Here is a 56,456-nt window from a genome sequence, read left to right as displayed (position 1 = left end):
TCCAAGGAACTGGACCTCAAGGACCGCACTGCCGTATTCGCGTTCTTTGAAAAGGAGAGGCCACGATACGTGGCCTTAGCGGCAGCCAAAGTTGGCGGCATCCTTGCGAACAAGACGTACCCGGTGGATTTCCTCACTGAGAACATTCGGATTCAAGTAAATGTCATGGATGCAGCCCTGGAATATGGGGTGGAACGGCTGCTGTTCTTGGGGTCATCCTGCATCTACCCCAAGCTGGCACCCCAGCCCCTCAAGGAAGAGTACCTACTAACAGGGCCGTTGGAGGAAACCAACGAAGCCTACGCCATAGCCAAAATCTCCGGAATAATGCACGTCCAAGCTGTACGTCGGCAGTACGGTCTACCGTGGATTTCGGCCATGCCCACCAACCTGTACGGTCCTGGAGACAACTTTTCGCCACATGGTTCCCATGTCTTACCGGCCCTTATTCGTCGGATGGACGAGGCCCGGGCTCGGGGCGATGAGTCGGTGACAAACTGGGGAACGGGCGAACCGCGCCGCGAATTTCTTCACGTCGACGATTTGGCTGCTGCCTGCCTGCACCTGCTGGAAAACTACGACGGTCCGGAACACGTCAACGTCGGTGTCGGGGCGGACCTGACCATCAAGGAGCTCGCCGGCTTGGTTGCCGCCGTCGTCGGTTATGAGGGCGCCCTTGAATGGGACGCGACGAAACCCGACGGCACGCCCCGCAAGCTGATGGACGTGGAGAAGCTGGAGGCGCTCGGATGGACCGCGGGCATTTCCTTGAAGGATGGGCTCGAGTCCACCTACGCCTGGTTCAACGAGAACCGAAACGGCCTCAGGGACTAGCTTGTGAAGCCGCTTCACGTTCTGCTCGCGGCTATGAGCCCGCCAACCTCGGCAGCACCAGCACCGGTGGAAGTTCTCAGGATCACTGAGTCGATCCTGCTCTCTGCCGCAGTGGTTTCCCATGTCGCGGCGGAATGCAACATCCGGGTGCTGCTCATCAAGGGTCCAGCAGCAACCATGGTGGGGGCACGTCCCGTAAGACCATCCCTGGACTTGGACATTCTGCTCCATCGCTCGGACCTGAAGGCTCTGCTAAAGGCACTTGAGCAACAGGGGTGGGCGGCCAGAATCCCTGAAGTCTCCGAGGCGTTCCCTGATCACTCGACGACGCTCATCAACCCAGGGTGGCCCTCCGACATCGACGTCCACTGGAGGTTCCCCGGGTTTTACGAGGATGAGTCTGAGGTTTTCGAACACCTTTGGGCTGCCAGGCAAAGCATCGAGCTGGGTGGTCGTCCCGCTTGGACGCTTTCGCGCAACGATGCCCTCCTGGTAACCCTCCTGCACGCCTTGCGAAGTCCGGCAAAGGGGGTCCTCCACGACGACGTCGCATTCTGCCTCCAGGAGATAAGGCAGTCCCCGCAGGAGCACTATGACAGGGCACTGGAACTCGGGGCAATAGGACCTCTGGGACCGTTGTTTGCGGAGTTGCCGGAAACGCGGGCCTTTGACCTTGGTGAGCCGCCCTTTGATTGGGTACTTCGGACGACGGCGCAAAGGTCTGCCACTCTCCGTCTCTTCCACCTCATGGAGATTCCGTGGTCCAGGAAGCCGGCAGCGCTGTGGCAGGCCTTGGTTCCCTCCCGGGAGTCCATTAGCTGGCATGACCTGGACCTTCGCGACATGAACCATTGGCAGCAAACCTCGTTCAGGTTTCGCCGACTATGGCGGAGTTTGACCGAGGGCGTCCAGACCCTGCGGGAAGTCCGCGAAATCCGCGCCCGCATCCAGAAATAGGCGGGGCCCCACCGCGCGGCCGCCCCCACAGTTTTTGATCATCTTTGTCACTCTGAAAAGCGAGAACTCATGCGAATCACCGTCATAGGCACCGGATATCTGGGTGCCACCCATGCCGCCTGTATGGCCGAACTTGGCTTTGAGGTGCTTGGTCTCGATATTGACCCCGCAAGGGTCGCGTCGCTTTCAGAGGGACTGTTGCCGTTCCATGAACCCGGCCTGCCCGAACTTCTTCGGAAGCATGTGAAGAGCGGACGCCTTCGCTTCACCACTTCTTATCAGGAAGTAGGAGCGTGGGGCGATGTTCACTTCATTGGCGTGGGAACTCCCCAGCGCCCCGGAGAAGGTGCTGCCGACATGTCATTCGTGGATGCGGCAACCATCTCCCTCGCCCGAAACATCACCAGGGACGCCCTTATTGTGGGAAAGTCGACAGTTCCGGTGGGAACCACGAGGCGGCTGAAGACCCTTGTTCGTGACAACAAACGCCCCGGCGTCACAGTGAACGTTGCGTGGAATCCGGAATTCCTCAGGGAAGGCTTCGCAGTAGTAGATACTTTGACCCCGGACAGGCTGGTTATTGGTGTGGAATCGCCTGAGGACGAGTCAGTGTTGCGGCAGGTTTATGCGACCGCCCTCGGGGAAGGCGTGCCCTTGATCAGCACCGACTTTGAGACTGCAGAGCTGGTCAAGGTAGCTGCAAATGCTTTCCTCGCTACAAAAATATCCTTCATCAATGCCTTCTCTGAGGTAACAGAGGTCATTGGGGGAGATATTCGAACGCTTGCGGATGCCATTGGCCTCGACGCGCGTATCGGGCGGCGCTTCCTCAACGCCGGCATTGGGTTCGGTGGCGGATGCTTGCCTAAGGACATACGCGCACTTCAGGCACGCGCAGCTGAACTCGGCTTGGATCGAAGCATGCGATTCCTCGACGAGATGGACGGCATCAATTTGAGGCGTCGAGAGCGCGCTGTTGAGTTGGCCCGCGTGATGCTCGGTTCGATTCCCCACAGCAGGATCGCCATCCTTGGTGTTGCGTTCAAGCCCAACAGCGACGACGTCCGGGACTCACCGGCCCTGGACATCGCCAATAGGCTCTTCGACGAGGGTGCGGAGGTATCGATCTATGACCCGGCAGGCAACCTCAACGCCTCCCGGCGATCGCCTCAGCATAATTACGTACCCTCCACAGAAGATGCCGTCAGGAACGCAGATCTTATCCTTCTTCTTACCGAGTGGGACGAGTTCAAAGCCCTGACGCCGGAGGTTCTTTCCGCGCAAACGGGGACACGGAAGATCATTGACGGACGGAACATACTCAAGGTCCGGGAATGGGAAGATTCCGGCTGGTCGCTTGGTTCGCTCGGTCGCCGCTACGAGGCGAACATGGCGACAGAAGACCAACCAAAGCCGCAACTCCACATGAGTTCCGGCCCCTCCGCTTAGAGGCGGCTCTCAATCGATTGCCTCGACGGTGCCGCCGGCCGCACGGTAGCGCGGTACCGTCGGGCTACTGCTGCGCGGCTGGCCTGCGGGGGGATTCCGAGTTTTCGTCGAACCGAGGCCAGTTGGTTACGGAGGGTCGAGTCGGCAATTCCCAGTCGCTTCGCTACTTCAATCCGCGGCAGTTCCTCATCAGTGAGGAAGTAAGCATCGGCCGCCACTTCCTCAGCAGTCGTTAGGGGGACGTGATTTCGGCCGGTGGTGGGATCAAACGGCAAATGTGTTCCGTCGGCGGCGATGCTCCTGACCGCGGCAAGCAGGACGGGCAGCGTGGCTGTTTCCGGTACGTAGCCCCGTACGCCGAGATCCATCAGGCGTAGGACGCGCGAGCTGTGGAGCAGACCGCCGTAGACAAGCACCCTGTAGCTGTCATGGACCAGGTCCACCACATCGGCTTCAAGCTCCGGTAACGTCCCATCAACCACGGCCACGCGACCAGAAGAGACGGCGGGCAACGAGTTAGTGGCCCAATGGATCAGCGCCGTGAACTGCCGGTGCGTACTGACAACAAGTATCTGGGGCAACTCCGTGACTCCTGTCTTGTGGGTCAAGTGAAATAGTGGGGCGCTGAGGAAGACTCCGGGCCGAAGCCTCAGGCTTGGGAGGCCTCACTGGAGCCCGATGTCAAGGGCTTGGGTGCATTCCGAATGAGATCTGCCAGTTGTTTTCGAGTGGTGGTATCGGTCTTCCGCAGAGCGTTGGAAATGTGGCTCTCCACAGTCCGGATGCTGATGCCGAATTGCTCCGCGATGTCCTGATTGCTCTGCTGCCCGGCGACGAGGGCAACTTCGATCTCCCTCATGGTCAGGGAAGAGCCGGGAGGCTCGGACCTGAAATCAAACAAGGTCCCCACCACACCGAAACGGGCAACGAAATCCTTTGCTGCCCTTCTGATCTGGCTGGCAATAGCAGGCTCCCCGCTGAGTTGGCACCTCTGCTCTGCTCCGCGAAGAAGCATGGACACTTGAAACGTGTCTCCGTCCAAGACGTAGGTGTCCAGTAAATGGCGTAGTCGTGGTAGATCCATCGCTATGGCGGCATCCGCAATGGTTAGGAGCTGGTGGTGTGCTGTCATGGAGCGGTCCTCCAGAATTTTTTGGAGGAGACCCCGGACTCGCGGGCCCGGGAGCAGTCCCAGCGCGAAAAGCCCCGTGTGCATGGCTTCGTAGACATAACCACGGGCAAGTGACTTTTCGATGATGCGGCTGGCTCGCTCGTCGAAGGCTTTGGCGCTCGCGGGGCGGCTTGCGGCGAGGTCGTGCAAACCCGTGCCGAAACCAGGTAGCGCACCAATATCCACTGCGTTGGATCCCGCCGACATCCCCAAGGAAGTCGCTGGCACCGCGTCCCGAAGTGAGGAGAGGCGCAGCATGGCCACGTGCAACGGCTCCACGATAAACCCAGGCTTGCCCAAGGAAAAGGCGCGCCCCATGAGATATTCGGCTTCGTCAAACAGACCGTGATGAAGAAGGGAAAGCGCTGCGATGTAACTCTGGCTGACGAAGGCTAACTGATCGACATTCTGCAAAGCCCTTTCCCGACACTCGAGAGCCATGACGAGGGCCGATTCTTCGCGGCCGCTGGAGAGCATTGCCATACCGCGGATAAATGACTCGAAAGGCTGGCAGCCATGTGCTCCCTCGGCGGAGTCCATAGCGCTCTGCGCCCTCTGTGGGTTGAGCTCATAGAGCTCCAGCATTCCCTTGATTATGGGGAGAATGTCGCTTTGTGGTCCGCGCCCGGGGGGATCACCTATAACCTCGTCCCGATCGCCGGGGATGCCGCTCTGTGATGCGTGAAGGAGTGCGATGACCCCTTCGGCTTCATGCCGCAGGCCCGGTTCTTTGGAAGACAGAGCCTGCATTGTCCCGATTGCGCCGGGCAGGTTCCTCTCGTGTGAGAACTGCCACCAAGCCAAAGACATACTGAACAAAAAGAGCTCTGGTAATTCACCGCCGTCGGAGTCGGTTTGGAGCAAAACTTCCTGGATTCGATGCGGGTTGGCAGGCGCTCCCCAATAGAATTTGAGGATCGCGACAGCATTGGCCAGGCTGCGATCACGTTGCCAGTTTTGGTAGCACAACTCTTCAAAGGCGTCGCGCCGCTGCTGGAAGTATCGCGTGGCGGCCGCGTGGTTGCTGCCCATTTCTCCGCGCACCTTGGAAATCGAAGCCGACAACAGGTCATCTGTGGCTGCCGGAGTGGGGAGATCGCCTGGCCCTGCAATGACGTGATCAGTGACTGCGCTCTGGAGAATTCTCCGCGAGCTTAGCGTGTGGGCACGAAGGTAGTCATCCACTATCGGCGGAAAGACAGCAGCAAGTAGGGTTTCTTCCGGACCTTGAATCACAGAGATCAACCCGTTGTATTCGAGGTTATCGAGGATGTCCTCACCCACAGTTGCCACCAATCGGTCAACAGGGCTGGGACCCAGAAGCGACAACTTGTTCAGAGCCCGGACTTCCTCCGGCCGCAGACCCTGGAGCAAGGCTTCCACGGTTCCGTTGAGATGTTCGTTCATCAGTTTGGGGCTGTTCATGCACCACTGACCGTCCTTAAGAATGATGCGCCCGCTGAGGGCCGAGGTCTGGAGGATGCGAACCGCCAACCGCAAATTGCCGCCGGATTTGGTCAGAACAGTCGCAACTACATTCACTTCCGCCGGATGCCCAAGGGTTTCGGTGATGAGTTTGCTGATTTGGTCGTATTCCAGAGGTGCCAGGGCGACGGTGGCTTCGGGAATGCTCCCCAAATAGCCGGAGGTTCTGGGCTGAAAGGGTCGATCATTCATGGTGGTAATCAGCGGGACATTGCTCCTTCTTCGCAGCACGTCCACTACTGCCAACGACTCGCGGTCCAGGTTCTCGAGATCGTCGATCGCTATCAGGTGCGCCCCGGACCTGGCCATCTGGACCGAGAGAAGGTCCACGATGCCGAGAATTCCGATTGTCCTGGAACGAAGATCCAAGCCCAGGGAAAGTACGCCGGCAAAAGGCACGGCAGCAAGCGCTGGAGCAGCGAACATGGTGTAAACAGTGGCGCCGTCTTCCTCCAGTTTCGCAACGACTCTCTTAAGGAGACTGGTTCGGCCACTGCCGGGTGCCCCGACGATTCTCACACCCAGACCTTTGGCAACGTAGTCCAGGACACATTTCATCTTCCGTGTATGCAACTGCTGACCCCTTATGGAGGCGGCTGTTCGACCACGTGACGCCGCCAAAAAGCCGTGCCTCTACTTGACAACTTCCAAGTGGGCCAAGGACTTGATTCGTGTCGAGGAACGGTTGGGGCCTTAGTACATTTGCACGGCAGTCATAGGCACGACGAAGGCGCCCCGGTACTTAGGCCTTGGCATTGGGGGAGAAGGAATGCCTGCCCTAGCTTCCAGCGCGGTCCTGCAGATGGTCCGGCAGCCGGTTTCCCGGGGCCCGGCCACGGATTTCCAGCAGTTCGCGGGCATGTGCATGCAACTTCTTGTCCTCGTCAGACACTGGTTCCCAGGCGGGGACGGGAACGGCCGTCCCCGTTTCGTCGCGCGCCACCATCACCGTGAGGCAATAGGTGGTGAGGTTCATGACCTTGGTTTTAGGGTCACCCGAGCGGACGTGAACCGCGATGTGCATACCCTTGGCGCCGGTGTAGACCAAGCGCGCCTCCACTTCTACGACGTGTCCGATCAGCAAGGGCCGGTAGAAGCGGACACCGCCGGAGAACACCGCCACGGTGTCCATGCCGCAGTAGCGGGAGGCGCACACGTAGGCGGCTTCGTCGATCCACTTCATCACGATGCCACCGTGGACCTTGCCGCCCCAGTTCACATCAGTGGGGGACGCCATGAACCGTAGGACGACGCGCTCGGCGGTCCCGGCGTCGGTATATTCCTGGGCGTTCATCGCGTTGACGATCTGTTCACGGACCTCAATGCGGGCCAGGGCGTGATCGCGCTGCTCGATCTCCGCAGCCGTTGACGGTTCATATTGCGGGACGGGAATCGGCTTGCCGTCCGGACCGACGGCAACGAAGATGACCATGCACTGGCTGTGCATGGTCTCCGGGCCGCCTTTGGGATCCCGTGAGCTGACAACGGTGTGAATGTGCATGGAGGAGCGCCCGGTGTAAACGATGGTGGAGGTTACTTCCACCATGTCGCCGCTGTTGACCGGATCCGTGAAGTGGATATTTCCCACGTAAGCCGTAACGCAATAGGCCTTGGCCCAGCCAACGGCTGCCGCGTACGCTGCTTTGTCCACCCACTCAAGGACGGTGCCGGCGTCGACGGACCCGCTGTGTCCGACGTCCATGGGAGCCGCGAGGAAGCGGAGGGTCACTGAGTTGGCGGCGTCATCGCTCATGGTGGCAGTTTACTGTCGCCAGGTTTCTGTTACGTGACGAAGTCCAAAGGCGGCGGTGTGCCTACCCGCGCTGGATGCCGAGGGTGGCGATGAGATCCTCATGGAGTTCGAACCAGACCCGGTGGAAGGAGTCGCGGTCGGTGGCCGTGAGCCACGCTGTGTCCTGGACAGCGAGCTTGAGTGCGCGCAACAGACGCTGGGAGTAGCCCTCAAAGCGAGGAAGCACGCCGGATAACTGCGCTTCGAGTGGACGCCACGACGCCAAGGCGCCTATCAGGACATCCATGGCCTCTTCACCGGGCGACGTTTGCAGTTGGACGGCGCTGCAGGCCTCCACGACGCCGGTGTTGATGTCCGCGAAATCGGCGTGGACAGCCATCACCGCGTCCCGTGCGCGCGCACGGTCCAGTTCCTCCGCCAGCAACCGCTCGTTTTCGCTTCTCCCGAGATTGGACAACGACCAACCGCTGACCCCAGCGAAAGTACTGTGCGAAACGAAGCCGTTCACCCCGGCGTCGATGAGCTGGAACTCCACCACCGCGGGGTCTTGCGAGAAGCGGGCCGCCACCGACTGTGTGTCAGCGAAACCAAGGAGGCGGACAGCGTGCAAGGTGAGGTGCGTCATTTTCCGTCCATCAGGCTGACTGTCCCCTGGGCTCCGTCGATGGCCAACGGTTCTCCATCGGCAAGCAGGTCCAGCGCATCCCGGACGCCCAGTACGGCAGGTATCCCAAACTCCCGGGCGACGATCGCAGCGTGTGACAACATTCCGCCGGTTTCCGTGACCACCGCTGATGCCATTCCGAAGAGAGGCGTCCAGGCGGGGTCGGTGGTGCGGCACACCAGAACATCGCCGGACTGGAAGCGGCCGAACTCGTCGGGACCGTGGATGAGCCGGGCAGCGCCGAGGGCTCTACCAGTGCTGGCGCCGACTCCGGTAAGAATGGTCATCATTTGGCTATTTCTACCACTGAAAAGCATTTATCGACGATAAGCACTGCCCCGGCACTATGCGGCGCCGGGGCAGTGCTTACCTCAAGAGACGGACTCACTTACCTCCCGTATATGCAATATTCGGCATAGAAGGAGCGTCCATGCCCACACCGATATAGAAGCCCGGGTGGGGCGGCTGGTTGTAGGCGATATTCTCGCGGGCAACCGAGAGCCGGTACACAGGATCGTGCATCAGGGTGCGGAGCCGGACGTCGGTATCGGACGTGGTGGTGTAGATCCGGAGCTCCGTGCTGTCCGCGGAACGCCAGGCAATTTCTTCCCGCCAGTCACCCAGCAGATCGGCCTGGATGGCAGGGTTGCCCTTGGTGCTGTTGTTGGTCAGCGCGCCGGTGGCCGTCAGCAGGCGATCGCTGTTTTGGGTGTTCCAGTTCCACTTGCTGATGCTCGGGGTGCCGCTGTTGCTTGCGACGTCCCAGTCGTGGTCCACGATTTCCCGGAGCAGATCGCCGTCCCACCACGCCAGGAAGTTTGCTGCCGGGATGTTGGTGGAGAGCAGCTCACCCTTGGCTGAGCGAAGTTCGCCTACCGGGGAGTTCCACGCAGCGTCGCCCCCAACGGCCCACCCTTCAGCGCCCAGGTAACGCGGGTCGATATCTCCGGAGGCTCCACGGCCGGTATCCCTGGCCGCCGGAATGCTCCAGAGCACTTCACCTGTGGCGGAGTCGCGGAAGGTGGCTCCAAGGTTCCCGCTGGATGCCATGTCTTCGTGGACTGCAAAGGTTTCCAGGCCCGGACGGGATGGATCCAGGTCGCTGGTGTGGATGGCATCTCCATGGCCCAGGCCCGTGGTGTAGAGCGGCTGGCCATTGTCATCGATGGTCATGGAGCCGAAGATGAACTCGTCCTTGCCATCGGCATCCACATCAGCCACGGACAGGTTGTGGTTGCCCATACTCCGGTACTGATCGCCGGAAACGTTGGAGTCGAACACCCAGCGCTTCACGATTTTGCCGCCCACCAGGTCGTAGGTGGCCAGGACTGCGCGGGTGTAGTAACCGCGGCTGAACATCATGGACGGGTGCTCGCCGTCGAGGTAGGCGACGGCGCCCAGGAAGCGGTCCACGCGGTTGCCGTACGTGTCACCCCAGGCGCCCACGTCACCGCGCGGCGGGTCATACGCCACGGTGTCCATGATGGTGCCCGTCTGCCCATGGAAGACCGTCAGGAATTCCGGACCGGTAAGGACGTAACCGCTGCTGTTCCGGTGATCTGCGTTGGCATTGCCGATCACGGTACCAGCAGCGTCCCGGGTCCCGTCGGCGGTCTTCATGGCCACTTCAGCCTTGCCGTCGCCGTCGAAGTCGTAGGCCAGGAGTTGGGTGTAGTGCGCGCCGGCACGGATGTTCTGGCCGAGGTTGATGCGCCAGAGCTTGGTGCCACCCATGGTGTAGGCGTCCACGTAAACGGTGCCCGTGTACCCGGCCTGCGAGTTGTCCTTGGAGTTGGACGGAGACCACATTTGGATGATCTCGTACCGGCCGTCACCGTCAAGGTCGGCAACTGTGGCGTCACCGGCCGAGTAGCTGTAGGGCTGCCCGTCCTTGGTGTAATCGTCGGCTGGCTTATCCAGTTTGATGGCCAGGTAGTCCTGCGCCAGGGGGCTGAATTCCTTGGTCTCCTTTTCGCCGCTGTTTCCACCGCCGGCTACTTTGATCACGTACTTGGAGGCCGCGGTTCCGGTGGTGTCCAGGTAACTGGTGCTGTTGGTGACGGGTGAGGACGTGATCTTCTTGCCGTCACGGAAAACGTCGAAGCCGATCTTGTCTTCATCGAGGCCGAGCATGCGCCAGCCGATCCGGATGCCCTCCGCCGTGGGTATCGCGACAGGTGCCCGGTCCAGCTTCTCCATCTGGCGGTCCAGAACCACCACGTCGTCGGTGCCGACGGTTTCAGACGGAGCCGATTCCCCGCCGGCGTTCAGGGCCGTCACCCGGTAGTAGTACTTGATGGTGGTCAGGACGGTGGTGTCGGTGAACTTCTTGTCGTCGGCTTTACCTACGTAGGTGAATGCCCCGTCAGCTGCCGTCGAGCGATAGACGAGGTACGCCGTCGAGCCCTTAACCTCGCCCCACTGAAGCGAAACGCTGGTCTTTTCCACCTTCTTGGTTTTCAGCTTTCCAGGTGCTGCGGGCGCTGCGGTTGCGGGGTCGATCAGCGGCACGTCCAAGGTGTTGGACGGGACGGACTCCAGGCCTGTGCGGTCTACGGCAGTGACGTAGTACTTATAGGGCAGGCCTGCCGTGGCGGTGGCGTCCGAATATGCCGGTTCGGCAATGTTCTCCGCAATCAGCTGTGCGGATGTCTCGAAGGGTGCCTGGCGGAAGACGCGGTAGCTGGCGGCGTCGCCAACAGCATCCCAGGAAAGTCCGACGACGGGCGGCTGGGCGGCTGCGTCAACGGACGTGGTTTTGAGGTTAGTGGGGCCAACCAGCAGCGGGGTTACTTCGAGCCCGTTGAGGCGCTGGCCGGAACCACTGATGCTCAGGTTGAGTTGACCGTCGGTTACCAGGACCTCGTTGATGACCTTGGTGGCGGACGCGGCTTTGCCGGAGGTGACGGTGCCGAAGCCCTTGCCTTCCACGGCGACGTCAGTCCGCGTGGAGCCGATCCAGTCGCTGTGGTACGTCTTCAGGGCGTACGTGCCGTTGGGGACGTCCAGCTGAAATTCGAAGCTGGCGCCGCTGAGGACGAAGTCCCGGAGCAGGTTGGTGGTGGTTGCGCCGCGGTCGCGATCGCTGAGGACCGTGATGTCCTTGAAGCCATAACCGCGCTCGGCAGAGTACGCCATGGTGCGGTTGACCTCGGTGTAACCGGCCTCCACCGGCGCGCCGACTGGTCCGAAGTCGAACTTGTACGTGGCCTGCTTGGTGGTCAAGGCCAACGCATCGCTGTACTCGGACAGGCCTTTGCCGTTCATTGCTGCCACGCGGACGGTGTAGGCGGTGCCTTCGGCGAGGCCGTTCAGGTTGGTGGTGGGAATGGTGGAGGTGGTGGCCAGCTTGTAGGCGCTGTCCGGTTCAGTGGACAGTTTGCGGTAGATCTTGTAAATGTCCGCTCCCTCTACCTGCTGCCATTTGAGCAGGGCGCCGGCGTTGGAGACGCTGCCGGCAACCAGGCCTTGCGGCTTGGCAGGAACGTTCGACGGCGGCGTGACCTCCTGGACGCGCGACGCCAGCGGAACGTTGAGCTGCTTCATGCCGCCGGCGAGCAGGCGGGCAATCTGGATGGCGCCGTATTCCTGGAAGTGGGTGTCGTCAGCGGTGCCGCTCGGACGCCCTGGGTACACACCGGCGTCGACATGGAGGAAGACCGACTTGGCTTCTTCCGGTCCGATTTGGTCGTAGTAGCCGCGGCTGAGGGCGGACAGATCCACCAGTGCCACGTTCTCTTCTGCCGCGAGTTCCTTCATCTTGTCCACGTACTCCGGGAAGCTGACGCGGAACTTGCCGGTGGCGGCGTCGAAGTCCCGGCGCCCCACTGGGGTCACCAGGATGGGGGTGGCGCCACGTTGGCGGGCACCGTTGACGTAAGTGCGCAGGTATTCCTTGTAGTCTGCCGGGGACGCGTAGCGGTCGTCGACGCCGATGGTTGCGTCATTGTGGCCGAACTGGACCATGAGGTAATCGCCGGGGTTGATGACGCGGAGGATCTCGTCAAGGCGGCCCTGGCTGATGAAGTTCTTGGAGCTACGGCCGCCGATCGCGTGGTTGTATACGGGGACTTTGTCGTCCAGGTAGCGGTCGATCATTTGGCCCCACCCCGCCTGGGGTGCGTAGCCGGGGTCGTACGTCTGCACGGTGGAGTCGCCGGCCAAGTAAACACCCGGGTCCGTTGTTGCCGTGCGGGGAGCGCGGGCTGCGATGACCAGCGAGTTGATCTTGGCGGCGGTTCCGGTGATGTCCAGATTGAGTTGACCGTCCACCAAGGAGATGGGGAATTCCATTTCCAGGAACTGGCCGGCCGGCTTGTCGGTGGCCTGCACTTTGGCCATTTTCTCGGCCGTGATGGCGATGTTGGTGGCTTCCGTTGCGTCGCCGGCGATGAGCTTCACGGTGTAGTCGCCATTGGGAAGGTCCACTTGAAAGGAGCTGCCCTGAGCTTGGACGAAGTCGCTGCGCAGGGAGTCCGTGGTGCCCCTGTCAGTCCCGGAGGTGACGGCGGTGTCCGTGAAACCGAACTTCGCGGTGGGGCTATAGGCGCTGCCTGCGTTCACTTGCGTGTATCCGTCGGCCACGGCGCCGGGGCCAAAGTCGAACTTGAACCCGCTTCCGGCTGGGGGGAGCGGCGTTTGGGCATGCGCTGCAGGGAGCCCTGTAAAGGCGAGGGCAGCCGAGGCGACGGCGGCAGTTAGGGCGGTTGCGCCTGTTCTGACCGCGCGTTGAGGGGGGTGTTTCACCGAACATCTCCTTTGATGACGCGTGGGGGTGAGTACCGGCCACACTGTCGGACTTTGTATCGTTTCATCAACCCGGGAGGCGCATCCATGGTGGTGTGGCGGAGGGAGGCCGCCGGCTGAGGGATGAGAGTGGAGCAGCTGGAAAACGCTTGCCCGGTGGGACATGTTTACCAGTGTTTGAAATCACGAGTCAAGGAATTGACGGTAGTATTTGTTGTTTTGTGTTCATTGTCGTGAAGTGTGACAGCGTCACCCCAGCATCGATTTGCGACACAAATGAGAATCAATATCATTAACTCATGCCTCATCACCCCATTTTCATGTCCCCTGTCCTGGCCCCGCGCAACCGCCGCCTCCGCGCCCTGCCGATCGCCGCCGTCGGACTTTCTGCTCTGTTGCTGGCGTCCTGCGCCACTCCCGGCGGCTCGGTGGGCAACGCGGTCGATGCAACGCCCTCGGCCGCCTCAACTCCCAGTGCGAAGGAGGCTGGCGCCCCAACCCCTCGTCTCGTTTACACCCACGACGCCGGCATTTCGGTTCTGGATGCAACTTCACTTGAGCCCGTGGGAAGTGCGGAAATGTCCGGTTTCAACCGGTTGAATCCGGCCGGTGACGGCAGGCACGTTTTCGTATCCACCGGCGATGCCTTCCGGCTCTTCGACGCGGGTGCCTGGACCGAACCGCACGGCGATCACAGCCACCACTACACAGCGGAGCCCAAGCTGACTGAGTTGGCGTTTGCGGCGGACAAGGCCGGCCACGTGGTGCTGCACGGAGGTAAGACCGTGCTGTTCAACGACGGCTCCGGCAAGGTGGAGAGCTTCGAGACCTCTGCTCTGGCCGCTGCCGCGGAGGACGGAAAACTGCCTTCGACCGACGTCTACACCACGCCCGAGGCGCATCACGGCGTGGCCGTGGAACTTGAAGATGGCAAGCTGCTGGTGACCTTGGGCAACGAGGAGAGTCGCTCCGGAATTGCGGTGCTCTCTGCGGGAAAGGGACAGGAACGCACTGAAATTGCGCGTAATGAGGACTGCCCCGGCGTTCACGGTGAAGCTGTTGCCGCGGGTGAAGCCGTGGTGGTGGGCTGCGAAAACGGGATGTTGATTTACAAGGATGGTGCCATCACCAAGGTGGCCAGTCCGGATTCGTATGGGCGACTCGGAAACCAGGCAGGCTCGGAAAAGTCCCCAGTGATCCTGGGCGACTACAAGGTAGACAAGTCAGCCAAGCCGGAGCGGCCAACCCGGATCTCGCTGGTCAACACCCAAACCGCCGCGATGCAGTTGGTGGACATCGGCACCAGCTACTCCTTCCGTTCGCTGGGCCGCGGACCGGCTGGCGAGGCGCTGGTACTCGGCACTGACGGTGGATTGCGGGTGATCGATCCGATCTCCGGAGCGATCACCTCCACCATCCCGGTGGTGGGCGCGTGGGAGGAGTCCGCAACCTGGCAGGACCCGCGTCCCACTCTCTTCGTTCAAGGCTCGACGGCGTTCGTCACCGAACCAGCCACCAGCACCATCCACGCGGTGGACCTGAAGACCGGCAAGGTGAAGAAGTCTGCTCAGCTGGAGCATGTGCCGAACGAGCTGACGGGCGTCAAGGGCTAGAAACCCTCTCTCACATCCCACTGCTTAAACGCCGACGGTCTCTCACTTTCCTGAAGGAAGTGAGAGAGCGCCGGTGTTTTGGGGCTGTTATGTGAGAGAGCGTCGGTGGGGGGTGGGGTGTCGGGTGGTGGGGTGGCTAGGCCAGGACGCGGAGCTTGGAGCCGGAGCGGCCAAAGAGAGCGGCGTCGGCGGAGATCCTGCCGGCACCTGCCAGAGCGAGGGCCAAGGCAGCGCCCGCGAAGAGCAGAACCAGTTCGTATCCGCCGTTACCAACAAAGACGCCGGCCGGGGCGTGCACCAGGAACAGTGCTCCGAGCATGTTGACGGCCAGGAGCGCGGCGAACACGCGGGTCAGGAAGCCAATGATCAGCGCGATGCCGCCCACCAGCTCAAGGGTTGCCACGACTGGGGCTACTGCGGAAGCGCCCGGCACACCCATCTGGGCGAACGATGCCTGTGTGCCGGCGATGGTGAATTCGTTGAACTTCTGCCAACCGTGCGCGGCGAAGAGAAATCCTGCAATGACGCGCAGGATGGTCAGGGCTGTGGTGGTCAAGCTGGTCTTGTTCATACCGTCAACCCTTCCGAAAAAAGGTTGAAGTGTCAACTAATTGAGGCTTTTTATGACCAAAGCCTCAGCTGCCCGGCGTGAGCCCCCGCCTCTGGCGCGGTTTCGCCTGAAGCCACGGCTGCAGCAGCCGGGTGGTGATCGGTAGGAAGATGTACGTCATCAGCGGCGTGAGGATCACGATGTTAAGGAGCACCGCGAACACCAGCGGCCAATCCTGCGTCAAGGGGTGCAGCAGGAAATTGGCCAACAGGCTGAGCGGGAAAAACGGCAGAAAGATGCTGATGGCCTGCTTCCAACGCGGAGGAACCACAGTTTCGGGCACAACCACGGAGACGTCGCCGGGACGAGAGAACCAGCCCTCAATCCCCGTGTGCCGCTCCACGCGGGTGGTCTCCATCATGTCCCTGGCGCTGTCGATCCACCAGCGGCGTTCCTCGGAGTCCTCCCACCCCTGCAACGAATCGGCATCGGCGAAACGGTAGAGCATGTGCCATTCCGTGGAATCCACCCCATTGCGCACCCAGCCTGACCCCAAGTATCCCGGCCACTCGCGGGCAAGTTCCTGGCCGGCGTGGGCCCACGCGTTGGCTTGGCGGGTGTAGCCCGGAAGGATAGTGCGGGCGACGGAAACGGTAACGGGATGCTCGTGTGACACGGCCCAAATGTACCCGGCCAGCGGCGGACTAGGCTTGTTTAGTGCCTCAAACCACAACCGCTCCCACCCGCTCCAACGCCCGCGAGATCCTGCGCCTGGCCGTCCCCGCCTTCGGTGCGCTCATTGCCGAGCCGCTGTTCCTGCTGGCTGACTCCGCCATAGTGGGGCACCTGGGCGTCGACCAGCTGGCAGGTGTCGGCCTCGCATCTACCATCCTGCACACCGCCGTAGGGCTCATGGTCTTCCTGGCGTATTCAACGACGCCGGCGGTGGCCCGGGCGATCGGCGACGGCAAATTGGGGAAGGCATTGGCAGCAGGGCGCGACGGCGTGTGGCTGGCACTGCTGCTGGGGCTGGCGCTCGCCGTGGCTGGTTTTGTTGCGGCCGAGCCGCTGGTTGGCTCCATGGGAGCCACTGGAGAGGTTCGCCAGTTCGCCGTCGATTACCTGCGATGGTCCATGCCTGGCCTGGCCGCGATGCTCCTCATCTTCGCCGGTACCGGCGTGCTCCGTGGATTGCAGGACACCCGGACGCCGCTGGTGGTGGCTACCGCAGGCTTCGCCGTGAACATCGTCCTCAACGTGTTCTTCGTGTACGGACTGAATATGTCCGTGGCTGGCTCCGCGATCGGCACGAGCATCGCACAATGGGCCATGGCCGCCGTCTACTTGGTGATGGTCAGCCGGAACGCGCGGCAACACGGGGTGTCCCTTAAGCCCAACTGGCATGGCATCCGGGCCATGACCAAAGTGGGTTCGTGGCTCATGCTGCGTACGCTGAGTCTCCGCCTGGCCATCCTCGCAACTGTCCTGGTGGTGACTGCCCAGGGCGCAGTGAACCTGGCGGCACACCAGTTGGCCATGACCATTTTCTCCTTCCTCGCCTTTGCCCTGGACGCCCTGGCGATCGCCGCACAGGCCCTTATCGGCAAGGAACTGGGCGCCCGGAACGCCCAACGCGTCCGTGAACTCACCCGCACCATGATCCGCTGGGGCCTCGGGTTCGGTGTGATCACCGGCGCACTCCTGGCCATCGCGGCTCCGTGGGCCGGATACCTCTTCACGTCCGACGCCGGCGTTCGCTCCGCCCTCACCGTTGCACTGTGGGTCCTCGCGGTGGGACAACCGCTGGCAGGTTACGTCTTCGTCCTTGACGGAGTGCTCATCGGTGCTGGCGACGCGCGCTATTTGGCGATTGCCGGCGTCGTTAATCTGGTGGTCTATTTGCCGTTGCTGGTGGCGATTCACCAGATAAAGCCCGACGGCGAGGCGGGGCTCCTTTGGTTGTGGGCCGCGTTTGCGCTGGGCTACATGCTGGCCCGCGGCGTGACTTTGGGGCTGCGCGCGCGGACCGATCGGTGGATGGTGCTGGGTTCGCACTAAACTGGACGGGTGACTCTCCCTGCGACTCCTGCCCAGACTCCATCTGCCACCGAGGCCGGACTCTGGAAACCCGTGCTCATCCGCGCGACGGTTGCCCTGGTGTTCGGCGCAGTGACCATCTTCTGGGCTGCTCCATCGGTGCACGTCCTGGCCTGGGCCGTGGGGCTGTATTTGTTGGCGACCGCAGCGGCAGTGTGGATGTCCCGCGCTTTGCCCGTTGCCGTTCCGTTGGTGGTTGCGCTGGGAGGTGTTGGCGCTTTGGTCACACAATCTGACGCGGGCGTTGCGCTGTCGGCCATGCTGGCGCTGCTGGTGCTGGGACTCCTGGAGTTCGTCCATGGCCTCCGGAAGCGGGATGCGTTGGCGCGCGACTGGGTTGTGTCCGGTGTCATTGCTATGGGTACTGCGGTGCTGCTCCCGTTCTTCACGTCACTGGGCGCCCATGCGCTGTTGGGCGTAGCTGGCGGCGGGGCCATCATTTCCGGTGTGCTGTGGATTCTCTCCGGGTTGACGCTGCGGCACGAAGCCAAGACCGCTGCGGGCGGTTCGGCCCGGGCTGCTGCTCCCGGCGCTTCGCCCGAGGCCGTAAACTAGTAGCTGGACGTTCTACTCGTTGTAGAACTTTTGCTGACCGGCGGGGACTAACCGCCATCATTGGAGGAATGACCGTGGCAGACCAGACGCAGGGAGAACCGCGCAAGATGCGGACCTCGGTCAAGGGACCCCTCATGTTCTCCGCATTCTTTGCAGTGCTGGCCTTCGTTGCCGTGCTGATCTTCGCGTCCGGCGGCAGCGCAAAGGCCCCGCGGTTCGACCTCGCCTTCACAGGCGCAGGCATCGCGTTCATCGTGAGCCTCGTCGTGGCAGCCATGCTCTCCATGAGCCACAAAGAGAACGCCGACCACCTCGGCAAGGGTTCCGGCGTCAACCTCAGCTCCAAGCGTCCCGGCCACGGCGGCGCGGCTGCTCCGGGCGACGGGCCTGAAACGCCCGACGCCGGCCGCTAACCTTCCGCCGCTTCCTCACCACGGGTGGGCCGCGCCTTACGGGGCTGGGTGACCACCACTATGAGCACCGCTGTGCCGACGAGTGCCAGTGCCCACCAAGGGAATCCCGGGTCCATAGCTTGACTGGGAAGTGCGTGGGCGGATCCGGCGGCTGGGGCGTCAACGCGCTCGCCACGCACCAGGAGTCTGTGGCTGTTGACCCCTGTGGGCGTGCATGTCACCAGAGTGACGTAATCCTTGTCCTGGACTTTGCGGAGATCGTCCGTTTCCTCCGGCAGTACGGTCTTGATCTGATCGACCTTGTAATAGAACGATTCGCCAAGCACCGTTACGGAGAAGACATCGCCTTGGCGTACTTGGTCCAGGTCATCGAAGAGCGTCGCGTTAACGAAGCCTGAGTGGGCAGTCAGCACGCTGTGGGTCCCCGTTCCGCCAACCGGCAGGCCGGAACCGAAAAGATGCCCGGCACCTTTGGACAGCGTTTCATCATCGGTGCCGTGAAAGATGGGCAGGTCCGAGTGGATGGAGGGGATGCTGATGCGTCCCATCATTCCGCCGGGTCCGACGTCGAGTATTTTTTTGTAAGCGTCCGAGCCGGCCCCGACGACGGTTTTCTCGCCTCGGTTGTTCAACGAGTACGGGTCGCGAAGCGGCCCGGATGGCAGCTCCTTGTTGAACTGCCGGGCCTCGTCCAGAAGTGTTTTTTGGGCCGACGGAGAGAGATTCTCCACGGTGTCCACATAGCCACTGATCTCTGTGGCATGAACCCGGTCGGAGAACCATGCGGCGGCGGTGGGGTACAGCATCACTCCAACGCCCAGGATGGCGACGACGACGATGATGATGCGTTGGACGCTCCATCCGGCGCGGATGTTTCGCTGGGGCCGCAGCTTGGAGTCTTGGTGCTTTGACATGAGAGTCCTGGGGGATTTGTGCTCTGGGGGAGCAAAGCGGGGAAGAGCGCGTGTTCGGCGATCTTCCCCGCTTTGGTGTTCAGGTTGCGAACCCTTGCAGGTTGGCGGTGACTAGCTGTTGGTGCTGCGGCGTGAACGGACCAACAGGAGTCCGGCGCCGGTTACCAGGAGTGCGCCTGCTGCGTACAACAGGCCGGTTCCCACACCACCGGTGAGCGGCAATTCGAAGCCACCGTTGGAGGGGATGTTCTTGACCTCCAGGTCAACACCCACCGTGGTGCTGGCCGAGTTGATCAGGAAGGAGATCGGCTCTGCGAGCAGCTCGTAGCCTTCCGGAGCGGTGGTTTCCACCAGGTAGTACGTGCGGTAATCGGCGGAGCCGGGCAGTACTGCAGCGCCGTTCGCCCAGTCGGAGTAGCGCAGGCCGGAGATGGTGAGGGTGCCATCGGCAGCAACGGTGAAGGTGCTCTGACCGTTGATGACAATAGCGTTGGTTCCGGCCAGGGCATCAGCCTGGTTGGTGTAGACGGAGAAGGAAGCGCCGGCAAGGGCAGCGCCGTTCTCGTTGGTCTTCAGGAGCGTCATCTCGCCCCACTTGGTGACAACCGGGGGAGTGATGATGGGGCCGCCGGGCTGGCCGGGAACGGTGGTGAAGCTGCCCAGGTTCGGGTAAACCATGGCGTCGTTCTCGATTTCGCCGATGGTGTTGACGGCGGTGTTTACAACAACCTGTACCTTGGTGTCGTTGTTGGCAGCCAGCACTGCGAGGCCTGCGGGGGTGAAGACGATGGAGACCGTGTTGGTGGCAGCATCGAAGGCAACCGTGTAGTGGGTGCCTTCGGTGATGACCGTGCCATCAACTAGTGTGGCGCTGGCATCAAGGTAGGTCAGCTTGTCGTCCAGCTGGTCCACGATCTTGTAGCCGTCAATGACTGCTTCGTTCGGGATGTCACCGGTGATGGTGAAGTCGATCTGATCGCCGAGCTTGACGTCGGGAGCATCCGTGACGGTCTTCTCTGCACCCGTGATGGAGTTCTTGGGGTACACATGGACGTTGTAGAGCCAGTTGTCCTTGTTATCCGGGTCAGTCAACGGCACTGAAACCAGGAACGGAGCTGACGGGGTCACGCCGGCCGGGTAGTTGGTTTCCGTTACCAGGTACAGGCCGACGGGGAGGTTGCCGAACGCTGCGGTGCCCGCGGCGTCGGTGACCTGGGCAGTGCCGGATCCCAGAGTGAACCCTGCACCTGTTATGGATCCTGCGGGATCGGCGGGGGAGAAGACGCTGCTCAGGTTGTGGGCAGCGTCCCAGCCGGCATTCGTGGACAGGTCGATGGCGTTGACCTGCTGAATGGTGAATTCGATGCCGGCCAAAGCGGTCAGTCCCGTGGTGTCCACGGCCGTGCCATTGTTGGGCAGTCCGGTGGGGGTGTCCGGGCGTTCGAACTTGTGGACCGTGATGGAACCGATCTGGTCCGCGTCCACCAGCGGGGCTGCCGAGGCCGGGGCGGCGGAGAAGGACATTGCCAGTACCGCACCGGCAATGGTGGTGGCGGCGGCCTTCCAAAGGCGCCGGGAGCTTTGATTACTCACTTTTTCCTCTTTCATGGGTGATGATGCGATGCTCGGGAGCGAACATTTTCTGGGGTTGGACCTGCCGCTTTTGCTGCAGGCGGGGAATGACGTTTTATGGGTGGTTTCGGGTGCGTCGTCCATTGCCTGACGCGAGGACCATGGCAATGAGAAGCAATGACGTTCCAGCGGCTGCAAACGGCCACCAGCCGATGCCGCCGGATTCAGGCATCTTCAGCGCAGGGACGTCGCGGACGGTGACCAGGAAGATACCGTTTCCATCGGCGTCGCTCGTTGTCACGACTCCGCCGCCGCTTCCTTGGCCGATGGTCACGGCACCGTTGGCGGCAACGGTGAATTGCACGGCTTCGGCCAGCAGGTTGAAGCCATCCGGAGCTGTGGTCTCTTCGAGCCAGTACACGCCCGGCTGAATGCCCTCGAGTTGGAACTGTCCGGTCTGGGACGGAACGGGAGCCACGGTGAAGCTGGTGTTGACTGCGCCCGGCGCTCCGGCTGCGTCATTGTGGATGGCCCAAGTGGATCCCGCCATGGGAACCCATTCGTCGTCGGACGATTCGCCGAGTTTTTCGATGAGGATCTTGGCCGGTGTCAGGTGGGTGGTAGAGCATTCCGGTGCCAGCGGTGTGGTGCTGGTTGCGCAGCGGACGGGTGTGACGCTGCCGGCGCCAGTGGCGACGTTGACCAGTTGAGCACTCCAAGCGTCCGCCTTGACGGTGACTTTGTAGCTGAGCACTGCGGTTTGTCCGGCCGGAAGAGTGAACTGCTGGGTAGTCAGCGTGGTGGACGGTGCCACGGGATTCGCGACGGCGACCGGCGCTGCGGAGCCGATGGTGAGGACTGCGGATCCGGGGACGAACGTGGCCTGATCCAGGACGTCTGCGAGGTTGTCCGTGAGGACGACGTTATTGATCTGGCCGCGGTTGCTAGTGGCGGTAACGGTGTACGTGATGGTGTCGCCGGGTTTCACCCATTGGCCGTTTGACGGCTGGGTGCCCACTGAGGCCGACTTGGCGATGGTCCATTGGGGCTCCACGGGCGTATTTACCGTTGCGGAACATCCAACCCCGGGCAAGGGCGGGCAGGCAGGATCGACGGTGGGAACCATGGTGGTTGATCCGGGAACCGGAACGGGCCCACCGCCTGGCATGTTGGGAACAGCTGTTTGGGCTGGAGGCGTGACTTTGGCCGTGTTGGTAATGATTCCGGTGGTGCCCGGTGCCACCGTGCCCTTGATGGTGTACGTCAGGGTTCCGCCCACGTTGATTCTTACGGTGCCGGAAATGCTGCCGGTGCCGGTGGGAGCGTTACAGGCGGTGGGTCCGGCCGGGGGCAGATTTGAGGTTCCCGCAACCGTAACCGCACAGGTCCAGGTTGCACCTGTGATGGATGAGGGCAGGGGGTCGGTGAATACGGCGTTGACAGCATCGCTGGGTCCGTTGTTGTGGACCACAACTGTGTACGTGATCGGCTGGCCCGGGACGTAAGCGGCAATGTTGGCACTCTTGGTGATGGACAGGTCCACCACCGGACGGACGGTCAAAGGCGCCGTTCCGGGAGAGTAAAGCCCCGTGATGGTGGGGAAGTTGTTGGTGCAGTTGGGAATGGCCGTGCCGTCGTTGGCCAAGCACCCTGAGTTGTTGTAAATACCGGGGGTGTTGCTGGTGACGGTTACCGTGATGGTGCACGAGGCACTGCCCTGCGCGAGGTTCCCGGTGACGTCCACCGTACGGCCTGAGACAGTGCCCGCTGTACGGACGCATGTGCCACCGAGTGGGCCGACCGCAGTAAGGCCAGTGGGCAGGGTGTCAACGAAGTGCCAGCCATTCTTGGCCATCAGGTCGCTGGTGTTGGTGACGGTGTAGGTCAAGGTGGTGTTCTGACCCTGGAAGATGCTGGTGGGGCTGAATGCCTTATCCAGCTGTGGCGTAACGTCAACCAGCTGGGGAAGGTCGAATCCGACGTCGTTGCCGGTGCCGGTGGCCTGCAAATTCCTTACCCGGATACCCAGCGTAGGGGTGGTGCCGGTCAGCGGGACCTGGATAGCTCCCGACTGGAGCTTTGCCACGCTGTAATCGGTATTGCCGTAATTGAAGACTTGCCGGCTGGGATCAGCGCAGGGGTCCAGGTTTGAACCGACCACCGTTGCTACGCCATTAATGAGGATGGAGAATTCCTGGCGGGCGTGGTTGGAGAAGCAGTTGGTTTCCCCGAAGATGCCCGAAATCGCGTAGTAATGGCCAGCGATGGTGGGAATCGTGTTCTTGGTGGTTTGGAGCTGAAGCCCCGCCGGTTGGACTCCGTTGGAAGTGTTGGTGTACTCGCTGAGGATCTGGTTTTGAGCGGCCTGAGCGTCGGTCATACCCTGGTATTTGCCCATGACATAGGCCATGTCGCGAAGAAAATTGATGGCATTGTTGCGGTCGCATTGATCGTTGTTGGTGATGACGCCGCCGTTGGCCGGCAACGGAGTGCTCTGCCGTACGATCCAGCCGTTGCAGGCGCCGTAACCGGGAAGCCAGGCTGCATCTGCCGTGTACTGCTCGTTCTGTGCAGCCGCGCCGCCCGTGTATGAAGTCAATGGGATGGGAGCAGTGGCAGCGCTGATGTTGGAGAAGTCTTCGCTGTAGACCAAGGTGCCAGGCTGGGTGACTCCGGGGGAGCCGGGCAGTGCGCTCACGGGCGTGGGAGCGTTGACTACTCCATAAGCTGACATTCCTACTACTACGAGAAGAACGCTCGCAATGAGCGCGAGCAGAGTCCGGCCCTTGCCTTCACCCCGCCCGTCTTGATCGTGGGCACGTTTGTGCTCAAACTTCTGCCGCATGGAGTCCCTTTTCCTAATGCCATGGCCAATCAACCCTCTGGAGGGCCGCCCCTTTATTTCTTACTGAGGAGTAAGTACGGCATGACGGAAAATCATGATGCGGAAATGAATGTGACCCTGGTCACATTTGAAAAAAGGGATGCGAAAGTACCATTGCCGCGCAATAGCGGGGTCAATAGCCGGACTGTCACGTCCAGCGCTGCGGCTGGGAAGTGGCGCCCACTCCCATGAAAAGCCGGGTGCAATCATCAGGTGGATGACCGTATAGACGCGCGGCCGCAGTTATGCCGGCGTCACACGCCCTCGGCGGCTTTTCTTGCCCGGTATGCCGCGACGTGGGCGCGGTTGGCGCAGTTGCCGGTGTCGCAGTAGAGCTTGGAGCGGTTGCGGCTGAGATCCAGGACGACGGCATCGCAGTCCTCCGCAGCGCATACGCGCATGCGATCCATTTCCTTGCTTCGGACGACGTCGATGATGGCCATGGCAGCTTCGGTGCCCATCCGATCTGCCAGCGGCGCTTCCGGGGTTGTGGCGTGGAGGTGCCAGTCCCAGTGGTCATGTTTGACGAGCTGGGGGAGTGCTTTTGCGTCGGCGAGCAGCTTGTTGACGGACTTTGCCGCCGTGTCCTCATCGGCGCTCCACAGGGCTGCCAGTTCGCGACGCAAGTGCTTGATGCTATCCAACTCCGCCGGCGTATGGACCCGCGAGCCTGTGAACTCTTCGGCGTCCAGGAAGGCGTTGAGGTCCTGCACGGTGACCAGCGCTTCCTCTCCGTTGGCGGCGGTGTTGATGAGATTAACGACGCTACGGAGGGCTACCTCGGTGTCAGGCGCAAAAAGCACTTTGACTCCTTACATGTTTCGGGAGTACTGTCATGACCATAAGCCCACTTTACTCCTGACAGGAGGCTGCTGTGTCAGCTCCAACGACGAAGGCTGATGCAAAGAGTTTCCTGGCATCAGGACTCGGCATCGCACTCTTTTCCTCGGCTGTTTTCGGCACGTCCGGCTCGTTTGCCAAATCAATGCTGGAAACCGGCTGGTCACCCGGCGCCGCAGTTGCCGTGCGCCTCACCGGTGCCGCGCTCATCCTGGTGATTCCCGCCGTCGTGGTTCTACGTGGCCGTTGGCACCAACTCAAGGACAACTGGCTGACCATCCTGCTGTTCGGTCTCATCGGCGTAGCAGGTTGCCAGCTCTTCTACTTCAACGCCGTTGCCCGCCTCTCCGTAGGCGTAGCCCTGCTGCTTGAGTACCTGGCCCCGGTGATGATTGTGCTGTGGCTCTGGATTGCCAGCCGACGCCGGCCCCGCGCGCTCACCGCAGCCGGCGCGCTGTTGTCCCTGGGCGGCCTGGTTCTGGTGCTTGATCTGACAGGTGCCGTGAAGGTGGACTTGGTTGGCGTTCTGTGGGGCATGGCCGCAGCCGTGTGCCTGGTCATCTACTTCTTCATCACCGCGAAAGAGAACGACACCCTCCCGCCACTGGTGCTCGCTTCAGGGGGCCTCCTCGTGGGAGCGCTGGTGATGTGGCTCGTAGGCCTGGTGGGCTTGCTGCCCATGACGTTCAGCACCGCCGACACAACGCTGGGGCCGTGGACCACCCCCTGGTGGGTTTCCGCCGTGGGGCTCATCATTCTGGCCACGGTACTCGCGTACGTTACCGGCATCATGGCTGCCCGCAGCCTGGGGTCCAAGGTGGCCTCGTTCGTGTCCCTGACCGAGGTGCTTTTTGCCGTGATCTGGGCCTGGCTGCTTTTGGGCGAACTCCCGGGGACGATCCAGCTGCTGGGAGGGCTCCTCATTGTGGGTGGTGTGGTCCTGGTTCGCGTCGATGAGCTGCGTGGAGATCGGCGGGCAGCTCAGGAAGTAGCCCGGGTCCTGGATCACCCGAACGATGTTGAACCGGTCCCCTCCGTGAACGTCACCGGGAAATAGGCTTTAACAAGAGAATGCCCGGACGCTGTGCGTCCGGGCATTCTTCCCAACTGTCTTAGTTGGAGGCCTGCTGCTGCTGCTCAGCGTTCTTCTGAGCGCGATCGCCGGCTTCGCGAAGTGCGTCGGCAACCTTCTTCAGGTTCGAAGCGTGCTGGCTGTCCCACTCGCCGCGGAACTTGTCAGCGTCCGGGCCCTTCCAGTCGGTGCCGTCAAGTGCGCCCTTGAGCTGTGAACGCTGCTGCTCGATGTTCTCAGCACCGGCCTTCAGCTTGTTACCGAGCTGACGAAGCTGATCAACATCTGCACCCCAAATAGCCATGAGATTCTCCTTCATTTTTCGGACCCGAGCTCTTCGGCATCCCCAGCGGCCTCCGGCTCATCCGGAAGATCCAATAACTAAAACCTATCCCGGGAATGCAAAAACCGTCGATGGGCACCCCTCCCCATGTAGCACTGCCCATAGTTAGCATGGGGTTATGTGCCGCAATATCAGGACCCTGCATAACTTCGAACCGCACGCCACGAGCGCCGAAGTGGAGGCCGCTGCCCTGCAATACGTGCGCAAAATCAGCGGATCCACCAAGCCCTCCAAGGCCAACGAGGAAGCCTTCGCGGAGGCCGTCCACGAGATCGCGCATATTACGCAGCATCTCCTTGACTCCCTGGTGAGCCATGCGCCGGCGAAGAATCGCGACGAGGAAGCCGCCAAGGCGAAGGCCCGGGCCGCCGTCCGGTTTGGGGCTGCCTAGCCGCAGTTCGCGCCGCAAGGCAGTGGTGGGTGACCAGACGTTCCTGAACACCCACAACTGCCCAGTTGGTTGGGTCTACTTCCCGAACGAGCGCAGCCTTAGCGAGTTGGCAACCACCAGCACAGAGCTGGCCGCCATTGCCGCGCCGGCGATCATCGGATTCAGGAATCCAAGTGCTGCCACCGGGATGCCAATCGCGTTGTAGAAGAATGCCCAGAACAAGTTGGTCTTGATGGTGGACAGGGTCTTGCGCGATAGTTCAATCGCCTGCACCAGCTGACCAAGATCACTGCCCATGACCGTCAAGTCCGAGGCTTCGATGGCAACATCGGTCCCCGATCCCATTGCTATACCAAGGTCCGATTGGGCCAGGGCTGCGGCATCGTTCACGCCGTCACCGGCCATGGCAACAGTGGCCCCGGAAGCCTGCAGCTTCCGAACCGCCTCAACTTTGCCCTCCGGAAGTACGCCGGCGAAGACATCTTCCGGTGAAATTCCGACGGCGGCAGCCACTTGGGCGGCCACTGCGGCATTGTCGCCGGTCAGCAGGATGGGACGGATTCCAAGGTCCTTCAACTTCCGGATTGCTGCTGCAGAGCCGGGTTTGATGGTGTCGCTCAGGCTCACGATCCCTGCAGCCTCACCGTTCACAGCTACCCAGATGGCTGTGGCGCCACCGTTTTCCTCTGCCGCCAGGGCCTCGCGTTGGCTTGAATCGAGCGGAATGCCGTTCTCCTCCAACCAGCCGGAACGTCCGACAACTACGGTCTTGGAGACTCCGTCAAGTGAGACGGTGCCCCTCACACCGCCGCCCGGAGCGGAACTGAAGCCTTCGACACCAGGGAGGGTCCCGGCGTCGGGCATCGCATCCTCGGCGGCGGCCGCAATGGCGTGCGCGATCGGATGCTCGGAGGCCGATTCGACAGCCCCAGCCAGGGTTAGAACGGTTGCCGGGGCGTAGCCGTTCAGGCCAACCGTGTGGTCCACGGCGAGCTTCCCGCTGGTGACAGTACCCGTCTTGTCCAGCAAGATGGTGTCCACGTGGCGGGTGTCCTCAAGAACCTGTGGGCCCTTGATGAGGATGCCCAGTTGAGCTCCGCGTCCCGTCCCCGTCAGCAGCCCCACCGGAGTTGCCAGGCCCAGGGCACAGGGGCACGCGATCACCAGAACCGCAACGGCTGCGGTGAATGCTGCGTTGAGGTCGCCCGAGAAGAACAGCCATACAAGGAACGTGATCAGGGCGATGATCAGCACAATTGGAACGAAGACAGAGCTGATCCTGTCAGCGAGCCGTGCAATGGGCGCCTTTCCTGTCTGCGCTTGGCTGACCAGCCGGCCCATCTGAGCGAGGGTCGTGTCCGATCCCACGCGGGTGGCGCGGACCAAGAGCCGACCGGAAGTGTTGATGGTAGCGCCCGTCACCAGGCTGCCCGGCCCAACCTCCACCGGCACCGATTCCCCGGTAACCAGTGAGGCGTCGACGGCGGACGCGCCGTCCGTGACCACGCCATCCGTGGCGATCTTCTCACCAGGGCGGACGACGATGACGTCCCCCACAAGGAGTTGATCCGCCGGGATCTTCTCCTCAACGCCGTCCACAAGGATGGTTGCGTCCTTGGCGCCAAGGTTCAGCAGCGCTTTGAGCGCGTTACCGGCCTTGGCCTTGGCGTTCGCTTCAAGGTAGCGGCCCAGAAGCAGGAAAGTTGTGACTACGGCAGCCACCTCAAAGTAGAGGCCTCCGCCGGACATGCTTTCCATGCCGGGGTGTTCCGTCATGCGGGGATCGGCGAACAGTTGCCACGCCGAGTAAAGGTACGCGGCAATCACACCGATGGAGACGAGGGTATCCATGGTGGAAGCGAAATGCCGGGCATTGACGGCCGCCGCCCGGTGGAAAGGCCAGGCAGCCCAGCTCACCACAGGCAAGGCGAGTACTGCGGCAACCCATCCCCAGTTGGCGAACTGGAGGGCGGGAATCATGGAGATCGCGAAGACCGGCACAGTCAGAATGGCGGCGGCGATCAAGCGTGGGCGGAGCGTGGAGGCGGCGGGGCCGTGAGCCATGTGGTTCTCGTGATCCATATGCGCGGCTCCGCTGGCGCCATGCTCTGCATGCTCGATGAGCGCGGCAATGCCGGTGCCATGCTCTGCATGCTCGGTCGTGCCTCCCTTAGACGCATGCTGCCGCATCCCTCCGGCGTCGCCGCCATGGTCGCGTTCAGGTCCGGCAGGCTCAAGCACATCATCGCCGTGTTCGTGGGTGTGATGAGGGGGAGTGTGTCCGGGGATTTCTCGGGTGTTTGGAGCTGGGGTGTGGCGGATGGTGGCTTTGTAACCCGTCGCGTTGACGGTGTCCACGATTTGCTGGTCTGTCACGGTTGCCGGGACTGTGACGTGGGCTGATTCGAGGGGCAGGTTGACGCTGGCCTCCACACCCTCGAGTTTGCCCAGTTTTCGTTCCACTCGATTGACGCACGAGGCGCAGGTCATGCCCTCGATGTCCAGTTCGATGACCCTTTGTGCGGGTTGGTTGAAAGTCTCCTGGCTACTCAAGAGGACTCCTAAGCTTCGTTGGCTACCACCAGGTAGCCGGCTTCTGCCACGGCCTCGCCGATTTCGGACGGCGAAAGCTCCTTGGTTGATGTGATGGTCACGGTTGACAGGCCGCCGGGATTTAGGTCCACTGCAACGTTTTCGACACCGTTGAGTGACTCGAGTTCTTCGCTCACGCTGGAGACGCAGTGACCGCACGTCATGCCGGAAACGTTGACGTTGGTGTAAATGCTCTGGCTCATGGGGGTCTCCTTGGTGATGAGTTGAATAGTGTGGTGCTTAGTGGCTGAATTACCGCAGCAGGCGCCCGATGGCATCGGTGGCCTCCTTCACTTTGGCGTCGATCTGTTCGGCGCGGGTTTCGGGGTTGGGCTCGGAGGCGGCCCCCACGACGCAGTGGCCGATGTGCTCCTCAACGAGCCCCAGGCTGACGGCGTGAAGGGCCTTGGTGGCGGCGGCTATCTGGGTCAGGATGTCGATGCAGTATTTGTCATCCTCCACCATGCGCGCAATCCCGCGGACCTGGCCCTCAATCCGTTTCAGGCGTTTGAGGTAGGCGTCCTTATTGCTGGTGTACCCGTGGGGAGCGGCGTGCTCCAGGTCCACCTCGATGATGGGTGCATTGGGGTGGCTCATGCTCAGGTCTGGCGTGCTCATGCCTTGAAACTATACCCATAGGGGGTATGGTGTCAAGTACCCCCTGGGGGTATTGCCTTGGAAATATCAGCCACTCCGCCGCCGAGCCGCGACGATTAGTAGGACTAGGACAAATCCCCGACAGCCGGGGGAGCGGTGGCCCAGGCGATGGTCACCATCATTTCCGCGTTCGCCCAGCTTGAACGAGACCAGCTTTCCGAGCGCACCAAGGCTGGCATGGCGGCTGCAGCTGCTAACGGACGCAAAGCAGGACGCCGGGAAATCACGACAGACCACGAGAAGGTCAAGAGAGCACATGAACTGAAAGCCCGGGGCCTCAAGCCATCGGACATCGGAAAGGTCATCGGAGCCAGCCGCGCCACCGTCTACCGATACCTCGGCACGGGCTCCTAAGACCGCAGCGAACTGTCCCGGAAGTTGTCTTTGTGACTGCTGTCCACGGCAGATGATTTGGAACAACATCTGGGACGGAAATATTACGCGAAGGCCGACTGCTGGTCGTGAGTTTTAGAAGTCCTCTGCACGAATGATCAAAGTGCTGTGCACAGGCCTCCTTCCGTCCGGCGGGATGCTTCACCGGACCGCCGTGAGGCTCGGCTCCTATGGGCCGAAGCGGACCACAACTTTGCCACGGCAGTCGCTAGTGGGTCAGTAGGAGTTTGCGGATGCAGCCACGTAGATCTGTGAGCAGTTCGTTATCGGGATTGCTGCGGGCGAGAGCTGCCAAGCCGCGGCAGGCCAGACCTGCGTCGGTGAGTTCACCGCTGACCAGAAAATCCATGAGTTCCGAGATGGGAAGAAGGCGGACCTCTCCGGATTCAGACTCGTCCCAGGCCGCGTCAAATCTTTCCGATGCGTTGGCGGCTATTACAAGATGTTTGCGTCGTGACGAGTTCGCAGCCCACCACTCTGAGCCAGCGTAGAAGGTTGATTCTGAGTGGTAGCCGGTTTCTTCTCGTAACTCTCGAAGAGCTGCATCCGCGGGTTGCTCGTCGGCGTTGAGGTATCCGCCGGGGAGTTCCAGTAGTGCTTTCTCGGGCCCCACACGGAACTGTTCGAAAAGGACGACGTGACTTGCTGCAGGAGTGAAGGCAAGGGTCGCCGCAGAGTCGCGACTGGCAATGACATCCCAGTCTTCCAAGTGTCGATGACAGACACAGTTCTCCTTCTCTGTGGAGGACCAATCCAAGTACCAGCCCACGATAAGCGGCCTCAACACGTCGCTGACACTTCCGGCCCGACAGTGTCCCGTAGCGTGATTTCTAGCGAGCGGGAAGGCGCGAGTACATGTACATGTCCTTGCGCTGGCCGCCAATCTCCAGCCAGCTCCTCATCGTCCCTTCCCGTACGAACCCGCTGCGCTCGGCTGCGCGCCAGGAGCCCTCATTCCAAGGCTCGACGTAGAGTTCCAATCGATGAATCCCGGGTTGCGCAAGACCCCAGGCGGCGAGGGCACCTAAAGCAGAGGAAGCAGCTCCATTCCCCCGATGACTTGGCGCCACCCAATAGCCAATGCTCGCCCGGCCTTGGCTGAGGTTCTTCAGCCACAGCCCGATTTGGCCAACCGCCTGATCAGAGGAGGCATCAGCAATAGCGAAGGAGTACCCGGTGCCATCAACTAAGCGTTGGTGCTGTCTTTCGATGAAGGCCAGAGCTGACTGGCGTGAACCGCTGGCGGGAACTGTCGTGATGGCAGGAATGAGTGGATCGCTCGAGGCTTCCTGGATCACAGGAACATCGGCTGCCGTAAATGAGCGGAGCCTGTAAGGGGGCGTAACGAGTACAGGCTGCTCCAGGGGATTCATTCTAAGACTCTACGCGGAGCCCCCCCGGGCAGCGGGCGAGATTCCGAGGCTGCGATCGTCCCGCTCCCAAGGAAGTGGGTCGATCGCGGGCGAACTGCGTCGGCGTGTAGCAGAACACGGGCCCGAGCTCATTGAACCAGCTTAGTGGGGAACCGGCATGGTCAGGACGACCTCGTTGCAGCCAGGGCCTACGTACTCAGGGCATCGCCGGAGGGTCGATGTCAGCTCGTGCGGCCCGGACAATATCCTGGGCGTCGGTGATGTCGGACGGCTCCGGAGCAGGTGCGAACAGGGCCACGGGTGGCTTCGCTGCACTGCAGTCCTGTTGGGGAAGTGTCACCACGCTGCTGATCCGCAGTTGCCCTGCCTCGAGGTGTTCCATTCGGAACATCACGCCGGTGGCATTCAGTTCATCCGGCACGTCGCCTGTTTCGGACGCCCAACGCACCACGCAACCGCGGACCTCGGCAGTGCCGGCAGTCGGGCCCGGTTTGACCTCCATGGGGAGGAAGGGATCGGGCCCTGGGCGGATGTCCGGGCGTCGTTTCTGCTCAACATCGTTCAAGGGGTGCCTGGAAAGGCGAATTCGGAGATCCAGGCCTGTGGTCTCCACCAGTTGGGGCAACGTGAAATCAGTAAAATTCTGTGCGACGGCCTGAGCCTCGAGTGACTTGCGGGCTGCCATGACCCAGGGATCGGCTTCTATGGCCGCGTTGGGCGCAGTTCCTTGCCATTCGACTGCCGGATAAGGGGGCGTGGGCTTGTTTTCGTCGCGGCACGCAGCGAGCCCGCCAGTGACGGTGACCAGCAGCAGCGAGGTAGCAACGGCATTCAAATACCGCGCCCGGGATGTCCTTGCGTCGCTCATGATCAACCCCTTTTTGCGCGTTTTCGCCTATCGAATCTACCACGGGCCCTCAGGGTGAGGACCAGCTCGACGGCGGGTGGCAGCCCGCGGGGGTGGAACGCCGGCCCGGACCGTAATCGGTCCGGGCCGACGGCTCGGTGTCAGCGGGGTCAGTGCCCTTCCGCTGGGGTGTGGACCACGCAGATGGTGCCGGCCGGAACGTGTGCGGTTCCGCTGACATCCTCTCCGGAGAGCAGGTTTAGTCCGCTCGCCGTGTACTCGGCGTCGGCGTCGGTGTGGTTGATGAGGAAGGTGAAGGTGCCTTCTTCTGAATGGCGCGAAGCTACCTCCAATCCGGCGGGCGGTTGAACTCCGGGCTCAATTCCTGCAGCATTCACGGCGTCAAGTACGACGTCAGCGAGGTGGCCGCCGTCGAGCTTTGTGGAGATGTACCAGGCGGTGCCGCTGCCGAACGTGTTGCGCGTGATGGCGGGGCCGGAGGCCGCCGGGCCGCTGGTGTAACGGCTGAGTACGCTGGCGGTGCTGGCGTGGATTTCTTCGGACCACACCGTTCCGGTGGCGCCGCTGCCCAGAGTGACGATCTCGTGCTCACGCAGAGGCAGGAATTCGTGAATCTCCAGGCCGAGAACATCACGGAGCCCACCCGGGGAGGCGCCGGCCGGGACGGTGTCGTTGGCGTTCACGATTCCGGAGAAATAGGACACCATCAGGTGCCCGCCGTCGCGAACGTAGCGGCTGATGTTCGCAGCCGCCTCGTCACCCACCAGGTAAAGCGCCGGGGCGAGAACCAGGTCATAGCCGGAGAGGTCCGCTTCGGGGTGGGCAAAGTCCACGCTGATGCCGCGGTTCCACAGGACGGAGTAAAACGACTCGATCCGCTCGCGGTGATCAAGGTCGCTGGTGGGCCGCCATTCCAAATCCTGAGCCCAGAAGGATTCCACGTCCCAGAGGATGGCCACCCGCGAATCCACGGTGGAGCCCTTCACGGGGGCGAGTTTCCTGAGGTCGTCGCCCAGATCAAGGACCTCCCGCCAGATCCGGGTGCCGGTACCGGCATGCGGGAGCATGGCGGAGTGGAACTTTTCAGCGCCATAGCGGGAGGCCCGGAACTGGAAGAACATGATGGCGTCTGCCCCGCGTGCCAGGTGGGACACGCTGTTGCGGGCCAATTCCCCGGGCCGCTTGGCAATGTTCCGGCCCTGCCAGTTCACGGCTCCGGTGGAGTGTTCCATCAGCATCCAGGGACGGTTGCCTGCCAAGGAACGGGTGAGGTCGGCATCCATGGCGAGGAGAACGTGGTTGTCTGCGCGCTGCGCAACCAGGTAGTGGTCGTTCGCAACGATGTCCACCTCCTTGGCCCAGGCCCAATAGTCGGCTGAAAGGCAGTTGGTGGCCATGAAGTTGGTGGTCACAGGGAGATCAGGCGTGTACTTCTTGATGACATCGCGCTCGGCAATGAAGCACTGCAGCATGGCGTCCGAGGTGAACCGGCGGAAGTCGAGCCGCTGTGCCTGGTTACTGACGCTGGCCGAAAGCCTGGGTGCGTCAATCTCATCCCACTCGCCGTACTTCTGCCCCCAGAAAAGGGTGCCCCAAGCCTGGTTTAGAGCGTCCAAAGTGCCATAACGGTTGCGGAGCCAGTCGCGGAACGCCAGGACGGACTGCTCGTCGTAGGACTCACTGACCGGTGCGCCGTATTCATTGTGGACGTGCCAAAGAACCAGCGCGGGGTGGGCTGCGTAGCGGCGTGCCAGTTGCTCGGTGATGTTGGTGGCAGCCCTGCGATATTCCGGGGAGCTGGGGCTGGCCATGCCACGCGATCCGTTGCCCAAGGTGACGCCCTCACGGGTCACGGGGCGCGCATGCGGGTACTTCTTCCAGAACCAGGCAGGCGGTGCCGCCGTAGGTGTTCCGAGGTCAACGCTTATGCCTGCCTGCGCGAGCAGGTCCATCAAGTCGTCCAGCCATTCGAAGTCGTATTCACCTTCGCGGGGTTCCAGCAACACCCAGGAGAAGATGCCGATGCTCACCAGGTTGATCCCGGCCTCCTGCATCAGCGCGATGTCTTCCACCCAGACCTCACGGGGCCATTGCTCGGGGTTGTAGTCCCCGCCGTAGCAAAGGCCGGCCGGTCGCTGTACCCAAGGCGCGGGTGCGCGTGGGGCGGCGGGGGCCTGCAGGACGTCTGTCATCGAATAGTCTCCTTAGAACTGTGTGCGCTCCCAGTATTATCACAGCCCTAAAGGCGCTGACTAGATGAAGTTTAGTGTTGACATAGATCACAGAGCTGTGACTAACTGGAACCGCTCACAGTCACACACCGAACTTCCGCTCGGATGAGCGACGAATCCACACAGCACAATTCAGCTTTTCGACAAGGAGGACGAAATGCGCAAGTCATTTCGTGCAGGCGCCGTAGCCATGCTCGCAGCGGCCACAATGCTCGCCGCAGGTTGTTCAGGAGGTTCCACGGCAGGCAGCCAAAGCGCGGCCACCAGCGATCCCAACCAGAAAGTGGAACTGACCTACTGGGCTTGGGCCCCCAACCTGGACAAGGTGGTGGAACTCTGGAATGAGAAAAACCCCACCATCCACGTCACCGTGAACAAGCAGGACGGCGGAGACCCGGCTGTCACCAAGCTGCTCACCGCCGTCAAAGCCGGCAGCGGCGCCCCGGACCTGATCCAGGCCGAGTACCAGAAAATCCCTACCCTGGTAGCAGCCGATGCGCTCGCAGACCTATCCGGCACCGTGGCAAACGACACCAAGAGCCACTTCCCTGATGGCGTTTGGAACGATGTGACGCTGGGCGGCGATGCGCTGTACTCCGTTCCGCAGGACACCGGCCCCATGGTCTTCTACTACCGCGCTGACATCTTTGAGAAGCTGGGCATCGCTGTTCCCAAAACCTGGGATGAGTACGCGGCCGCTGCAAAGACTGTTCATGCAGCTGACCCCGAGGCCTACTTGGGCACGTTCTCCTCCAACGACGCCGGATGGTTTACCGGCATGGCACAACAGGCCGGAGCCTCCTGGTGGGGTGTTGATGGTGACGCCTGGAACGTGAAGATCGCCGAAGAGCCCACGGAAAAGGTGGCCGGATACTGGGGCGGCCTCGTGGAAGAGGGCGTCATCGACAACAAGCCCATGTACACACCGGAGTGGAACACCGCGCTCAACACCGGCAAGCAGGTTGGCTGGCTCAGCGCAGCTTGGGGCCCGGGTGTTCTGGAGGGCAACGCCGGTGCTACGGCGGGCTTGTGGAAGGCCGCACCTATGCCGCAGTGGGATGCTTCCAAGCCGTCCACCGGCAACTGGGGTGGATCTTCTACTGCCGTCACCTCCCAGTCCAAGAACCTCGACGCCGCGGCCAAGTTCGCCACGTGGCTGAACACCGACCCGGAGGCAATCAAAGCCTTGGTCAAGGAAGCGGGCATCTACCCCGCTGACACCGCAGGCGCGGAATCATCACTAACTGAGGCTCCTGCGTTCTTCTCCAACCAGCCCGATTTCTACAAGGTTGTTGGCGAGGCTGCGCAGAACGTGGGCTCGTTCACTTACGGCCCTAACGTCAACGTGGCGTACAACGCCTACAACGACCAGTTCGCTAAAGCTGCACAGTCCAAGGAGAAGAGTGCCTTCCTGGACGCAGTCAGCACCATGCAGCAGGTCACCGTGGATGACCTGAAGAAGACCGGCTTCACGGTCAAGTAACCGCTCCAAGCAACGGTTGTCAGCAACCGTTCCAGCGCGGGAGGGCGTCCGCAAGCGAGACGCCAGACGCCCTCCCACACGCTGATCCCACCTCGAACCACCACACCTCGATCCACCACAAGGAAGTGCACCCGTGGCAATGACCGTAACCAGGCCCGGTCCGGCGGCCGACACTGCAGCCGGAACCCCGAGGAAGTCGCAGAACTTCAAATCCCGGCTGCTCATCCCTTACGCAATGCTCGCCCCGGGCATCATCCTGTTCCTCGTCTTCATGGCAGCGCCCATCATTTACACCCTGGTGCTGAGCTTCCAGAAGAAGAAGGTCAGCGGGCTGGGCCTGGGCAAAGGTTCACAGAGCACGGCGTTCGCCGGTTTGGACAACTACGTCAGCGCGCTATCAGACCCGGAGTTCCTGGGCAGCGTCCTGCGCGTCCTCACCTATGGGCTCATTCTCATCCCGCTGATGCTTGGCTTTGCCCTGCTCTTTGCGCTCCTGCTGGATTCGCGGCGGACAAGGGCCGGCAGTTTCTCCCGAACGGCCATCTTCCTGCCGTACGCGGTACCTGCGGTGATCAGCTCGCTGTTGTGGGGCTTCCTATACCTTCCCGGCGTCAGTCCGTTCCACTTCCTGGCCAGGCAGTTCGGCATGGAATTGCCGTCGCTCCTGGATCCCAACCTGGTCACGTTCGCCATCTGCAACATCGCCCTGTGGGGTGGTGTCGGCTTCAACATGATCGTCATGTACACCTCGCTGAAGGCCGTGCCCAGCGAAATCTACGAGGCCGCAAAGCTGGATGGCTGCTCCGAGATCCAGACGGCCATCAGGATCAAGATCCCCATCATCGCCCCTTCACTGGTGATGACAGCGTTGTTCTCGATGATCGCCACGCTGCAGGTCTTCGCCGAACCCACCACGCTGCGCCCCCTGGCTAACAGCCTTTCCACTAGCTGGTCTCCGCTCATGCTGGTGTACCGGGATGCTTTCACCCGCAATGACGTCTTCTCTGCTGCTGCCACCAGCATCGTGATCGCCTTGGCAACCTTCATCATTTCGTTCCTGTTCCTGCGCATCGTGCAGAAGCGGGCCTTCGGACAGGAGAACTGACCGTGACTGCCCTCGCCACGCCACCCACAAACAGCCGCGCCAACCCCAAGCGAAGCAAGGCCACCAAGCCGGACTTCATCAAGGAAAAGCCCAGCTATCTCTCCACCGGAATCCTGATCCTCGGCGCGCTCTATTGCCTGTTTCCCGTGATTTGGGTTGTGGCTGCGGCGAGCAAGGACGGCACTGAGCTGTTCTCCACCTTCACCTTGGCCCCCAGCACGCACCTTTGGGACAACATTGTGGAGCTCACCGAATACCGCGACGGCCTGTTTTGGCGCTGGATGCTCAACACGGCCCTATACGCGGGCGTCGGCGCGATAGTGTCCACCTGGGTCTCAGCTCTTTCCGGCTACGTGCTGGCGAAGTTCGATTTCCCGGGCAAGTCGGGTGTTTTCAAGGTCCTGCTGATGGGGGTGCTGGTTCCCGGCGTTATTCTGGCCATCCCGCAATATCTGATGCTGGCCCAGGCGGGCCTCACCAACACCTACTGGTCGGTGCTCTTGCCGCAGATCATCAGCCCGTACGGCATTTACCTGGCGCGGATCTACGCCGCGGCCTCCGTTCCCGGTGATGTCATTGAGGCCGCCCGAACCGAGGGCGCCAAGGAAATGTATATCTTCAACCGCATTGCTGCACCCATGATGCTCCCGGGCCTGGTGACCATTTTCCTGTTCCAGTTCGTGGCCATTTGGAACAACTTCATGCTGCCGTACATCATGCTCGGCGACGACCAATTGTTCCCGATCACTGTGGGACTTAACGGTCTGCTGAACCAAGGCGCGTCAGCGCCTGCCCTGTACACGCTGGTGCTCGCCGGTGCGCTGCTCTCCATCGTCCCGCTGGTCATCATGTTCCTCCTGCTGCAGCGCTACTGGCGGGTCGATCTGGCCGCCGGCGCCGTGAAGGCCTAGCGGTAGGTAGGCTTTGGGTCATGACGCAATCCGCCCCCAGGCCCCGGCCCAAAATCGACGATGTGGCCGCAGAAGCCGGCGTATCGCGAGGTACCGTTTCCCGGGTTCTTAACGGTGGCCATTGGGTCAGTCCGTCAGCCTTGGCAGCCGTCAACGCCGCGATCAAGAAGACGGGCTACCGAGTCAACCCTCATGCAAGGAATCTGGCCACCAACCGGGCCAACTCCGTGGCGTTCCTGCTCACCGAAACGCAGGAAAGGTTGTTCGAGGACCCCAACTTCGCTGTCCTCATGCGCGGCGCAGCGGACGCCCTGGCTGTGCATGACATTCCGCTGGTCCTGATCATGGCCGGCACCGATGATGAACAACGGCGTGCCACCGATTTCCTTACCGCGGGCCATGTTGATGGTGTCCTTCTCATTTCCTCCCACGGAAGCCGGAAGGGCATCATCGCGGACATCATTGCCGCGGGTGTCCCGGCGATCGCTTGTGGCGCCCCCTTGGGCTTCGAAAAGAAGATGGGTTACGTCGCTGCCGACGATTACGAGGGCGCCCGCGACGTTTTGCGGTACTTGCGCGACGGCGGTCGGCAGCGGATTGCCACCATCGCCGGCCCTGCGGACACCTCCGGCGGAACGCGGCGACTCGAAGCGTACCGGGACGATCAAGGTGCGGATATCGATGAGGAGCTCATCGCCCAGGGTGACTACAGCCGCGACAGCGGCGTCAAAGCGATGCGCGAACTTCTCGGCCGCACCAAGAACATCGATGCTGTTTTCGCTGCGAACGACCTCATGGCGCTTGGTGCCTTGGACGCTTTGCGGGAGGCGGGCCTGACAACTCCAGGTGACGTCGCCGTCGTCGGCTTTGATGACATTAAGCTCTCGCAGGAGGCGACGCCGCCGCTCACCACGGTCAGGCAGCCGTTTGATCGGATCAGCGAGGAAATGGTGCGGCTGCTGCTGGACGTCATCAGCGGTAAGCGTCCGGCTGCTGTCACCATCCCCACCGAGCTGGTCATTCGCGAATCGGCCTGACTGGTACCGCATAGGCTTGGATCATGCTGAACCTGGTCCTTGGGCTCCTCTTCTCGGGGCTCTTCCTCGCCTCTTTCCAGTCGGATCGGCGGCGGCTTCGCAACGGCGTGTTCCTGCTGGTGGCGGCGTGGTTCCTCCTTCAGGCTGTGCTGGAGTTCCTCATTGACCTGAACCCGTGGTTCGAGTGGCTGAACCTGGTGGTCCTGGTGGTCCCGGTGGTGAGCATCTTTGTGTTCGCGGGCTTCCTGATCGCGAATGGTGCCACGATGGTCCGTAGGGAAGGCCCGGGGATCACCAGCTTCCTGCCCATCGCGGTGGGGCTTGCGGTCTTCCTCGCGCCGGTGGTTGCGTTTCTTTTCGTACTGAGCGGGCAGCCGGTATTGGCCGGCGTCGCCGCCCTCGCCTTCTTCCTCTGCGCCTACCTGGGCTGCGCCTTCGTGGTGTTCCTGGGGTACGCGTTGGTGTATTCGCGGATGCGTTTCAGCCCCAATCCGGCGGCCGTGATTGTCCTCGGTTCCGGCTTGATCAATGGCAAGGTCCCGCCGTTGCTCGCCGCCCGCTTGAACAAGGCTTTGGAAATTTACGACGGCGGCACCCCGGCCAGGCCGGTCTTGGTGCCTTCCGGAGGCCAAGGCCCGGACGAACCCCGGCCCGAGTCCGCCGCCATGAAGGAGTACTTGGTGGCAAAGGGTGCGGTGGCCGCGGATGTGTTGGAGGAGAACCAGGCCACCACCACCCGCGAAAACCTGCGGTACTCCGTTGCCCTGCTGGCAGATAAGGGCATTCAGGGGCCGGTGCTGGTATGCACCAACAATTACCACGTGCTCCGCGCCGCGCTCCTGTCCCGGCGCCAGAAGATCAACGCCGAGGTTGTGGGTGCTCCCACGGCCAGATACTTTGTGCCCAGCGCCTTCCTTCGGGAGTTCGTGGCCGTGATGAGGGACAACCGCCGGACCAACATCATTCTTTGCCTGCCGATGTTCGGGATTGCCCTGCTCATCACGGTCGCACTGATGAACTCGACTGTGGTGTAACTCTTCCTAGGGCTTGGGGAGCCCAGTGGTGAAGGTGTGAGCCCACTGGGTGACAGAACCTTCGGTAAAGACGTACCCGGGCCGCCGTTCCGCTGTGACGGTCACAGTGCCGGAAGGCTTCCTGTAACTTCCGGCTGCCACTTCCTTGCCGTCAATCAGGTACGCCACACCCGGGACAGAGGGGATGGTGTAGCCGTCCTGCCCGTGACCCGGGCGGTCCGTGAAGGTGACAGGGGCCGGCGTCGTCATTTCGTAACTCAGCCCGAAGCCTAACGGCAAGAGGACACCGCTGGCGTCGGCCTTGGGAACGTTGACCGGCAGCTTGCCGCTGGGGTTGACCGCACCAGAGATGGCGCGGACAGCACCGTGGAAGTTGACCTCCTTGACTCCATAACTGTTAAGCACGGCGTCGGCGCCAGGGAAGACGTTGATGTCATAGGGATTGCGGGTTGCCACAACGATCACCGGTGTGCCGGTGGCCGCGAGTTCTGCAACCATCTGTTTCTGTGCAGCATTGCCGGTGGCGTTGTAGGAAGCGAAGACCACGGCATCGACGTTGCCGGCGGCAGCCACCGCACGTGCACGGTAAGCCGCGGAGGGCGAGGCCCCATCCTCGTAGTCTTCAGTGACCGTGAATCCCTGATCCTTCAGCATTGGACCCGCGAGCTCCGGCCACGCTGAACCGGCACCCACCATGAGCACTGAGCTGCCCGAAGCGAGCGGCAAAACCCCGTTCTCATTACGCACCAAGGTGACGGCGTGGTCGGAGATCAGCTTGGCCGTGGCCAGGTTCTCTGCGCTTCCCACTACGGTGTCCACAGCGGCGGGGTCAGCCAGGGGCTGCTCAAAGACCCCACGCTTGACCTTCCATTCAAGGATCCGTCGGACGGACTCATCCAGGCGGGTCTCGGTGATTTCACCGGACTCGACGGCGGCGCGAACCCCAGCGAACGACGCGTCCACGTCCGGGGAGTTGAGGAGGATGTCAGAACCGGCCTGGATGGCCTTGACGGCGATTTCTTCCTGGGGCCACTCGGCGGCCATTGCGGCCATATCCAGGGCATCTGTTGTCACCAAACCCTTGAAGCCCATCTCATCGCGAAGCAAACCGGTGAGTACCTTGTGGGACAGGGTGCCAGGCATTTCCGCGTCGATGGCCTCAACAATGATGTGGGCCGTCATGACCATGTCCACGCCACCGTCAATTGCGGCCTTGAAGGGCTTCAGGTGCTCATTGAGTGTTGCGCGATCGTAAGTGACGGTAGGCAGTCCGTAGTGGGAATCCACCGAGGTGTCGCCATGGCCGGGGAAGTGCTTGGCCGCTGCGCCTACGTTGTGCGCTTGAATGCCTTCGATCTGGGCAACACCGAGGGCACTGACCAGCGCCGGGTCCTCGCCCATGGAGCGGATTCCGATGACCGGGTTGTCCGGGTTGGAGTTCAGGTCCAGGACCGGTGCGAAGTCAACGTTGATACCCATGGCCCGCATTTCGGAGCCAAGGATTTCTCCTTGTGCCTTGGCAAGATTCGCATCCGCGGTGGCGCCGAGGGCCATGTTGCCCGGCAGCACAGTAGCGGGCGGTCCGATGCGGGCAACCAGGCCACCTTCCTGATCGATGGTGACGGCTAGTGGAATGCCGGTCCCGTCCTCCCGCAAGGCCGTTTGCTGCAAGCCATTGGAGAGACCCGCAACCTGCTGGGGGTTGTTGGTGTTGCCGGACCACGCGAAGTAGAGGACGCCGCCCAAGTTGTACTTAGCCACTACCTCGGCCGGCGTGTTGACGCCGTACCTCTCTTGGTTCTTCGTCGCCATGGAGGTGTCGTCCGCCGACGATCCGTAAACGTGGGTCCAGGTCATCTGGCCGATCTTTTCGTCCAGCGTCATGCCGGAAATCATCGCCTCGATGTCCGGCGAGGCGGAGGCCGTCGTCGTACTTCCAGTGGTGGTGGGCGGGGCTGCGACTGCCGTGCCCACGCCGGTCAACACCCCCGCTCCCGTCATCAACAGCGCAGTGGCGGCCGCCGTCATGAGTGAAGTTCGTTTTCTTTGCATGTGTTTCCCAATCCCATCGTCCTTGTTGTGGTTGAGGTTTGCCGGTGCCATTAGCGCTTGCCGTTGTAGAGGAGGTACCCGCGGGTGTCGCGCACGAACTGGTCCAGTTCGGACCGCCAGCTGTCCATGATGGTCCTGGCGTCAGCACCGGCGTCGAGCTGTTGGGCAAAGCGGGCCGAGCCGCTCAGCAAGCCCATCCAGCGTCCGCCGTCGCCTCGCCACCCAAAGCCGGGGTACAGGCGCTTGGCTTCGACCAACATATGGGTGCCCACTTCCAGGGCTTCGACGCGGGTGGGATCGGTGATGTGAACCTGCACGCCCCCACAGATGACGCCTTGGTTTTTGGAAAGTGTTGGCTGGAAATACGCCTCACGGAACGTGACGCCCGCAAGGCCCTTGCTGTTCAGTGCCTCGGCCCAGCGGTAGTCCACGTAGGGCGCGCCGATGAGTTCGAAGGGCCTGGTTGTGCCGCGCCCCTCTGACATGTTGGTGGCCTCGAACAGTGCAGTGCCGGGGTACAGGGTGGCGGTTTCGGGTGTTGGCATGTTGGGGCTTGGCAGGATCCACGCTGCCCGGTTGTCCGGCCCGGTCATGTCGCGCCGCCATCCCTGGACCTCCACCACCTGAAGGTCTTGGATGGGTGTGAGGCCCGCGGCGGGAAGATGAACCGCGTTGAAGTATTTGGCGAGCTCGCCCACGGTCATCCCATGCTGGAGCGCAATGCCCAGCTGGCCAACGCCGGACTCGAAGCCCTTCTGCAGCACCGGTCCGCGGGCCTGGCCGCCGATGGGGTTGGGGCGGTCCAGGACAACAAACGTGGCTCCGGTTTGGGACGCCGCCTGCATGGCACCCCACATGGTCCAGATGTAGGTGTAAAAGCGGGCGCCGACGTCTTGAATGTCGAAGCATATGGTGTCCACGCCGGAGGCTTTGAAGAAGCCCACATAAGCGGCAACGTTGGCGCCGTAGGAGTCGTAGACCGTGATGCCGGTCCGCGGGTCCACGGATGTTCCTTCGCTGGCGCCGTCCTGCGCGGTCCCCCGGAAGCCATGCTCGGGCCCGAAAACTGCCCTGACGTCCACGCCTTTGGCCGCCATGTCATCCACGATCGAGCGGAAGTTTGCCAAGACGCCGGTGGGATTGGTGATGATGCCTACCTTGCGCCCCGCGAAGATGCTCCAGTTATCGGCGGCGGATACATCGGCACCGTTAATAAGTACTCCCGGTTTTCCCGGCCGGTTCTGTGCGTTGGGGTTGTTGGCGGCCGCACCAGGAGCAAAAGGCGCGACGACGGCGGCAGCTGCCGCCAGCCCCGATGCATGAAGCAGTTTTCTACGATCCAGTGCCATGAAAGAGCCTTTCGAGGGGAGCGAGTAGCATGACAAGTTTTGTGATTTTACTTACACCGACCGTATTCGCTTGCCCGCACTGCGTCAATGACTTACCTTCCTAGCGATGCTTGTGTAACTTAATGACAAGGCACTGGTGGCCTTGGATTGGGCTCAAAGGACTCGAAAGGAAACCATGGTGGAAGCGCCGGGGAACGCGCAGTTGTCCCGCACCGTTTTGGTGCGAATACGGTCTGTCATGCCGGGGTTGCGCCCCTCGGAACGGGCCGTGGCCGAGCTGGTTCTCTCGGACCCATCGCGGGCTGCCACCATGTCCATCGGGGATCTGGCCGAGGAATGCGGGACGTCCACCACGTCAGTGGTGCGTTTCTACAAAAAGGTGGGCTACGGCGGCTACTCCGATCTTCGCTTGGACCTTGCCCGCGAAACTGCTCGCGAGAGTGTGGCCCATGGCGTGCCGGCGGAGGTCTACGAGGACATCAACACCGCAGACTCTTTGCAGGACATCGTCTCCAAAATTGCGTTCAACGAAACAATGTCCATCGCCGATACCGCGCAAGTGTTGGACGTGGACCAGCTGGCCAGGGCGGTGAGTGCAGTGTCCACTTCCCGGAAGATCGACATCTTCGGCGTGGGGGCAGGCGGTTTGGTGGGCCAGGACATGCAGCAGAAATTGCACCGGATAGGACTCACCTCCTTCAGCTGGGGGGATCCGCATGCCGCCCTGGCTTCCGCAGCCCTCCTGGATGCCGACGGCGTTGCTGTCGCCATCTCCCACTCGGGAGCCACGCTGGACACCATCGATTTCTTGAAGGCAGGCAAGGCGGCGGGAGCCGTCACCATCGCCATCACCAACCATGCTGATTCGCCACTGGGCAGGGCGGCCGACGTTGTGCTGAGCACGGCTGCCCGCGAGACTCCTTTCCGCCCGGGGGCCATGGGTAGCCGGATTGCGCAGATGATGATCGTTGACTGCCTCTTCGTGGGGGTCGCCCAGCACTCCTATGACGCATCAATTGCTGCACTCCAGAAGACGCACGCAGCTGTGCGGGGCAGGAAGCTGCCGCGAGCGAACCCGTCGGCCTAGCGGCCCGATATGACAACCAGGGAAAGGGCGCCCGCGATAGGGTCGGTCCATGTTCACCCTGGTTGCCCCTGATACGTCCTTTTACCACTCGTTCCTCGAGTCCCACCAAGAGTGGGCCGGGGCCCATCAGGACGGTGCCGCCGTCTTCATGGCTGACGACGTCACCACCCCCGAAGGATTCGAGGAATGGGTTGCCAGGCTGCTGGACGCTGAAAACACCCCGGAGAAGGACGGCATGGTTCCATGCACCTATCGCTGGATCACGGAGGGCTCGCGGTATGTGGGTGCCATCGCATTCCGTCATCACCTGACCCCGGCCCTCCTGAACTCCGGTGGGCACATTGGCTACGGAGTCCGGCCGTCCGATCGTGGACGGGGAGCGGCTTCCTGGGCTCTGCGTGAGATGTGCAGCCTTGTGGCTGCGCGGGGGGAGTTGGATCGCGTTCTCCTAACGTGCGATGACAACAACGCGGCCTCAGCCAAGACGATCGAGCGTTGCGGTGGGCTGCTCGAGGATGTGCGGATGGACGATGACGAGACCGCTTTCCGTCGCTACTGGATTGACGTCCGGACAGCCGCCCTCCGGGCAGCCCCGACAGATTAGTTTTGTCACCCTAGGGTTGACACTTCGGCCTGGTGCGGCGCACCATGGGATGCATGAGCGGTCAACCCCGGGGTGACACGCCCGTTGCGCGGGATTCACCATGGCACAAAATCCTTACTCACCGACCCCCTGGTGATGGCTCCAGGGAGGCGGCGGCCAAACGATTCACAGAACGCGGCATTACCCCGGAACAAGTCAGCGCGGTCATCGCTGATGGCGGGGATGCCCTCTATTCGGCTGCAGCCGAGGGCAAACCGGGCTGGGCAGAGCCGTTCGGCGGGCCTCTCGCCGTCGCTCTCCTCGCAGCCGAAGTCAGCATTTTCGCAGCGCATTTGAACTCCAGGGCGTCCGGAGTCAGATCGGCAGCAGTCGCCGAACTCCTGGACGAATACAGCGCGGTAACCGTAGCCGGTGAGCTCGGTGTGGCGCGCCAGAAGGTCTACGAAATCGCCAGAGCGGGTCTTCGCCCGCCATACATCGAGCAGGTCCCGTGGAGGGCGTCATGAATCCCATCGAAGAAAAGGTCCAACTACCGGACCCGAAAACCCAGTACCTTGTCCATCCCCTGGACCTCCCCGAAGCCCGTAATGAGTACCTGACGGGCTGGTGGCTGGGAATTGTTGCCACCCCGCAGGTCTACACGGCACTTCTGGCCTTCTTTTGGGCGGTCAGCAACAACTACGTCACGCCCATCCTGGTCCCGCTGGTCCTGGTGGTGATCGCGGGGTGGATTAGTTCCAAGCTGACCCGTGGCGCTTGGGACTACATTCCCCGGAAACGCCATGACAAGGACCGGCGGATGACGGTGATGACCACCGCTGCCTCGCTCATCACTTCACTTGCACTTTTCGCAGGTCTGCTGACCTTCATGGTGTGGGCCGCATCCCAGGACTTCGTGCCGGGCTTCAGCGCCTACCCGTTGGGAATGGGTGTGGCAATCGTGGTGATCATGGCCGGAGGGCTGGCGGTCAAACTGATACGGCGCCGGTCACTTGACGTGGCTTCGGATGCCATCAGCTTGGTGGTTGTGGCGGGCGCTGTAGGGCTCGGGTTCGGTATTCTCCCCGCCGGGCGCGAAATCGCACCATTGGACTTGCTGCCCGGCGCGGCGATCCTTCTGGGCGTCTGGCTAAGCTGGCTGCTCTTCACGCAGGTGGAGGCCCGCCGCAACCACGGCTGACCGCTGCATAGCCTGTTCATGTTCCCGTCACCAAGCCTTGTTAGGCTGCCGCGCACTACCCGTAGACGGCGGACACCCGCAGGCCGCGCACACTCACAGACCAGGAGCACTGCATGACGGAGGCAAGCCCATCGAGCCCAACAGGGACATCACTGGACGATTGGTGGATCAGGGACAACCTGCGTGAAACCATCGACCATTTCGTGGAATTGGGCTACACCATCAGCGGAGGGCAAGGGGAGGACCCGGACCTGATCGATCCCGGCGGATCGGCGGTGGAGACGTGGAACGAGGATTATCCCTATGAGCGGCGGATGACCCGCGATGAGTACGAGATTGAGAAGTATCGGCTGCAGATCGAGCTGTTGAAGTTCCAATACTGGGGTCAGGACCTCGGGCTCAAGCACGTGATTGTTTTCGAGGGACGCGACGCTGCCGGTAAAGGCGGCACCATCAAACGCTTCACCGAGCACTTGGATCCACGGTCCGCCCGCACCGTGGCGCTCGCCAAGCCCTCCGACCGCGAGCAAGGCCAGTGGTACTTCCAGCGCTACATCCAACACCTTCCCACCGCAGGCGAGATCGTCATGTTCGACCGCTCCTGGTACAACCGCGCCAACGTGGAACGCGTCATGGGCTTCTGCACCGACGACGAATACGACACCTTCATGGGCCAGGCCCCGGTGTTCGAAAAGATGCTGGTGGACGCCGGCATCCACGTCACCAAGTTCTGGTTCTCCGTGACCCGTCAGGAGCAGCGAACCCGCTTCGCCATCCGCCAGATCGACCCCGTCCGCCGTTGGAAGCTCTCGCCCATGGACCTGGCATCGCTGGATCGCTGGGACGAGTACACGGACGCCAAGGAGCGTACATTCCTATACACGGACTCCGATCACGCGCCGTGGATCACCATCAAATCCAACGACAAGAAACGCGCCCGCATTAACGCCATGCGTTACTTCCTCAATCAGTTCGACTATGCGGACAAGGACACCTCGGTTGTTTACGACGCCGATCCGCTCATCCTTCGCCGCGGTCGCGACGCCGTGGGCGACTAACCCGCAGCGTTCAACCCTCAAGCACGACGTCGGCACTCACCGCGAGTGCCGACGGCGGGCTTTCCGTGTCGTTCCTGAAAGTTGGGTTACATTTTCCTGACTGCCGGACATTAACTGGATATGAGGGTGCAAACGGAGCAGGGGGATCGCGTGGAGTCTGCCGGGCAGAAGCATTTTCTGGCGACGCATGCGGCGTGCCACGACAAGGTGTACCGGTACTTCCGGCGTCGAACGGAGGGGACGCCCGCAGCCGAAGACCTTACCGCCGACGTCTTCCGCATCGTGTGGGAAAAATGCCGTCAGGGCCAGGAATTGTCTGAGTTAGTGGTGTTCGGGATCGCCCGGAATGTCCTCCGCAACCATCACCGTTCGGCCGTTCGCTCCATCAATCTCACACAACAACTGGAACGTCAGAGAACGCGCGGGCTGGGCTCCGACGACGGAATGGTGGCCGACGCACTGGATCGGCTCAAGCCGGAGGAACGCGAGGTTCTCCTCCTGACGTACTGGGACGGGTTCACCTCCGCCGAGGTGTCAGGTCTGCTCGACATTTCCGCCACGGCCGTCAGAATGCGGCTGCACAGAGCACGGAAGCAACTCAGCAATCTGATTCGGGAGGATCAAGCCACAGAGGATGTGCAGCGATGAGTAGCAAGGAAAAATCCACCGTGGATCGCCTGACCGCAGCTGATCCAGCTTCCGCGGTTACCGAAGAAGAGTTGGCCCGGAGCCGTGAGAAGAGCCTGGCTGCCATGGACACTGACGCCGAGCACATCACCGTGGGTGGGTCGGTTGCAGATTTCCATCAACAGCATCCCGGACGCCGGGTACGGTTGGCAGCAGGATTCGGATTGGCGGCGGCTGCAGCCATTGTTGCCGGGGTAGTGGTGACGTCCGCAATGACGGCCCCGCCCACGGAACAAACGGCGCCAGCCGCTACCCAGCTGGATCCCGCGCCGGAAACAGGCTCCTCCAGTGCGCTGCCGCTCCCCGAAATTACGGGCTCCCCGACCCCTACGGTGGAAGCCGACATCGTCACGGGGGGCTCAGGTAAGTTGGCCGTTTCCACGACCGAAATTGACGGTGTGATTTCCGAGGGTATTTACATGCGCCCCGATGTTCTCCGGATACTGAAACTTGAGGCGGACAATAAAGGTTGCATCGGCAACGGCTTCCTCTTTCCGGCTGGCACGAAGGTCACGGACACCGGGTTGGTGTTGCCCGACGGAACAGTCTTCAGCACGGGCGACGTCATCTCCTTTGGGGGGCTGGAGGTGAATTCCAAGGACGTGGGAGAGTGCGCCGACGGCCGCCCGCTCGTCTATATGGAAGAGGTACGTGCTTACCCCGGAAAGGTTCCCAACGTAGGCGGATAGCACCAAACCGCGACGTCGGCACTCACCGTAAGTGCCGACGTCGTGCGTTCTATTCGGTAGCCTCATCCTCTACTACCGGGTCCGTCAGCAGCAGTGCCGTGCCCTGGAAGGCGGGCAACTCGAGGAAGAAGCTGCACAGATCATCCACCTGGGCCACTTCTTCTTCACCGGAGAACAAATCATGGACTGTAGCTCCCGGAACAAGGTGCGGGGACTGGATGCTGCCGGCGATGTCCTGGTCAGAGAAGTTCAGCACCGTCACCTGCAATGCCCCGTCCGCGAGCTGATTGACCAACACCAGCAAGCCGCGGTTGGAAACGTCGGGCACATCAAGGAGCGTGCTGGTGGCGATCCCCGACTCTTCCCGCACCGTAAGGATCTGCTGGAGGCGCCGCGCATAGGAGTTCGGGTCCTTCAGCTGCTCAGGGAGGGAACCGTACAGGCTCCGGGCACGCGCCATCCCGGCCAGGGAGGTCTTGGCGTCCGGGCTGGTCCCCATGAGGTCGTGCGCGCCACGGTTGATCCACCGGGTGTCACCCTGCGAGGTGAGTTCCTTGACGGTTTCGCGGTCCAGCGCTGTGATTCCCGTGAGGTCCCAACCGGAGAGCGCGAACACACCCGGCTGCAACGCGTTGTACATGGACAAGAGCACGTGGGCATCCAGGACCTGCGCTTCCTGCTCCTTGGTGATGGCATCCGGGTCCTTGATCCCGAGGGCGGCCATGATGAAGCTGACGGTGGTGCAGGCGATGCCGTTGGTGGTGAAGACCGCGTTGTAGGGCCCGTTCTCACCCGTGAGCCGTTCACGCATGGTGGTCTGGACCTTCTCGGCCACCTCGGCACCGGTGAGCTCCTCGCCGGCAAGTTCAAAGACTTCATCCCTGTGCCCGGCAGCGAAGTGGAGCAACTCATAGGTCAGTTCATCGTGGTTCTGCAGGGCGTGAACCAGCGATGCCTGGTCCACGCCGATCTCCATGGACAGCCGCAAGGTGAGGCGCAGGAACTCGGTATCTCCGATGACCAGGGCGTAGTGGTAGGCGGGCCTGGTGATGAAGTCGTAAGACAGGTCCGGGCCGGACTCGGACTGCGACTTGATGTCATCGATAGTGAGGTTGAGCTCTTGGAAGGAGAACCCGCCCACCTTGCGGATCATGGAACCAATCAACTGGTTGGCTGCCTCGGACAACGGGTGACCCTCGGACCAGCCCGGTTCTTCCTCGGCGCTCTTCTCCACACCCAGGAAACCGTTGGCATCCAGCCGGAGCGCTCCGGTCCCGAGGTCCAGCAAGGAGTGCAGGGCGTCGCCAACCACCAGGCGCATGCCGGCGAAGGTGGGGTCCAGCCAGTTAATGGAAGGCTGACCGGCCTTGAAGTAGTGGAGATAAACCCAGCGGCGTTTCTTGCCCGTGGTGTCGATGATGGGCTTGGTGGCGCTCCAGTTGGTTTCCTTGACGCCGGGCTCGTAGAAGATAACCCGCTGCAGTCGCCCGATGATGTAGCCGGCCTTTTGCAGCGCTTCCTCAGTCGCGGGGCTGATGTTCACCGAATCTTCGCCCTCGGGGACGTCCGGCAGCAAGTGCCAGTCCTCCTCCGGGATGTCCACCATGTGATAGATGCCGGGGTAATCCCGGAAGTTCATTTCGGCGAGACGGAAGTCCGCTCCCTTGCCGGTGTGCCCCGGGACGATGTCGTCAATGACGGTGCCGCCGTGCTGGTTGGCTACCTCGCACATCTGCCGGAACTCTTCCTCCGTGCCGAAGGCGGGATCGATCGCCATGCTGATCCGGTCGAAGTGGCCGTCCACGCTGGGTGTTTGCGACCATCCGCGGATGCCGCCGGCCAGCTTCACCGGTCCCGTGTGCAGGCCCCTGATGCCGATCTGGCTGAACGCGTCCCAAAGCGCTGGGTCACCCAGCGCAGAAAGGAAGGACTGGCCGTCCTTGGTTATGAAAGACAGGGGATAGGCAGTGAACCACACAGGTGCACGCTCAACAGCTGCGCGTGGGTTGGGCCTGGCATACGAGTTCTGCCACATGCTGGCCTGCCCGGACAACTGCCGGGCCATGGTGTTGGCGTCACCCAGCATGGACTGGTTCCGGAGCCAATCCACGTACGTGGAGTTCAAGCCGTCGAATTCCAAGGAGGGCCGGGCGGCAAAGAACTGCCGACGCCGGGCAATGGGGCGCAGCGCTTTGGGACGGGCAGGGTAGAACTGCTCGTCAAACGTGATTTCCGCCGGTTCGCTTGCGGTTTCATCGGGCGTTTCCTGTGGCGTCTCCTCCGCATTTTCTTCCGGAGTTTCGCTGATTTCTGACACGCTCTCGCTGACTGCAGGCTCCCGCACAGTTGTCTCCTTTACGTGGTCGCCGCGTCAACGCCGACCTTCCGAGGGGGTCGTTCAAGAGGTCACGTACCCGGGCTTGCCCGGACTATTCATGCTAGTCGCGGGAGCCTGCCGTTTGTCTAACCAAGGAACAAGTAAGTCTCGTTATTATGTGCCGAGTTGACCTTGGGCGCGCGGGCCTATCGGTTACCCCCGCAAGCCAGTAGCGTGACTCGTGGAGATCGGAGCACCCATGAAAATCGTCGTGATCGGCGGCAGCGGCCATATCGGGTCCTTCCTGGTGCCCAGGCTTGTGCGTGCCGGGTACGAGGTCATCAACATCAGCCGCGGAAGCCGACCACCCTATGCCGACGTCCCCGAATGGCAGCAGGTCCGCCAGGTTACAGCGGACCGCGAGCACGAGGAACTTGAGGGCGTCTTTGGTGACCGGATAGCGGGACTGGGTGTCGACGTCGTGGTTGACCTCATTTGCTTCACGCTGGAGTCAGCCACTGCGCTGGTGAACCGGCTGCGCGGCGAGACAGCGCATCTGCTGCACTGCGGGTCGATCTGGCGCCACGGTGTCAGCTTGAAATTGCCCATCACCGAAGGATCGGATTCGGCTGGCGAACCCTCGGCCGCAGAACCAACTGACGATTACGGAATCCGGAAACGCGACATCGCCCGAATGCTCAAAGAGGAGACCGCCTCAGGGGGTCTGGCCACAACATCCATCCACCCCGGCCACATCGTGGGACCCGGCTGGTTCCCGATCGGGCCACTGGGCAACCTGGATCCAGGCGTGTGGCCCGTGATTGCTTCCGGGCAGACACTCAAGGTCCCCGGAAGCGGTACCGAGCTGATGCATCACGTGCACGCCGACGACGTGGCGCAGGCCTTTGAGAAAGCCATCCTCAACCGCGACGCTGCAGCCGGGGAAGACTTCACCATTGTTGCTCCCACAGCCCTGACGGTTCGTGGCTACGTGCGCATCGCCGCGTCCTGGTTCGGGCAGGATCCGCACATGGAGACCGTGAGCTGGGAAGAATTCCGACGAATCACCACTCCCGAATTTGCCGATTCCAGCTGGGCCCACCTTTCCCGCAACCACTGCATGAGTATCCACAAAGCCGCCTCCCTCATCGGGTACGCGCCCGGATACGAGCCCGAGCAGGCCATTCGCGAGTCCCTGCAATGGCTCATCAGCAACGGACAACTCCACGTGCCGAAGTTGCTCACGTAAGCCTGTACAAGCTGCATTCGAAGCCCGAAGCTTAAGGGGCCACAAGGGGGAGCTATATGTACAAGGCAGCGGCCAAGGATGTGACCGATTCCCGGCTGGACCACGCCTTCTTCATCCTTGGTGGCGCCGCTGCGGTGTGGTTGGCGTTCCTGCTGGTGGGGGAGAGCTTCCATTTGGGGTGGGGCCAGGTGTGGTTCTACTTCTTCTTTTGGGCGTTCCTCGCGTATCTCCTCCTCCCTCGCCTGCACCGCATCCTCACCACCATCTACGTTCCCGGCTACTTCATCGGCCGCGCCCGGACCAGCGACGGATTACTGGGAGATCCCGTAAACGTCGCGTTGCTGGGCGACGAGCCGCAACTCCATGCCGTCATGCGCGCGGCCGGCTGGACTCAAGCGGACGAAGTGACGCTCAAAAGCAGCCGCCGCATCATCAGCTCCACCATCTTCCGCCGGAGTTACTCCGAAGCCCCGGTCAGCCCGCTCTACCTCTTCGACCGGCAGCAGGACTTCGCCTATCAGCAGGAAGTGGACAACAACCCAGGCAAACGCCACCACGTCCGTTTCTGGCGATGCCCCGAAGGCTGGCTGCTGCCCGGCGGGCACAAAGTGGACTGGCTGGCCGCCGGCACCTACGACCGCAGCGTCGGGTTCTCACTCTTCACCCTGCAAATTACGCACAAGATCGAGCAGAACACCGACGTTGAGCGGGACCACATCATTACCAGCGTTACCGCCGCTGATCCACGCGTCACGGTGCAGGTGATTGAGGACTTCTCCACCGGCTACCACTCCAGGAACGGAGGCGGGGATTCAATTTCCACCGACGGCGACCTCCCCATCGTGGACGCGCGACGCGTGCAGGTCCCGGCCCACCAACCATCCCGCTCTACAGACAGCCGCGACAGACGGCCGGCGCCCACCATGGTGGGCGCCGCGTTGGTGGTGGCCAGGTCCATCGCGGCCTTTATCCTGGCGCTGACACTGGTGACCTCTTCCGATGTGTTCTCGGACATCACCACCGACGGCGACCCCCTTGACCCGCAAACCACGACGACGGTTGTCACCTTTGTTGCCGTGGTAGTGCTGATCTTCGGGCTGGGGGAAGTTTTCCTTGCCTGGCGGATTTTCCTGGGCAGCAACGGGGCAAGGGTGATCGCGATGGGCCTCAGTTCTGTCTCCGTGGTGGTCCAAGCCGTTGACTACTTCACCGGAAGCACCAACATCACCCTCGAAGCCGGACTTTTCGGTGTGGCCACTGACATCCTGGTGCTCCTGGCGTTGTCCAGCCAACGGGCCCGGGTATATGCCAAGCGGCAGCGCGTCCCGGCCGTCCCGGCGTCGGTGGTCACCCGTCGCGTGCCTTCCTGACCCTTTTTGGTGGCTTCTCGCCGGCGACTCGCCGTCGCTACGGGCGTGTCGCGGGGGTTTCGGATTCAAAGTGGGTGGTGGCGGTACGCGGCGCCGCCTAAAGATGGCGCCGCTTAAACAAAAGAGCTCCGGAGTGCGTTATTGGGGGATACGCACTCCGGAGCGGTCTTTGAGCAGGGGCTTTCGCCGTCCTGCAGTAATTACTCTACGTGCCGCGCGACGCCTTTGCCACCACCTCGAATAAGTACTTTCGCTTTAGTTTTTATGAGCAGCTTCGTGCCTCCTCTTTTGGGGCACAATCAGCACCGGACGCCGCTGGTGATGGCTCAGCCAAGCAGCCACCGAGCCATTCAAAGCCTCGGAAATACGGTGTCCCAAGCCAGGCTCGGGAGAGCCAACAATGATCATTGAGGCATCTATGTCAGAGGCCAGGCGTCCCAGCGCCCGGGCAGGATCGCCGGCAAGCAAGCGCAACGTCCAATCTGCCGTGCCACCGTCCATGGCTTCCGCGATGGCCTTACCCAGATCATCCCGGATAACCGCCACGTCCTCGTCATCCTTTTCGGGGTGAAGGGACATCCGGTGAGTCTCACGCGAAGGATCCCACTCCACGAGGTAGCTGGCCTCGTCCACATAAGCGCAAACCAGCGGCACGCCCAGTTGCTCGGCCAAGGTCCTGGCAGTTTGTAGTACTTCCACATGCTGGTCCGGCAGTACGCCCACAACCAAGGGAATCCGTCCGCTGAAACCTTCCGCAGCCATACCCCTATTGTTGCTCCGCGGCGTGTGCTTGAACAGCGTGTTTGGCGGATCCGGCTGCGATAAAGACGTCAGCCCTGAGCCCTTGTAGAGACATCCGCCCCGGCCTACGGTTAATCCGAAGAAAGGCGGTCCGTGATGGAAATCTTCATGTGGTGGCTCGATCTGCACCTGGACAGTAAAGAGTGGCTGCGCGAAAACCTGCGGGCCGATGAACTTCCGCTCCAGGTGCTGCAGCACATTGCAGAAGCCGGAGGGCCCCATCCGGACAAGGTCAGTGGTGTCCTGACCAGTGCGGATTGGGACTTCATCGAGACACAGTCGGAGTTTGTGGACTAACTGGCCCTGGTCAACCCGCTACTCCTGGTGAACCCGCTAGGCGCAGCTGGCTGCCGGGCGAGCAGCCGTGACAATGACCTGAGCGGCAGTGTCCGGGGCAAGTGGGTGACTTTCCTGAGCGTCGGAGGTGACCGAGGCCCGGTGCTGGGCCTTCATGCGCAGCAGTGCAATAGCTGAAATCAGGAACCACGCCACGTTGGTCACCACTGAGGGCCATGCTCCGTGAAGTGTGCCGTTGATGATGAAGGCGCAGGAACCAAAGAGATTTACGGTTTGGAAAGTGCTGCCCGCCTGCAGCCATCCCATGGAGACCGCCATGTAGCCGCCGAGCATTGCCACAGCGCCGGCCCAACCGGCAATTTCGAACAGCAGTTCCATGGGAGTCCTTTCAGATTTGGGCATCCGGAGAGAGCCGGCAGGCGGCGTAAGGTCCGGGATGGGGGCTTGATTCGGGGGTCGATGCTGCGTGACTGAATCGTGCTTGTGAGTCAATATTGAGGGACTTACCCCTTTAGTTCAATTGCATTATTCTGAATCCCATGTTTAGGAGTGCTTAACATGGAAATGGACCCCCGCAGGCTGCTCGTACTTCTCGCAGTTGCCCGCACCGGAGGCGTTCTTGCTGCCGCCGATGAACTGCGGATCACACCGTCCGCAGTGTCGCAGCAGCTCAGCAAACTCGAACACGAGGCGGGTCAGGCCTTACTCCTGCGGACCCCCAAAGGTTCAGTGCTCACCCCCGCGGGACTGGCCATGGCGGAGGCCGGGGAAGAGATAGAACGGGCCCTCAACGTTGCCCGCGCCCGCATGCAAAGCGAAGTCAACATTGCGGGAGTGGTGCGCGTGGGCGGCTTCACCAGCTTCATGCGCACAGTGGTGATCCCGCGACTTCCGGAATGGCGCAACCAGTACCCCCAGCTACAGATCCAGATTGTTGAAGACAGTTTCCCCGCGCTGATGCGGCTGCTACGTCAACGGCAGCTCGACGCCGTAGTGATTGAACAGGATTCGACGGCGGCAGAGCAGCGTCCGATGGCCGCCGGGATGGTCGAAGATCCCCTGCTGGACGAGCCCTGGAAGCTCGTGGTGCCGGCAGGAAGCCTGCTTGGCACGGACAACATAGACCTCAGTCGCCTGCCCTTGCCGTGGCTGGGAGTGGAACCGTCGGCAGCAAACACAGCAGTGCTCGGACGCCTCCGCCACTCAACGGGCAGCCGGATTGACACTGTTCACCAGTACCACGACACACTCACCGCGCTGGCACTTGTAGCGGCCGGTGAGGGTGTGGCCATTGTGCCTACCCTGGCTCTGACGGGCGTGGTCCACGATCACGTGGACATCCTGGATGTTCCAGGTTTAGGGACCCGGCACATCGCACTGCGCCGTTTCGACCGGCGAAAGGCAGCGAGCCTGCCGGTGGACACAGTGGCCCGCCTGCTCCGGGAATCGGCGGCTGCGTTCGATACCCGATCGGGCAGCTGACCGGTCCCGCCTTCGCTGACGGGACCGGCAGGATCAACTAGTTCAGCGCCGGGGTGTCAGTAGGGACCACGCCCGAGCCGTACAGATCAGAGGCAAGATCCCGGAGGGCACGCAGGGCCACCCGCTGGGTGAACGGACCATAGGACACGCGGGCCACACCAAGCGCCTGGAGCTCAGTTGCCGGAAGGGCGCCAGGTGCACCGATGACGGAGAGCTTCCCGTGCCCGAGGCCCTCAACCAGCGGCTC

General features: G+C 62.0%; 51 protein-coding genes and 2 pseudogenes (2 of these 53 cut by a window edge). 26 read left to right on the top strand and 27 right to left on the bottom strand.

The annotated features are described in order from the left end of the window. The 3 genes from ACZ5J0_RS19490 to ACZ5J0_RS19480 form a co-directional block, all read left to right on the top strand. Positions 1-834, top strand: partial view of a GDP-L-fucose synthase family protein gene (locus tag ACZ5J0_RS19490; protein ID WP_464093845.1) — the 3' portion only. 132 nt of this gene lie to the left of the window's left edge; only the last 834 of its 966 coding nucleotides appear in the window; its start codon lies beyond the left edge, outside the window; it ends in the stop codon at positions 832-834. 33 nt (positions 835-867) lie between these two features. Then, on the top strand, positions 868-1,791 hold the full coding sequence (locus ACZ5J0_RS19485; RefSeq protein ID WP_142937372.1) for a nucleotidyltransferase family protein: 924 nt from the start codon (positions 868-870) through the stop codon (positions 1,789-1,791). Between the two features lie 69 nt (positions 1,792-1,860). Further along, the gene (locus ACZ5J0_RS19480; protein WP_166841947.1) at positions 1,861-3,240 is read left to right on the top strand and encodes a UDP-glucose dehydrogenase family protein; all 1,380 of its coding nucleotides are present in this window, start codon (positions 1,861-1,863) and stop codon (positions 3,238-3,240) included. On the opposite strand, the gene ACZ5J0_RS19475 is transcribed toward ACZ5J0_RS19480, so the two are convergent. The 7 genes and pseudogenes from ACZ5J0_RS19475 to ACZ5J0_RS19445 form a co-directional block, all read right to left on the bottom strand. After that, positions 3,237-3,821: a helix-turn-helix transcriptional regulator gene (locus tag ACZ5J0_RS19475; RefSeq protein ID WP_142937374.1), complete on the bottom strand. Its 585-nt coding sequence runs from the start codon at positions 3,819-3,821 to the stop codon at positions 3,237-3,239. The genes ACZ5J0_RS19480 and ACZ5J0_RS19475 overlap by 4 nt on opposite strands. A gap of 68 nt (positions 3,822-3,889) precedes the next feature. After that, positions 3,890-6,454 (bottom strand): LuxR C-terminal-related transcriptional regulator, encoded by a 2,565-nt coding sequence (locus ACZ5J0_RS19470; protein WP_250820880.1) that lies wholly within the window; start codon positions 6,452-6,454, stop codon positions 3,890-3,892. Between the two features lie 220 nt (positions 6,455-6,674). Then, positions 6,675-7,649, bottom strand: a complete 975-nt coding sequence (locus ACZ5J0_RS19465; RefSeq protein ID WP_166841944.1) for an acyl-CoA thioesterase — start codon at positions 7,647-7,649, stop codon at positions 6,675-6,677. Positions 7,650-7,710: 61 nt separating this feature from the next. Beyond that, a complete protein-coding gene (locus ACZ5J0_RS19460) occupies positions 7,711-8,274 on the bottom strand; it encodes a hypothetical protein (RefSeq protein WP_142937377.1) in 564 nt (187 codons plus the stop codon). Beyond that, a complete protein-coding gene (locus ACZ5J0_RS19455; RefSeq protein WP_142937378.1) occupies positions 8,271-8,603 on the bottom strand; it encodes a PEP-utilizing enzyme in 333 nt (110 codons plus the stop codon). The genes ACZ5J0_RS19460 and ACZ5J0_RS19455 overlap by 4 nt, the downstream gene beginning before the upstream one ends. Before the next feature lie 94 nt (positions 8,604-8,697). Beyond that, positions 8,698-10,524: pseudogene (locus tag ACZ5J0_RS19450) on the bottom strand (rhamnogalacturonan lyase); the annotation flags it as partial. A 672-nt stretch (positions 10,525-11,196) separates the two neighbouring features. Next, positions 11,197-13,224, bottom strand: a pseudogene (locus ACZ5J0_RS19445) (rhamnogalacturonan acetylesterase); the annotation flags it as partial. 134 nt (positions 13,225-13,358) lie between these two features. Here ACZ5J0_RS19445 and aztD point away from each other — a divergent pair. Then, the gene (gene aztD / locus ACZ5J0_RS19440; RefSeq protein ID WP_464093843.1) at positions 13,359-14,672 is read left to right on the top strand and encodes a zinc metallochaperone AztD; all 1,314 of its coding nucleotides are present in this window, start codon (positions 13,359-13,361) and stop codon (positions 14,670-14,672) included. Between the two features lie 136 nt (positions 14,673-14,808). Here the strand turns inward: aztD and ACZ5J0_RS19435 are convergent, their stop codons facing one another. Both ACZ5J0_RS19435 and ACZ5J0_RS19430 read right to left on the bottom strand, forming a co-directional pair. Next, positions 14,809-15,243, bottom strand: a complete 435-nt coding sequence (locus ACZ5J0_RS19435) for a DoxX family protein (protein ID WP_250820877.1) — start codon at positions 15,241-15,243, stop codon at positions 14,809-14,811. Positions 15,244-15,307: 64 nt separating this feature from the next. Then, positions 15,308-15,898: an antibiotic biosynthesis monooxygenase gene (locus ACZ5J0_RS19430; RefSeq protein ID WP_142937386.1), complete on the bottom strand. Its 591-nt coding sequence runs from the start codon at positions 15,896-15,898 to the stop codon at positions 15,308-15,310. Between the two features lie 41 nt (positions 15,899-15,939). On the opposite strand from ACZ5J0_RS19430, the gene ACZ5J0_RS19425 reads away from it, so the two are divergent. The 3 genes from ACZ5J0_RS19425 to ACZ5J0_RS19415 all read left to right on the top strand — a co-directional run bounded on the left by ACZ5J0_RS19425 (position 15,940) and on the right by ACZ5J0_RS19415 (position 18,287). Continuing rightward, complete coding sequence (locus ACZ5J0_RS19425) at positions 15,940-17,280, top strand: MATE family efflux transporter (RefSeq protein WP_166841941.1); 1,341 nt, start codon at positions 15,940-15,942, stop codon at positions 17,278-17,280. A 9-nt stretch (positions 17,281-17,289) separates the two neighbouring features. Continuing rightward, the gene (locus ACZ5J0_RS19420; protein WP_464093842.1) at positions 17,290-17,874 is read left to right on the top strand and encodes a hypothetical protein; all 585 of its coding nucleotides are present in this window, start codon (positions 17,290-17,292) and stop codon (positions 17,872-17,874) included. 68 nt (positions 17,875-17,942) lie between these two features. After that, positions 17,943-18,287: a hypothetical protein gene (locus tag ACZ5J0_RS19415; RefSeq protein WP_166841940.1), complete on the top strand. Its 345-nt coding sequence runs from the start codon at positions 17,943-17,945 to the stop codon at positions 18,285-18,287. Here ACZ5J0_RS19415 and ACZ5J0_RS19410 read toward each other — a convergent pair. The 4 genes from ACZ5J0_RS19410 to ACZ5J0_RS19395 form a co-directional block, all read right to left on the bottom strand. Then, positions 18,284-19,201, bottom strand: coding sequence for a class C sortase (locus ACZ5J0_RS19410; protein ID WP_142937389.1), 918 nt, complete (start codon positions 19,199-19,201; stop codon positions 18,284-18,286). The two genes, ACZ5J0_RS19415 and ACZ5J0_RS19410, sit on opposite strands and share 4 nt — an antisense overlap. A gap of 111 nt (positions 19,202-19,312) precedes the next feature. After that, positions 19,313-20,794 (bottom strand): SpaH/EbpB family LPXTG-anchored major pilin, encoded by a 1,482-nt coding sequence (locus ACZ5J0_RS19405; protein ID WP_464093841.1) that lies wholly within the window; start codon positions 20,792-20,794, stop codon positions 19,313-19,315. A 94-nt stretch (positions 20,795-20,888) separates the two neighbouring features. Next, a complete protein-coding gene (locus tag ACZ5J0_RS19400; RefSeq protein WP_223941271.1) occupies positions 20,889-23,618 on the bottom strand; it encodes a DUF7927 domain-containing protein in 2,730 nt (909 codons plus the stop codon). Positions 23,619-23,911: 293 nt separating this feature from the next. Further along, positions 23,912-24,460 carry a CGNR zinc finger domain-containing protein gene (locus tag ACZ5J0_RS19395; RefSeq protein WP_142937392.1) on the bottom strand — a complete coding sequence of 183 codons (549 nt, stop codon included), beginning with the start codon at positions 24,458-24,460 and terminating at the stop codon, positions 23,912-23,914. Between the two features lie 71 nt (positions 24,461-24,531). Here ACZ5J0_RS19395 and ACZ5J0_RS19390 point away from each other — a divergent pair, with 71 nt between their 5' ends. Continuing rightward, the gene (locus tag ACZ5J0_RS19390; protein WP_166841937.1) at positions 24,532-25,554 is read left to right on the top strand and encodes an EamA family transporter; all 1,023 of its coding nucleotides are present in this window, start codon (positions 24,532-24,534) and stop codon (positions 25,552-25,554) included. Between the two features lie 55 nt (positions 25,555-25,609). Here the strand turns inward: ACZ5J0_RS19390 and ACZ5J0_RS19385 are convergent, their stop codons facing one another. Beyond that, complete coding sequence (locus ACZ5J0_RS19385; RefSeq protein WP_011776688.1) at positions 25,610-25,873, bottom strand: WXG100 family type VII secretion target; 264 nt, start codon at positions 25,871-25,873, stop codon at positions 25,610-25,612. A gap of 157 nt (positions 25,874-26,030) precedes the next feature. Here ACZ5J0_RS19385 and ACZ5J0_RS19380 point away from each other — a divergent pair, with 157 nt between their 5' ends. Continuing rightward, entirely contained in the window at positions 26,031-26,303 is a 273-nt protein-coding gene (locus tag ACZ5J0_RS19380; RefSeq protein ID WP_024818746.1) for a DUF2277 domain-containing protein, read from the top strand. Between the two features lie 75 nt (positions 26,304-26,378). On the opposite strand, the gene ACZ5J0_RS19375 is transcribed toward ACZ5J0_RS19380, so the two are convergent. From ACZ5J0_RS19375 to ACZ5J0_RS19365, 3 genes are read right to left on the bottom strand one after another with little or no spacing between them, the layout of a single operon-like run. Beyond that, the gene (locus ACZ5J0_RS19375) at positions 26,379-28,856 is read right to left on the bottom strand and encodes a heavy metal translocating P-type ATPase (RefSeq protein WP_464093840.1); all 2,478 of its coding nucleotides are present in this window, start codon (positions 28,854-28,856) and stop codon (positions 26,379-26,381) included. Between the two features lie 8 nt (positions 28,857-28,864). Next, positions 28,865-29,098 carry a heavy-metal-associated domain-containing protein gene (locus ACZ5J0_RS19370; protein ID WP_165450154.1) on the bottom strand — a complete coding sequence of 78 codons (234 nt, stop codon included), beginning with the start codon at positions 29,096-29,098 and terminating at the stop codon, positions 28,865-28,867. A 49-nt stretch (positions 29,099-29,147) separates the two neighbouring features. Beyond that, positions 29,148-29,513, bottom strand: coding sequence for a metal-sensitive transcriptional regulator (locus ACZ5J0_RS19365; protein ID WP_142937396.1), 366 nt, complete (start codon positions 29,511-29,513; stop codon positions 29,148-29,150). Between the two features lie 147 nt (positions 29,514-29,660). Between ACZ5J0_RS19365 and ACZ5J0_RS19360 the strand changes: the two genes are divergently transcribed. Next, on the top strand, positions 29,661-29,906 hold the full coding sequence (locus ACZ5J0_RS19360; RefSeq protein WP_464097209.1) for a recombinase family protein: 246 nt from the start codon (positions 29,661-29,663) through the stop codon (positions 29,904-29,906). Positions 29,907-30,153: 247 nt separating this feature from the next. Here the strand turns inward: ACZ5J0_RS19360 and ACZ5J0_RS19355 are convergent, their stop codons facing one another. From ACZ5J0_RS19355 to ACZ5J0_RS19340, 4 genes are all read right to left on the bottom strand, one after another. After that, positions 30,154-30,654: an NUDIX hydrolase gene (locus ACZ5J0_RS19355; protein WP_464093838.1), complete on the bottom strand. Its 501-nt coding sequence runs from the start codon at positions 30,652-30,654 to the stop codon at positions 30,154-30,156. A gap of 121 nt (positions 30,655-30,775) precedes the next feature. Continuing rightward, positions 30,776-31,318: a GNAT family N-acetyltransferase gene (locus ACZ5J0_RS19350; protein ID WP_464093837.1), complete on the bottom strand. Its 543-nt coding sequence runs from the start codon at positions 31,316-31,318 to the stop codon at positions 30,776-30,778. A 196-nt stretch (positions 31,319-31,514) separates the two neighbouring features. Continuing rightward, complete coding sequence (locus tag ACZ5J0_RS19345) at positions 31,515-32,186, bottom strand: hypothetical protein (RefSeq protein ID WP_464093836.1); 672 nt, start codon at positions 32,184-32,186, stop codon at positions 31,515-31,517. A gap of 149 nt (positions 32,187-32,335) precedes the next feature. Further along, positions 32,336-34,378 carry a beta-galactosidase gene (locus ACZ5J0_RS19340; RefSeq protein ID WP_464093835.1) on the bottom strand — a complete coding sequence of 681 codons (2,043 nt, stop codon included), beginning with the start codon at positions 34,376-34,378 and terminating at the stop codon, positions 32,336-32,338. Between the two features lie 196 nt (positions 34,379-34,574). Here ACZ5J0_RS19340 and ACZ5J0_RS19335 point away from each other — a divergent pair, with 196 nt between their 5' ends. From ACZ5J0_RS19335 to ACZ5J0_RS19315, 5 genes are all read left to right on the top strand, one after another. After that, the gene (locus tag ACZ5J0_RS19335) at positions 34,575-35,900 is read left to right on the top strand and encodes an ABC transporter substrate-binding protein (RefSeq protein ID WP_250820864.1); all 1,326 of its coding nucleotides are present in this window, start codon (positions 34,575-34,577) and stop codon (positions 35,898-35,900) included. 139 nt (positions 35,901-36,039) lie between these two features. Further along, positions 36,040-37,005: a carbohydrate ABC transporter permease gene (locus ACZ5J0_RS19330; RefSeq protein ID WP_464094754.1), complete on the top strand. Its 966-nt coding sequence runs from the start codon at positions 36,040-36,042 to the stop codon at positions 37,003-37,005. A gap of 2 nt (positions 37,006-37,007) precedes the next feature. Further along, a complete protein-coding gene (locus ACZ5J0_RS19325; RefSeq protein ID WP_464093834.1) occupies positions 37,008-37,916 on the top strand; it encodes a carbohydrate ABC transporter permease in 909 nt (302 codons plus the stop codon). 20 nt (positions 37,917-37,936) lie between these two features. Further along, entirely contained in the window at positions 37,937-38,953 is a 1,017-nt protein-coding gene (locus ACZ5J0_RS19320; RefSeq protein ID WP_464093833.1) for a LacI family DNA-binding transcriptional regulator, read from the top strand. A 23-nt stretch (positions 38,954-38,976) separates the two neighbouring features. After that, entirely contained in the window at positions 38,977-39,987 is a 1,011-nt protein-coding gene (locus ACZ5J0_RS19315) for a YdcF family protein (RefSeq protein ID WP_142937404.1), read from the top strand. A gap of 6 nt (positions 39,988-39,993) precedes the next feature. Here the strand turns inward: ACZ5J0_RS19315 and ACZ5J0_RS19310 are convergent, their stop codons facing one another. After that, a complete protein-coding gene (locus tag ACZ5J0_RS19310) occupies positions 39,994-42,015 on the bottom strand; it encodes a glycoside hydrolase family 3 protein (RefSeq protein WP_464093832.1) in 2,022 nt (673 codons plus the stop codon). Between the two features lie 74 nt (positions 42,016-42,089). Further along, positions 42,090-43,388 carry an exo-beta-N-acetylmuramidase NamZ family protein gene (locus ACZ5J0_RS19305; RefSeq protein ID WP_464093831.1) on the bottom strand — a complete coding sequence of 433 codons (1,299 nt, stop codon included), beginning with the start codon at positions 43,386-43,388 and terminating at the stop codon, positions 42,090-42,092. A 175-nt stretch (positions 43,389-43,563) separates the two neighbouring features. Between ACZ5J0_RS19305 and ACZ5J0_RS19300 the strand changes: the two genes are divergently transcribed. The 7 genes from ACZ5J0_RS19300 (at position 43,564) to ACZ5J0_RS19270 (ending at position 48,693) form a co-directional block, all read left to right on the top strand. Next, positions 43,564-44,475: a MurR/RpiR family transcriptional regulator gene (locus ACZ5J0_RS19300; protein ID WP_464093830.1), complete on the top strand. Its 912-nt coding sequence runs from the start codon at positions 43,564-43,566 to the stop codon at positions 44,473-44,475. A gap of 49 nt (positions 44,476-44,524) precedes the next feature. Next, on the top strand, positions 44,525-45,079 hold the full coding sequence (locus ACZ5J0_RS19295) for a GNAT family N-acetyltransferase (RefSeq protein ID WP_464093829.1): 555 nt from the start codon (positions 44,525-44,527) through the stop codon (positions 45,077-45,079). A 53-nt stretch (positions 45,080-45,132) separates the two neighbouring features. Further along, positions 45,133-45,585 (top strand): hypothetical protein, encoded by a 453-nt coding sequence (locus ACZ5J0_RS19290; RefSeq protein ID WP_464093828.1) that lies wholly within the window; start codon positions 45,133-45,135, stop codon positions 45,583-45,585. Further along, positions 45,582-46,259: a hypothetical protein gene (locus ACZ5J0_RS19285; RefSeq protein WP_166841923.1), complete on the top strand. Its 678-nt coding sequence runs from the start codon at positions 45,582-45,584 to the stop codon at positions 46,257-46,259. The genes ACZ5J0_RS19290 and ACZ5J0_RS19285 overlap by 4 nt, the downstream gene beginning before the upstream one ends. Before the next feature lie 113 nt (positions 46,260-46,372). Further along, a complete protein-coding gene (gene ppk2 / locus ACZ5J0_RS19280) occupies positions 46,373-47,317 on the top strand; it encodes a polyphosphate kinase 2 (RefSeq protein WP_464093827.1) in 945 nt (314 codons plus the stop codon). Between the two features lie 120 nt (positions 47,318-47,437). Further along, entirely contained in the window at positions 47,438-47,965 is a 528-nt protein-coding gene (locus ACZ5J0_RS19275; RefSeq protein WP_223941256.1) for an RNA polymerase sigma factor, read from the top strand. Next, positions 47,962-48,693 carry a hypothetical protein gene (locus ACZ5J0_RS19270; RefSeq protein WP_166841920.1) on the top strand — a complete coding sequence of 244 codons (732 nt, stop codon included), beginning with the start codon at positions 47,962-47,964 and terminating at the stop codon, positions 48,691-48,693. Before ACZ5J0_RS19275 ends, ACZ5J0_RS19270 begins: the two co-directional genes overlap by 4 nt. 49 nt (positions 48,694-48,742) lie before the next feature. Here ACZ5J0_RS19270 and treS read toward each other — a convergent pair whose 3' ends face one another. Then, positions 48,743-51,037 (bottom strand): maltose alpha-D-glucosyltransferase, encoded by a 2,295-nt coding sequence (treS, locus tag ACZ5J0_RS19265; RefSeq protein WP_464093826.1) that lies wholly within the window; start codon positions 51,035-51,037, stop codon positions 48,743-48,745. A 232-nt stretch (positions 51,038-51,269) separates the two neighbouring features. On the opposite strand from treS, the gene ACZ5J0_RS19260 reads away from it, so the two are divergent. Both ACZ5J0_RS19260 and ACZ5J0_RS19255 read left to right on the top strand, forming a co-directional pair. Next, on the top strand, positions 51,270-52,259 hold the full coding sequence (locus ACZ5J0_RS19260; protein ID WP_464094753.1) for an NAD-dependent epimerase/dehydratase family protein: 990 nt from the start codon (positions 51,270-51,272) through the stop codon (positions 52,257-52,259). Between the two features lie 56 nt (positions 52,260-52,315). After that, on the top strand, positions 52,316-53,629 hold the full coding sequence (locus tag ACZ5J0_RS19255; RefSeq protein ID WP_464093825.1) for an LssY C-terminal domain-containing protein: 1,314 nt from the start codon (positions 52,316-52,318) through the stop codon (positions 53,627-53,629). A 255-nt stretch (positions 53,630-53,884) separates the two neighbouring features. Here the strand turns inward: ACZ5J0_RS19255 and ACZ5J0_RS19250 are convergent, their stop codons facing one another. Beyond that, positions 53,885-54,391 carry a universal stress protein gene (locus ACZ5J0_RS19250; RefSeq protein WP_142937415.1) on the bottom strand — a complete coding sequence of 169 codons (507 nt, stop codon included), beginning with the start codon at positions 54,389-54,391 and terminating at the stop codon, positions 53,885-53,887. 135 nt (positions 54,392-54,526) lie between these two features. On the opposite strand from ACZ5J0_RS19250, the gene ACZ5J0_RS19245 reads away from it, so the two are divergent. Then, positions 54,527-54,727, top strand: coding sequence for a hypothetical protein (locus ACZ5J0_RS19245; protein ID WP_250820910.1), 201 nt, complete (start codon positions 54,527-54,529; stop codon positions 54,725-54,727). A 36-nt stretch (positions 54,728-54,763) separates the two neighbouring features. On the opposite strand, the gene ACZ5J0_RS19240 is transcribed toward ACZ5J0_RS19245, so the two are convergent. Beyond that, positions 54,764-55,105, bottom strand: a complete 342-nt coding sequence (locus ACZ5J0_RS19240; protein ID WP_223941252.1) for a CBU_0592 family membrane protein — start codon at positions 55,103-55,105, stop codon at positions 54,764-54,766. Positions 55,106-55,285: 180 nt separating this feature from the next. Here ACZ5J0_RS19240 and ACZ5J0_RS19235 point away from each other — a divergent pair, with 180 nt between their 5' ends. Next, the gene (locus tag ACZ5J0_RS19235) at positions 55,286-56,209 is read left to right on the top strand and encodes a LysR family transcriptional regulator (protein ID WP_142937417.1); all 924 of its coding nucleotides are present in this window, start codon (positions 55,286-55,288) and stop codon (positions 56,207-56,209) included. 37 nt (positions 56,210-56,246) lie between these two features. On the opposite strand, the gene ACZ5J0_RS19230 is transcribed toward ACZ5J0_RS19235, so the two are convergent. Then, a protein-coding gene (locus tag ACZ5J0_RS19230) for an isocitrate lyase/PEP mutase family protein (protein WP_166841917.1) crosses the window boundary here: on the bottom strand, positions 56,247-56,456 show its final stretch. The gene runs 570 nt beyond the window's last position; the window shows 210 of its 780 coding nt (coding positions 571-780); its start codon lies off the right edge, out of view — the gene reads right to left on this strand; it ends in the stop codon at positions 56,247-56,249.

It is taken from the genome of Arthrobacter sp. DualSoilB13, from assembly GCF_055389195.1.
The sequence above is the reverse complement of the archived record's forward strand: the minus strand, read 5'-3'. Positions and strand labels throughout refer to the sequence as shown.

What these genes read in the sequence shown, in the direction of transcription:
- ACZ5J0_RS19275 (WP_223941256.1), top strand. Translation starts at nt 47,438, where the DNA reads ATGAGGGTGCAAACGGAGCAGGGGGATCGCGTGGAGTCTGCCGGGCAG.
- ACZ5J0_RS19350 (WP_464093837.1), bottom strand. Translation starts at nt 31,318, where the DNA reads ATGAATCCCCTGGAGCAGCCTGTACTCGTTACGCCCCCTTACAGGCTC.
- ACZ5J0_RS19315 (WP_142937404.1), top strand. Translation starts at nt 38,977, where the DNA reads ATGCTGAACCTGGTCCTTGGGCTCCTCTTCTCGGGGCTCTTCCTCGCC.
- ACZ5J0_RS19345 (WP_464093836.1), bottom strand. Translation starts at nt 32,186, where the DNA reads ATGAGCGACGCAAGGACATCCCGGGCGCGGTATTTGAATGCCGTTGCT.
- ACZ5J0_RS19250 (WP_142937415.1), bottom strand. Translation starts at nt 54,391, where the DNA reads ATGGCTGCGGAAGGTTTCAGCGGACGGATTCCCTTGGTTGTGGGCGTA.
- ppk2 (WP_464093827.1), top strand. Translation starts at nt 46,373, where the DNA reads ATGACGGAGGCAAGCCCATCGAGCCCAACAGGGACATCACTGGACGAT.
- ACZ5J0_RS19360 (WP_464097209.1), top strand. Translation starts at nt 29,661, where the DNA reads ATGGTCACCATCATTTCCGCGTTCGCCCAGCTTGAACGAGACCAGCTT.
- ACZ5J0_RS19480 (WP_166841947.1), top strand. Translation starts at nt 1,861, where the DNA reads ATGCGAATCACCGTCATAGGCACCGGATATCTGGGTGCCACCCATGCC.
- ACZ5J0_RS19340 (WP_464093835.1), bottom strand. Translation starts at nt 34,378, where the DNA reads ATGACAGACGTCCTGCAGGCCCCCGCCGCCCCACGCGCACCCGCGCCT.
- ACZ5J0_RS19305 (WP_464093831.1), bottom strand. Translation starts at nt 43,388, where the DNA reads ATGGCACTGGATCGTAGAAAACTGCTTCATGCATCGGGGCTGGCGGCA.
- ACZ5J0_RS19285 (WP_166841923.1), top strand. Translation starts at nt 45,582, where the DNA reads ATGAATCCCATCGAAGAAAAGGTCCAACTACCGGACCCGAAAACCCAG.
- ACZ5J0_RS19410 (WP_142937389.1), bottom strand. Translation starts at nt 19,201, where the DNA reads ATGTCAAAGCACCAAGACTCCAAGCTGCGGCCCCAGCGAAACATCCGC.
- ACZ5J0_RS19235 (WP_142937417.1), top strand. Translation starts at nt 55,286, where the DNA reads ATGGAAATGGACCCCCGCAGGCTGCTCGTACTTCTCGCAGTTGCCCGC.
- ACZ5J0_RS19310 (WP_464093832.1), bottom strand. Translation starts at nt 42,015, where the DNA reads ATGACGGCGGCCGCCACTGCGCTGTTGATGACGGGAGCGGGGGTGTTG.
- ACZ5J0_RS19455 (WP_142937378.1), bottom strand. Translation starts at nt 8,603, where the DNA reads ATGATGACCATTCTTACCGGAGTCGGCGCCAGCACTGGTAGAGCCCTC.
- ACZ5J0_RS19245 (WP_250820910.1), top strand. Translation starts at nt 54,527, where the DNA reads ATGGAAATCTTCATGTGGTGGCTCGATCTGCACCTGGACAGTAAAGAG.
- ACZ5J0_RS19330 (WP_464094754.1), top strand. Translation starts at nt 36,040, where the DNA reads ATGACCGTAACCAGGCCCGGTCCGGCGGCCGACACTGCAGCCGGAACC.
- ACZ5J0_RS19240 (WP_223941252.1), bottom strand. Translation starts at nt 55,105, where the DNA reads ATGGAACTGCTGTTCGAAATTGCCGGTTGGGCCGGCGCTGTGGCAATG.
- aztD (WP_464093843.1), top strand. Translation starts at nt 13,359, where the DNA reads ATGCCTCATCACCCCATTTTCATGTCCCCTGTCCTGGCCCCGCGCAAC.
- ACZ5J0_RS19335 (WP_250820864.1), top strand. Translation starts at nt 34,575, where the DNA reads ATGCGCAAGTCATTTCGTGCAGGCGCCGTAGCCATGCTCGCAGCGGCC.
- ACZ5J0_RS19255 (WP_464093825.1), top strand. Translation starts at nt 52,316, where the DNA reads ATGTACAAGGCAGCGGCCAAGGATGTGACCGATTCCCGGCTGGACCAC.
- ACZ5J0_RS19465 (WP_166841944.1), bottom strand. Translation starts at nt 7,649, where the DNA reads ATGAGCGATGACGCCGCCAACTCAGTGACCCTCCGCTTCCTCGCGGCT.
- ACZ5J0_RS19260 (WP_464094753.1), top strand. Translation starts at nt 51,270, where the DNA reads ATGAAAATCGTCGTGATCGGCGGCAGCGGCCATATCGGGTCCTTCCTG.
- ACZ5J0_RS19435 (WP_250820877.1), bottom strand. Translation starts at nt 15,243, where the DNA reads ATGAACAAGACCAGCTTGACCACCACAGCCCTGACCATCCTGCGCGTC.
- ACZ5J0_RS19485 (WP_142937372.1), top strand. Translation starts at nt 868, where the DNA reads ATGAGCCCGCCAACCTCGGCAGCACCAGCACCGGTGGAAGTTCTCAGG.
- ACZ5J0_RS19385 (WP_011776688.1), bottom strand. Translation starts at nt 25,873, where the DNA reads ATGGCTATTTGGGGTGCAGATGTTGATCAGCTTCGTCAGCTCGGTAAC.
- ACZ5J0_RS19320 (WP_464093833.1), top strand. Translation starts at nt 37,937, where the DNA reads ATGACGCAATCCGCCCCCAGGCCCCGGCCCAAAATCGACGATGTGGCC.
- ACZ5J0_RS19460 (WP_142937377.1), bottom strand. Translation starts at nt 8,274, where the DNA reads ATGACGCACCTCACCTTGCACGCTGTCCGCCTCCTTGGTTTCGCTGAC.
- ACZ5J0_RS19380 (WP_024818746.1), top strand. Translation starts at nt 26,031, where the DNA reads ATGTGCCGCAATATCAGGACCCTGCATAACTTCGAACCGCACGCCACG.
- ACZ5J0_RS19400 (WP_223941271.1), bottom strand. Translation starts at nt 23,618, where the DNA reads ATGCGGCAGAAGTTTGAGCACAAACGTGCCCACGATCAAGACGGGCGG.
- ACZ5J0_RS19365 (WP_142937396.1), bottom strand. Translation starts at nt 29,513, where the DNA reads ATGAGCACGCCAGACCTGAGCATGAGCCACCCCAATGCACCCATCATC.
- ACZ5J0_RS19300 (WP_464093830.1), top strand. Translation starts at nt 43,564, where the DNA reads ATGGTGGAAGCGCCGGGGAACGCGCAGTTGTCCCGCACCGTTTTGGTG.
- ACZ5J0_RS19290 (WP_464093828.1), top strand. Translation starts at nt 45,133, where the DNA reads ATGAGCGGTCAACCCCGGGGTGACACGCCCGTTGCGCGGGATTCACCA.
- ACZ5J0_RS19370 (WP_165450154.1), bottom strand. Translation starts at nt 29,098, where the DNA reads ATGAGCCAGAGCATTTACACCAACGTCAACGTTTCCGGCATGACGTGC.
- ACZ5J0_RS19470 (WP_250820880.1), bottom strand. Translation starts at nt 6,454, where the DNA reads ATGAAATGTGTCCTGGACTACGTTGCCAAAGGTCTGGGTGTGAGAATC.
- ACZ5J0_RS19295 (WP_464093829.1), top strand. Translation starts at nt 44,525, where the DNA reads ATGTTCACCCTGGTTGCCCCTGATACGTCCTTTTACCACTCGTTCCTC.
- ACZ5J0_RS19415 (WP_166841940.1), top strand. Translation starts at nt 17,943, where the DNA reads ATGACCGTGGCAGACCAGACGCAGGGAGAACCGCGCAAGATGCGGACC.
- ACZ5J0_RS19270 (WP_166841920.1), top strand. Translation starts at nt 47,962, where the DNA reads ATGAGTAGCAAGGAAAAATCCACCGTGGATCGCCTGACCGCAGCTGAT.